35 protein-coding genes and 1 pseudogene (1 of these 36 only partly in view) are annotated in these 46,680 nt (G+C 44.3%); 13 read left to right on the forward strand and 23 right to left on the reverse strand.

Translation table 11 applies throughout. The annotated features are described in order from the left end of the window. Window positions 1-49 carry the 3' portion of an alanine dehydrogenase gene (gene ald / locus FC652_RS05165; RefSeq protein ID WP_176297735.1) on the forward strand. Its footprint begins 1,076 nt before the window's first position, so 49 of the gene's 1,125 nt are visible here — the last part of the coding sequence; its start codon lies off the left edge, out of view; its stop codon occupies window positions 47-49. 119 nt (window positions 50-168) lie between these two features. On the opposite strand, the gene FC652_RS05170 is transcribed toward ald, so the two are convergent. Both FC652_RS05170 and cysB read right to left on the reverse strand, forming a co-directional pair. Continuing rightward, entirely contained in the window at window positions 169-1,374 is a 1,206-nt protein-coding gene (locus tag FC652_RS05170) for a methyltransferase (protein ID WP_176297736.1), read from the reverse strand. 58 nt (window positions 1,375-1,432) lie between these two features. Beyond that, window positions 1,433-2,407, reverse strand: coding sequence for an HTH-type transcriptional regulator CysB (gene cysB / locus FC652_RS05175; protein WP_176297737.1), 975 nt, complete (start codon window positions 2,405-2,407; stop codon window positions 1,433-1,435). Between the two features lie 335 nt (window positions 2,408-2,742). Between cysB and FC652_RS05180 the strand changes: the two genes are divergently transcribed. Together FC652_RS05180 and FC652_RS05185 are read left to right on the forward strand one after the other, a co-directional pair. Then, window positions 2,743-3,507, forward strand: a complete 765-nt coding sequence (locus FC652_RS05180) for a DNA repair protein (RefSeq protein WP_176297738.1) — start codon at window positions 2,743-2,745, stop codon at window positions 3,505-3,507. Window positions 3,508-3,578: 71 nt separating this feature from the next. Beyond that, window positions 3,579-4,352: a tRNA isopentenyl-2-thiomethyl-A-37 hydroxylase MiaE gene (locus FC652_RS05185; protein WP_176297739.1), complete on the forward strand. Its 774-nt coding sequence runs from the start codon at window positions 3,579-3,581 to the stop codon at window positions 4,350-4,352. A 71-nt stretch (window positions 4,353-4,423) separates the two neighbouring features. Here the strand turns inward: FC652_RS05185 and FC652_RS05190 are convergent, their stop codons facing one another. From FC652_RS05190 to sohB, 15 genes are all read right to left on the reverse strand, one after another. Further along, window positions 4,424-6,970: a hypothetical protein gene (locus FC652_RS05190; RefSeq protein WP_176297740.1), complete on the reverse strand. Its 2,547-nt coding sequence runs from the start codon at window positions 6,968-6,970 to the stop codon at window positions 4,424-4,426. A 58-nt stretch (window positions 6,971-7,028) separates the two neighbouring features. Beyond that, on the reverse strand, window positions 7,029-11,135 hold the full coding sequence (locus FC652_RS05195) for a zinc-dependent metalloprotease (RefSeq protein ID WP_176297741.1): 4,107 nt from the start codon (window positions 11,133-11,135) through the stop codon (window positions 7,029-7,031). 29 nt (window positions 11,136-11,164) lie between these two features. Beyond that, on the reverse strand, window positions 11,165-12,034 hold the full coding sequence (locus tag FC652_RS05200; RefSeq protein ID WP_176297742.1) for a hypothetical protein: 870 nt from the start codon (window positions 12,032-12,034) through the stop codon (window positions 11,165-11,167). 225 nt (window positions 12,035-12,259) lie between these two features. Then, window positions 12,260-13,090: an ABC transporter ATP-binding protein gene (locus FC652_RS05205; protein WP_176297743.1), complete on the reverse strand. Its 831-nt coding sequence runs from the start codon at window positions 13,088-13,090 to the stop codon at window positions 12,260-12,262. Between the two features lie 2 nt (window positions 13,091-13,092). After that, complete coding sequence (locus tag FC652_RS05210; protein WP_176297744.1) at window positions 13,093-13,959, reverse strand: ABC transporter ATP-binding protein; 867 nt, start codon at window positions 13,957-13,959, stop codon at window positions 13,093-13,095. 18 nt (window positions 13,960-13,977) lie between these two features. Next, window positions 13,978-15,819 carry an extracellular solute-binding protein gene (locus FC652_RS05215; RefSeq protein ID WP_176297745.1) on the reverse strand — a complete coding sequence of 614 codons (1,842 nt, stop codon included), beginning with the start codon at window positions 15,817-15,819 and terminating at the stop codon, window positions 13,978-13,980. 26 nt (window positions 15,820-15,845) lie between these two features. Then, window positions 15,846-16,889: an ABC transporter permease gene (locus FC652_RS05220; protein ID WP_176297746.1), complete on the reverse strand. Its 1,044-nt coding sequence runs from the start codon at window positions 16,887-16,889 to the stop codon at window positions 15,846-15,848. Continuing rightward, a complete protein-coding gene (locus tag FC652_RS05225; RefSeq protein WP_176297747.1) occupies window positions 16,889-17,911 on the reverse strand; it encodes an ABC transporter permease subunit in 1,023 nt (340 codons plus the stop codon). Before FC652_RS05225 ends, FC652_RS05220 begins: the two co-directional genes overlap by 1 nt. Before the next feature lie 431 nt (window positions 17,912-18,342). Beyond that, window positions 18,343-19,044, reverse strand: a complete 702-nt coding sequence (pyrF, locus tag FC652_RS05230; protein WP_176297748.1) for an orotidine-5'-phosphate decarboxylase — start codon at window positions 19,042-19,044, stop codon at window positions 18,343-18,345. Window positions 19,045-19,129: 85 nt separating this feature from the next. Continuing rightward, a complete protein-coding gene (gene lapB, locus FC652_RS05235) occupies window positions 19,130-20,299 on the reverse strand; it encodes a lipopolysaccharide assembly protein LapB (protein ID WP_176297749.1) in 1,170 nt (389 codons plus the stop codon). A 15-nt stretch (window positions 20,300-20,314) separates the two neighbouring features. Then, window positions 20,315-20,581, reverse strand: a complete 267-nt coding sequence (locus FC652_RS05240) for a LapA family protein (protein ID WP_176297750.1) — start codon at window positions 20,579-20,581, stop codon at window positions 20,315-20,317. Window positions 20,582-20,719: 138 nt separating this feature from the next. Next, window positions 20,720-21,001 (reverse strand): integration host factor subunit beta, encoded by a 282-nt coding sequence (gene ihfB, locus FC652_RS05245; RefSeq protein ID WP_176297751.1) that lies wholly within the window; start codon window positions 20,999-21,001, stop codon window positions 20,720-20,722. A gap of 249 nt (window positions 21,002-21,250) precedes the next feature. Beyond that, entirely contained in the window at window positions 21,251-22,921 is a 1,671-nt protein-coding gene (rpsA, locus tag FC652_RS05250) for a 30S ribosomal protein S1 (protein ID WP_176297752.1), read from the reverse strand. A 109-nt stretch (window positions 22,922-23,030) separates the two neighbouring features. Next, window positions 23,031-23,711, reverse strand: coding sequence for a (d)CMP kinase (gene cmk / locus FC652_RS05255; protein WP_176297753.1), 681 nt, complete (start codon window positions 23,709-23,711; stop codon window positions 23,031-23,033). 195 nt (window positions 23,712-23,906) lie between these two features. Further along, entirely contained in the window at window positions 23,907-24,968 is a 1,062-nt protein-coding gene (gene sohB, locus FC652_RS05260; protein ID WP_176297754.1) for a protease SohB, read from the reverse strand. A 130-nt stretch (window positions 24,969-25,098) separates the two neighbouring features. Here sohB and FC652_RS05265 point away from each other — a divergent pair, with 130 nt between their 5' ends. The 4 genes from FC652_RS05265 (at window position 25,099) to FC652_RS05280 (ending at window position 31,125) form a co-directional block, all read left to right on the forward strand. Then, window positions 25,099-25,842, forward strand: coding sequence for a YciK family oxidoreductase (locus FC652_RS05265; RefSeq protein WP_176297755.1), 744 nt, complete (start codon window positions 25,099-25,101; stop codon window positions 25,840-25,842). Window positions 25,843-25,958: 116 nt separating this feature from the next. After that, window positions 25,959-26,642 (forward strand): translesion DNA synthesis-associated protein ImuA, encoded by a 684-nt coding sequence (imuA, locus tag FC652_RS05270; protein ID WP_176297756.1) that lies wholly within the window; start codon window positions 25,959-25,961, stop codon window positions 26,640-26,642. 4 nt (window positions 26,643-26,646) lie between these two features. After that, window positions 26,647-28,044, forward strand: a complete 1,398-nt coding sequence (locus FC652_RS05275; RefSeq protein WP_176297757.1) for a DNA polymerase Y family protein — start codon at window positions 26,647-26,649, stop codon at window positions 28,042-28,044. Window positions 28,045-28,050: 6 nt separating this feature from the next. After that, window positions 28,051-31,125 carry an error-prone DNA polymerase gene (locus FC652_RS05280; protein ID WP_176297758.1) on the forward strand — a complete coding sequence of 1,025 codons (3,075 nt, stop codon included), beginning with the start codon at window positions 28,051-28,053 and terminating at the stop codon, window positions 31,123-31,125. A 78-nt stretch (window positions 31,126-31,203) separates the two neighbouring features. On the opposite strand, the gene FC652_RS05285 is transcribed toward FC652_RS05280, so the two are convergent. Both FC652_RS05285 and FC652_RS05290 read right to left on the reverse strand, forming a co-directional pair. Then, complete coding sequence (locus tag FC652_RS05285; protein WP_176297759.1) at window positions 31,204-32,145, reverse strand: chemotaxis protein CheV; 942 nt, start codon at window positions 32,143-32,145, stop codon at window positions 31,204-31,206. Between the two features lie 182 nt (window positions 32,146-32,327). Beyond that, window positions 32,328-33,545, reverse strand: a complete 1,218-nt coding sequence (locus FC652_RS05290) for an ROK family protein (RefSeq protein WP_176297760.1) — start codon at window positions 33,543-33,545, stop codon at window positions 32,328-32,330. A 267-nt stretch (window positions 33,546-33,812) separates the two neighbouring features. Between FC652_RS05290 and pyk the strand changes: the two genes are divergently transcribed. Continuing rightward, window positions 33,813-35,261: a pyruvate kinase gene (pyk, locus tag FC652_RS05295; RefSeq protein WP_176297761.1), complete on the forward strand. Its 1,449-nt coding sequence runs from the start codon at window positions 33,813-33,815 to the stop codon at window positions 35,259-35,261. 336 nt (window positions 35,262-35,597) lie between these two features. After that, complete coding sequence (locus FC652_RS05300) at window positions 35,598-36,698, forward strand: ISAs1 family transposase (RefSeq protein WP_176297762.1); 1,101 nt, start codon at window positions 35,598-35,600, stop codon at window positions 36,696-36,698. On the opposite strand, the gene FC652_RS05305 is transcribed toward FC652_RS05300, so the two are convergent. After that, window positions 36,693-37,049, reverse strand: coding sequence for a hypothetical protein (locus FC652_RS05305; RefSeq protein ID WP_176297763.1), 357 nt, complete (start codon window positions 37,047-37,049; stop codon window positions 36,693-36,695). The two genes, FC652_RS05300 and FC652_RS05305, sit on opposite strands and share 6 nt — an antisense overlap. Further along, window positions 37,049-37,540: a DUF6795 domain-containing protein gene (locus FC652_RS05310; RefSeq protein WP_255199130.1), complete on the reverse strand. Its 492-nt coding sequence runs from the start codon at window positions 37,538-37,540 to the stop codon at window positions 37,049-37,051. The genes FC652_RS05305 and FC652_RS05310 overlap by 1 nt, the downstream gene beginning before the upstream one ends. Window positions 37,541-37,747: 207 nt before the next feature. On the opposite strand from FC652_RS05310, the pseudogene FC652_RS20545 reads away from it, so the two are divergent. Continuing rightward, a pseudogene (locus tag FC652_RS20545) lies at window positions 37,748-37,877 on the forward strand (IS3 family transposase); the annotation flags it as partial. 160 nt (window positions 37,878-38,037) lie between these two features. Here FC652_RS20545 and FC652_RS05315 read toward each other — a convergent pair. Continuing rightward, window positions 38,038-39,132 carry an HD-GYP domain-containing protein gene (locus FC652_RS05315; RefSeq protein WP_176297764.1) on the reverse strand — a complete coding sequence of 365 codons (1,095 nt, stop codon included), beginning with the start codon at window positions 39,130-39,132 and terminating at the stop codon, window positions 38,038-38,040. Window positions 39,133-39,242: 110 nt separating this feature from the next. Between FC652_RS05315 and FC652_RS05320 the strand changes: the two genes are divergently transcribed. Together FC652_RS05320 and FC652_RS05325 are read left to right on the forward strand one after the other, a co-directional pair. Further along, window positions 39,243-43,229: a response regulator gene (locus FC652_RS05320; protein ID WP_176297765.1), complete on the forward strand. Its 3,987-nt coding sequence runs from the start codon at window positions 39,243-39,245 to the stop codon at window positions 43,227-43,229. 116 nt (window positions 43,230-43,345) lie between these two features. Continuing rightward, a complete protein-coding gene (locus tag FC652_RS05325) occupies window positions 43,346-45,082 on the forward strand; it encodes a methyl-accepting chemotaxis protein (RefSeq protein WP_176297766.1) in 1,737 nt (578 codons plus the stop codon). 54 nt (window positions 45,083-45,136) lie between these two features. Here FC652_RS05325 and trmY read toward each other — a convergent pair whose 3' ends face one another. Further along, window positions 45,137-45,733, reverse strand: coding sequence for a tRNA (pseudouridine(54)-N(1))-methyltransferase TrmY (gene trmY, locus FC652_RS05330; RefSeq protein WP_176297767.1), 597 nt, complete (start codon window positions 45,731-45,733; stop codon window positions 45,137-45,139). A gap of 199 nt (window positions 45,734-45,932) precedes the next feature. On the opposite strand from trmY, the gene FC652_RS05335 reads away from it, so the two are divergent. Next, a complete protein-coding gene (locus FC652_RS05335) occupies window positions 45,933-46,451 on the forward strand; it encodes a DUF3087 family protein (protein ID WP_176297768.1) in 519 nt (172 codons plus the stop codon). Window positions 46,452-46,680 lie beyond the last annotated feature (229 nt).

Here is a 46,680-nt window from a genome sequence, read left to right on the forward strand (position 1 = left end):
TGGATTGGACTACGTTGACCCGGCGGAAGCCATTCGTACGTTCAACTAATTTATTACGTTTGCCAACGCTATCATTAAAAGGCTCGCTTAAACGCGAGCCTTTTTATTATTACAGCAAGTTCTAAATTATAACTACAAAGTCTAGATATATTACTGCCACACATACATTTATTGGGGCTTTTTACTTCGAGAGGCATGGATAATAATGTTTCTTGGAGTAATATCCCGCTCACAAAACTCACATAATGACACATCGTACCCCTGCTCTTGCAGATACATTGCCTTATCATAGATCAACCACATTTCGAGCGCGCGTTGAAAAACTTGCTGCACCAAGCTCAACGCTTCCATACGCCAAAAACGTTCTACACCGCTTTTCTCATATTGGGCAAAACTTACCTTAGGCAAATGAAAACCCTTAACTTCAGCCGCCCATTGACAAAAAGCTTCAAAACCGAGAGAAAGTTGCGACTTTTTGATGCTCGGCACAGGCATATATTCTTGCAAGCCACACTCATGACGAAGCAACAGATCCAAACCAAGACGATATGTCATTTCTAACTCACGATGGCGCTGAACCCGATGACCGCCAGTCACCGTCTGTTGAAGCGGGATTCTCAGTTCACTTCGACTCAACTTCAAAGTAGAGCCTTTTGCCATGGTCGACATAGCTTGGTATGACGAATTCTGAACCAAATGATAACAACATGGCGCCAGGGTAATTGCGGCCAATCGCTTTTCACAACCATACTGCATCAAGCGAACATGTAAGTCTCCACACGCATGCAGCGCTACCGCATGCTGCTCGGCTTTAAAATACTGTTTAGCTGTCGGTTGCAAAGCATCACCTTGGACAAAATGTATCGGCAAGTTCAGCGCATTTGCCTCGGATTGGCCACTTTCACATAGAGATGATTGAAACTCAAAACTCGTAACACGCTGACCCGTTTGGGATGCCAAAACACGTCCTAGATACCCCTTTCCAGAACACCATTCCAACCACTCTTTTCCATAATGAAATGCCAAGCTATACGAACCCATTGCTTCAATTTGCTTAAGCTTTCGACCAGGAATTCCAATATCTAAACGTTTATCTAAGCCAATGTTGGCAGTCGGGGATGGTGCAAGAGAAATCGCCGCAAGTACAGCTTCGCTGCCTGGAATAAATCGACTTAGCTGTTCAACCAAGCTAGAAGTATCGGATTTGTAATGTGACAGTTCTTGTTGAGTGAGTGATTCCAACCAAGCGCACATCTCAGGGTGCGTTTCGAACCAAGGAAGTTTACTGTGCAAACTCTGATGAAACGGCTCAAAACGCCAGAGTCTTTCTTGCCCGGTAAGCCATTCATCAAGCAACAGAAATTGGTTTTGCATGTTTCCCCCTAAAATCGCGTCGCTATTCTAGGGGGAACAAGAGTGTGTGAAAAGGGATTTAACGGACAGGCAGGACAATGTCTTTAAACATCTCTTCAATTTCTACATTCGATTTAAGAGAAATCGCTTGCTCAACTACCGGGCGAGTTAAATGAGGGGCAAATCGCTCCATGAAATCGAACATATAGGAGCGTAAAAATGTTCCTCGGCGGAAGCCGATACTGGTAGTACTCGCCCCAAATAGATGGCTTGCGTCTATCGATACCAGATCTTTATCCTGCTCTTTGTCCACCGCCATACTGGCAATCACACCGACGCCAATACCCATGCGTACATAGGTTTTGATGACATCCGCATCGGTTGCTGTAAACACCACTCTCGGCGTTAATCCAACGCGATTGAACGCGGTGTCTAACTCAGATCGCCCAGTAAATCCAAATACATAAGTCACTAATGGATAAGAAGCCAAATCTTGAATAGTCACTTTTTCTTTCTTTGCCAATGGGTGATCTTTAGGTACAACAATCGAACGATTCCAATGGTAACAAGGCAACATAATCGCATCTTGATATAAATGAAGAGCTTCAGTTGCTATCGCGAAATTTGCCGTTCCTTTCGCAATCGCTTCAGACATTTGGCTTGGTGTTCCTTGGTGCATGTGCAAGGATACCTTCGGGTAGCGCTTGACGAAGCCTTTGATCACATCAGGCAACGCATAACGAGCTTGGGTATGGGTGGTTGAAATGTTCAGCGTTCCCATTTCAGGATTGGTGTACTCACCAGCAACGGCTTTAATGCTCTCAACTCGAGAAAGAATTTCTTGCGAAATCCGCACGATATCCTCACCCGCTTTGGTCACTTGCGTCAGATGCTTACCACTACGCTCAAAAATTTGAATACCCAACTCATCTTCAAGTAATCGGACTTGCTTACTAATCCCTGGCTGGGAGGTATACAAACTTTCCGCGGTGGCAGACACGTTTAAATTATGATTTACAACCTCAACAATATACTTCAGTTGCTGCAGTTTCATATTGGCCTCGTACTCCGTTACTAATAACAAATCCTACACATAAAAGTAAAATTCGCGCAAACTCAGTTCTCAAATATAATTATTAGTTATAACGTGTAAAAACTGAAATGAACAGAGAAATCGCGTCTTTCATTTGGTTGAGGCTGCAAAGAGTTTTTGGACTCTTGGATTTTGTAATCCACCCCGCATTCTTTGAGAGGCGTAACAACTTTTGATGATGAAAGCTTTTCATAACAGTAATAATCACTAAGAATATGATTAATAGGTACATGCCATCATTAGAATCGTGTATCCTTTGTCGTTAGCCGTTACTCTTTGAAGCAGACAACACAGATATGAATATTGGTTTAATCATCGTTCTGGTCGCCGTTTTACTGGTCCTTGTTATTGGTTACAACGTTATGTTGCAATACAAGGTCAAGGCTGAAACTGCGAAAAGACAAGAATCAGCCCGCTATGTTGCCATTATTGATGCAACCGAAGAGTTGATCGGGCATGCTCATCACTTACCTTATAGCAAGGACCTTTTAGTCTGCTTAAATAACCGCATTTTAGATGCGCTAGAAAACATGGCTTCACTTGATCCCAAAAGTAAGCAACTTGCACAGCGTGTCGAAGCGATGAAACAGCAAATAGATCATCTCAAAAATAACTTTCAAGGTGGGGAAAGTGCTGCATTTAAGGTACCTAGCAGCGACAAACAAGCCATCGTCATGTTGAAACTTGTGAAACGATTGAGAGATACCATTCGCAACGAGCACAACAAAGGTCGTTTTGATACTCAAGCATATGTTGAGGAAAACGCTCGTCTTGAAACCATTCAAATTCGTATTAACATCGAAAACGTCATTAAACGCGCACACGACTCTATTGCGAGAGGTCAAGCCGGTACAGCGGTTCAACTATTACGCAAAGGCATTGATGTGTTAAGCACTAAAAACGATGCATACTCAATACAAGCCAAAGAAAAGTTGGAAACTATGCTCAATGAATTAGACCGTAAACGTTCTGATAAAAATGCGGTAGAGTTGCAGCAAATGGAAGAAAAAGAGCGTAACAACGATATGGATGCACTCTTCGGCGATAAGAAAAAGTGGTAAGATTCCCCACAACGATTCTCTTTACAAAGGTCGCCAACGCGGCCTTTTTTCATCACTAGTTAAACTGATTTATGATGTCTCTCGAAGCGTACCAAGGTCTCCTTGACCCTATTAACCATTTTCTACAATGTGAAACACCTAGTGAATGGGTCGAGGAGGCCAAAAAACCAGAAAATCTTCCCACCATCTTGATAGATCATTTGCTTTGTGAGCTGAAGGCTGGGCAATCGGCTATGTATTTGATCCGTAAATATGCGGTGGATAAAGAAAGCTCGCATACCCTACTCGATTGGTTTAAGCCATACGAAAATTTTGCCTATCGTGGAATTGGCTCCATTGAAACACTAAAAGGCAAAAGTAACATTTCTAAAGCCATTATGGCTAAGTCAGACTCACCTTATAGCCAAGAGCTCATTGATAAAATGGTCTTACTCATTAAAGAGGAACTACACCACTTTTACCAAGTTCTGGAAATCATGTGTGCCAGAGGGATTGAATACGAAAATGTGACCGCAAGCCGTTACGCAAAAGGTCTGCTTTCACACATGAAAACACATGAGCCTGAAACACTGATCGATAAACTTATTATTGGTGGGTATATTGAGGCGCGCTCTTGTGAACGCTTCGCTAAACTTGCCCCTCACATGGATGATGATATTGCCAAGTTCTACGTTTCTCTACTGCGCTCAGAGGCTCGTCATTACCAAGATTACCTCACTCTCGCAGAGCAGATCGCTGGCAAAGATATCAGCGAGCGAGTTGCCTTTTTCGGTCAAATTGAAGCTCAGCTGATTTGCTCAAAAGACAGTGACTTTAAGTTTCACAGTGGCGTGCCTACACGCTGAAAAATTACTTACTGATTAACAAGTAAAAAGCCCGCAGGTAAGCGGGCTTTGATTTGCATGTGAAATTACCATTAAGGAGCAGAAACCACAGGTTTAGTTGGGTAAACACGTAACTTAATGGTTTGAGTGTAGTTCATCGCGTTTGATCGATATACACTAGTTGACCCTTCCCTATTAGCTTGAGTCCACTCAAAGTAATTTGATTTTGGCTGTTTTTGGATGACCAAATCAAAATAACCATCAGGTGTTAAAAACGCTGGAGACACGCTATTCAAATCGTAGCTAAATGTACAGGAGTTTTCATTTTCACCATTAACTACACTAAACGCTGTTACTTTCTCCCCTGTGTTAGAGTACGCACCGCTTGACAAGATCGGCGATTGTATATATGTGCCATAGCTATCTAGACGTAAGCTCGGACAACTCTCAGATAACTGCACAGTCAGCTTAGGTTCAGGGCTCAAAGTATAAAACGCAGAAGCGCTCATATCTCTGTTTTCCCAAATATCTTCACTTCCTACAACGAAATAGTTACCGCTTGGAGATTTCGGCTTAGCCATTGCTGGGAATAGCGCTGAGCTAGCAAAGAATTTCGCAGTCGCTGCTGAATTAAAATCAGAGTATGGATCTTTAACCTCAATGCTATCGACATCAGTTAATACAACACGATGCCTGTCAAGCAAATTGTCTGCAGCGATACGTACCAAAGCAACATCACCCGTTGGCTGCGCCACGGTATCTGTCCCACCTACGCCGTTATCTACTTGAACAGAAGTTGTTAAAGAGACAGCTGAAAAGTGATAGGTTTTATCAGCAATGGTAGCAATCAAGCCATTGTAATCTTTTGTATAAGTGCCGACTTTTCGCAATGAAGCGCCGATATCACATTGTTCGTATGTTGACTGTTCTAGCTGAGACGCAAAAATAATTCCATCGTTAAAGGAAACTAATGAACATGACTTATAGTTTTCCGGTGTTGGAGAGAAAAGGCCCCCATCAACTAGGAACGTTTTACCGACTAACGCTTGCTCTGTTGAATCATTCTCAGAACCATAAACAAAAACTCTAGTGACCTGTTCTTCAAGCGCAGATGCGATCACTGGAGTTTCTTGTTCGTTCACTGAATAGCTAGCTACAACCTCTAAACCAATAACGCCACCAACATCACCCGTTTGAATATAGGCAACCCATTTGTCTGACTCCGCTGTTTTTTCTTGCTCGGTCAGATTTTGATCAACCGCAATCGCGTTCGCAAGATCGGGAATGTTCTTCTTCTGTGTCCAGATGAATGGTTGATCACCAGTCAAAGTTACTTGTAGGTCAGTCCCTTGGGGCACATTAAACAGGTTTTTTAGCTCCTCTGGAGTCACATCAACAATATGTGTTTCATTTGATTTCATTTGTGATGGGAACTTAGCCGCTAGAGCCGCAATACCAGAATCAAACGATGCTGAGCGTTCAATCTGTTCATATTTAGTTGCCACTTCTAACTGATATGGCACCACCACATATTCACCTGTGGTTTTGTTGGTCACTTTTACAAAAAACTGGTGCATACCCGGAATGGAAGGCATGCCAGTCATCGCAAGCTCCAACTTATCCTCTTGAAACTTAGAAGAGTCTACTGGATTTACTTCACCCGCAACTTCACGAGTCACTGCTATCGAAAGACCCGCGATGTTTTGAATGGCATTTCCTCTGCCATCAACCACTTCAACATGGGTATCGGCTAGACTTGCGATAAAGTTCAACAATGAACGAACTTCTGTCACCTCAATGCTAGTGCCTTGCTTCAAGTTAAAAGACGATAGATAGCTTTCAATTGCTGACTTAAACAAAGGTGCAACATGATATTCCGTTGCAAGTTCAACGGTTTCTACATAGCCCAAGCCTTCACCTAAGTTTTTCACCTTCGCCTTAATATAGCTGTGACTGTTGGCAAGCTGCTCTTCAGACAACGTATTGACTGCATCGACAAACTCACTAAGTAAATCGATTCCCCATCCACGATGACCTTCAAAAAATGCGTTGTTCAGTGACTTAGCAACAATAGCTAAGCGTTGCTCTCCCACAGTCTCTGCGTTGAAGTAGTTTACATCCAGTACATTCTTTGGAGCGTCGTTGATTCTGGATAGAACATCAATCACTTGTTGTTCAACAACTGGGAGTTGTTCAGCGATTGTAGTTCCATCGCGCGATGCTAACTTTCTAGCTTCATCCACTAGAATCGTGGTTAGAGATGATACAAATGCGTTACTTGACGATGCTTCAAACAAAGCGCTTTTTATAAGGACCTCGTCAGGTTTTGTAACGGACTTAGTTTGATAGGCGACAGCCTGAAGCAGCAGTGGGTATTGCTTCAGCTCATTATCGACAAGGAACTGCCCCTCTGCATTCGTTGTTCCAAGAAGTTCACTTTCAGACGGGAAACCATCTTGGTTTCTGTCAGCATAAACGTTAGCATTAATGAAACGTGTGATGATAGCATTTTCACCTGCTTGCGATGATGCTACTACACTGGTAGATGATCCGGTTGTTGTATTGGCAACATTTTCTTCTGTACTGCAGCCCGCAAGTAACATTGCAGGAATGATCGTGGATAAAATTTTCTTATTCATTGTTTGCTCCATGCAAATCACGTATGGGGATGAATCCCCATACGGTATTATTAGTCACTTAAAATACTAGAATGTTAACGGAAGTAGATGAATCAGGGTCTAAAACAACTAAGTTGGTCAAACCGGCTTCTTCAATTGCTTCCCTACGCAGTTTTTCGTTGCCAAAACTTCTGTCTAGATAATCGGTGATCGATTTTCCAGAAACGCGGAATATGGCGTCCAAAGAGGCGACGTCTGCATCGTAGTTCATTAAGTAGGCTGGAGTAACAAGCGCTAGTGCATTATTTGACTTCCAAAGTCCATCAAACGCTAGTGATGGTGGCACAGCAGTGTTGTACCAGTTACCAGATACATTCTGGTCATTAGTAAACATACAACCCAAATCATCCAGAGCATAACATTGTCCTGTCCAAACCATATCGCCAGAAGCGATCAGGCTGTCACGCGCTCCCCACAAATGACCAAGACTTAGGAAACCTGGATATGACGCTTCAAACTGCGACTTCAACGCAGAAACCCATTTCGCAGTTCCTGTTTTGCCAGTGCGCAGCGAAGTTACCGAAGGATCGGTAGCTAGAGCATTTTGCAAAGCAGCGTCGTTGGTTGTAGCCACTGCAGCCGAACCAATTAAGTTCCCTAGAATATTGTCGCGTTCAGCTAAATGGCTATTCAGTTCTGAACGGCTGTACTGAGAGATGACAAAAATATCCGACTTTTTGATCTCTTCAATCATTTGTACAGCTAGACCATTTGATTCATTGGCGTAGTAATTTCTGCCTAATATTTCAATCGAATGAGTTGCACGTGGAAGATCGTCTATTACCATAGAGATATAACGGCCCATTTCAAACGCTTCAGGCTTATAAGTATCTGTACGGAAACTGTCGAACTTGTAAATCGATTGTAAATAGGCTTTTGCTGTAGCAGTACCACCATTGCGGTTAGTACCATACCAACGATTCAGCAGCCAAGACAGTCGGTTTGGTGTTGCACGAATTTCCGTTGACTTCCATTCTGGATCGTAGCTGATTCCTGGTACTTCATTGCCATTTGCGTCAACAAATAGATATGGTTCATTAACGTTGCCAAACTCAATCGCTTGTGCAGAAGCGGCTGGTAGCGGTTTACCAAGCGCCCAGTGATCGATCAAATCTTTCACTTCTTCACGAACCCCTGGCAGATCAATCAAAGCAAAGTCAACCCCACGTAGACCAGAAGGCTGGAACAAGCTCTCGATTGCTAGAAGTTTATCCATCCAAATACCTAAGTGTTCCGCTTCGTAACCAATATAAGAAGCGTTTTCTTCACTTGCACGGTTACTAAACGTTACTTTGTTCAAGAAGTCACCGTGTTTCGATTCTGCGATAACACGATGGGTGAAACGGTAAGATTTACCCGTCGATGAACTTGTCCAATAACGGTAACCGCTTTCGATCGCCTCTTTCAAATCTTGATCAAAACAAGACGTAGGAAGGTGGAACTTAGAAGTGTAAGCTTCGCCTGCCACTTGGCCTGCTAACCAGTTGGTATTTGCTAACGACCAAGGAGAGTTACCCGCCCAGTCTTGCTTGTACGTACCATCTGGCTGTCTTAGCTCTTGCTTCATATCCAAAATACACTGCTTTTCAGGTGTCTTCAGAATATCTAGGTAGAAATAAGCTTGCTTGTAAGCAGCTCTGGTTACATCACAGGCTTCTTGCTTAGCGGCAGTACTGACATCCAAACACGCTTCAGCAGGTGTTTTGTAGTTTCCAGTGAAATAGGCTTGGTAGTAGTCATCCACGACCATGTTCATTCTGCCGAATGTGTTCCAAGTGCTAAAGAGCTTGTTTATATAACGTTTGTTTTCGTTGAACTCTACGCGATTGCGACGGGCATTGACGACCTCAGAGCGAGAGTCGTAACGTTCAATGTAAGCATCTGTAATCGCCTCAACACTTGTTCCTTCATCAAAAACTAAACAGCCTGTCTCAGTAGTATTGCGGCCGCGACCATCAGTACAGTAACCGTACTCTTTTAGCTGTAGACCTTGCGATTGCAGATCATAACCTAAATCAAGGCTAGCCAGAGCAGAGGGTTGTGACATATCAAGACGCTTCGCTGCATCCTTTTTAGCCAGATCAACAAACTGAACTTGTGATTCATCACGCTTCACCGCAAGAATCTCTTCTTTTGTTTGGGCATCCGCGTCTACTTTTGGATGCACCGCTACCTTACGCTGATAGGCAAAACGAAGCGCTGCGCGGTCATACAAACCAAAGGCTGGGTGTACGCCAATTTCTGATGGTGTGTAGTCCATGATTGATGAGGTCGCTGAAACGCCTTTTAAATCCAGCGATCGCGCCTGTGCTTCCGTGAAAAAGTTATCACCATCGAAAGAACCTTTAAAGTTATGGCGAAGACCAAGGTTATGGCCAACCTCATGCACTAGAGTGGTCAGGTACTGATGGGTAGAAAACGCTAGGCTAACTTTAGCACGCTGTGCCAAGTTCAATTCATCCCAAGTTTTCAGAGTAAGCGCATCTTCCGGTAGGGTGCTGTCGACAAACATGCCTTCTTCGAAGAAGTCCAGTTCGGTGATGTCGGTTTTGTTCGCAACCATGCTAGCTGAAACACCAGAAAACTCCGCAGGGAACATGTTGTTCGCCATCATCATTTCTAGTTCAGTTTGCTTACCGAGAATATCAGCTTCCTGTACGGAGTTTTCTTCTGAAACGACCTCGCTGAACTGCTCTTGCACTTTAGAAATGCTTTGTTGCAGTTCTTGAACGGTTTCTGGTTGACCAACTATGGTATTTTTCGACAGATCGACAAATCTTTCGTCTCGATTTAAGGCAGCCGATGAGCCCAAACCGTAAGGCTGTACATCATATGGAGTAGCTAACTCTTTTTTATTATAGAGTTCAACTAACTCATCCCAAGCCGTACCAACACCCATTTGTGCAACACCTGGATACATAATGGTATATGCACTTAAAATTTCGCCAGTCAGTGGGTTTGACGTGCTTGGGCCAAAGCCCAATAAGCCTGCTTCGCTTGCTTCAGGGATAATGTGAATAACGTTGGTACGAATATCACCTACTTTAACGTTGCTCGGCTCGGTTGCATCCTTATTTATCAAAACCAGTTCAGGGACTAATCTTCCGTTTGGCGAGAATTTGTCCGCTAAACTCTTGTTCATATACTCAAAGCCTTTGACTGTTGCATCTAGCCAAACTTTGTTAACTAAATTGCCATTCGCGTCTTTGCGGAAGAACTCATCACTCAGGTGATACTCAATTTTCTCTTTTCGAGGGTCAAATCGGTTAACTAAGTAACCTTCATAACCCTGTTGGTTTTCAATGTAGTTTGGATCCAGCTTCTCATACGCAGTCTTAAAGAAGCCAAATTTGTGATGTTCTGGAAGATCGTAGTGAATTGGTTGGTAGCCCTTTGACGCGACAACGTCTAGACGCACCAATGAGAAGAACTCAGTTACGGTTTCTGGCTGCCCATTTCGACCAATTAAGTTGTGCTCATACTCAATGTTAATAACACCGCCTTTCGGGTCGAACTCTACATGGGTAACGGTCGTTTCTTCTTTGTCCTTCAAATAGAACTTGAAAATACGTTGAGCGTCATCAATGGACACTTTTTCGAAATCTGGGGTGAAGTGAGTTTTCTGCCACCAACGAACATCGGGATCGGAAACTTTCGTTTCTTTGTTGGTGCAGTCGCCGTAGGAGTCTTCCGCACATTCGTAAGCTTCATATGCGCCACCAAGACTAAACAGTCTGCGACTAACGTTCTGGCGTTGTTCGAAACGAGTCACTTCACCTTCGAAAGCAATATCGCCTTCAACCAAGTCGCCCATCAAGCCATCTTTTGTAAGTTTTAGTTGGACTAAGCGCTCGTCATTGATGAAATCATATAAATAAGGTGTTGTACCTGACGTTCTCGATACATCCCCTAGCGTCTGCTGGAATATCCAGATGCCATCTAGCGGGATTTCATATGCATCTCTTTCATTCGCAGCTGGAATTTTAACCGGTGCGTTAGAAGTAATATTTGCTATCGTTGTCTGATTACTGTCTTTATCCAAGTAATCGTATGCTTGGTCATCTGCACCACAGCCCGCCAAAGCGAAAGCTATAGCCGATGCTAAAACCACTTTCCTAAATGCCATGTTTGTTTCCTTTTTTTATTTGTTGCTTCCTAGAAGGAAAATGTAACTGTTGCTGAATATGAGGCTTTATCTTGGTCAAATAGATCGATATTGCCTAACGTACCGCGCTCTGCATCCTGATAAACACCCGAGGACGAAGCACTCAGAGAGGCAGACCATTGGTCGTTGATCGTATAACTGCCATAAATGGAGCCACCATATGTCCAACTTGAACGTCGTGTCCCTTGATAGCTGATGGTGTTGCCACCCAGCATCGAAATACCTGTAGAAAAAGAACCCCAAGACATGCTTGCACTACTGGAGAGTGAGTAAGTCCACTCGGTTAGCGACCTGCCAGCAATCGTCTTATATTCGTGGAAATTCTTTCTTAAGCGAGGAGATACGTTGAAATTGACATCCCAAATTTTAAAACTGACGGGTACTGCCAAACGGAAAGCAGTATTCAGTTCGTCTTTTTGAGAAGTTTCAGAAGTAGGAATCGTAAATTGGCCACTTAAACTGACTCGTCCAGTATCACCAAAAGTGAATAGGTTGGAATAGTTTACGCCCACTACAGAATCGGTAATGTAATCACCGGTTTTGTCTTCTAGCGTCCTGTATCCACCACTTGAAAAAAAGGCTCTGGTTTTATCTGTCAGTTTGTAGTTTAAGCTGCCGCCCCAAGAAAAACTTCTGACTGAGCGATAGTCATCTTTATCGTATATATTTGTGTCGTAAGTCAGTGACAAAGACCCGCCGACATTGCAAAGAATACAAGATGCACTTTCGTCGTTTTGAGTAGACTCTGCTTGCGAGCTATCTTGTGTTTCACTATTTTCCTCTGCATATAATGATGAAGAAAATAATGCACCTAATAGAATAGCTAGCGGAGTAATCCTCCACTTTTTAGTGTGTTGCATATTGTTAACTTCCATGAGAATTAAGTTTATTTAAATAAACTTAAGTTAAACGGTTTACCAAGCTCAATTTGTGCGTGTCCTTCGCAGAAATTTTTGGTAAGCCTATTAACCGCAAGGCGTTTACCATACGGTTAAATTCCATATTATTGTTAATCTACTGTTATCTCACTTTATAGCAAAATAATATTAAATTCTAAAAGATTCACTTTCTCTATATGTAACAAACTATGATATTTTTCGAGCTAAATCTCTTTTTCTCGTTCGATATTTGGGATGAGTAATCGGTATTGCTGAGAGTAACTTTTTCGTATAATCATTTTGCGGGTCATTGTAGATATCGACGGATTTACCGTACTCCACAATTTCACCAAAATACATTACTGCCACATTATCTGAAACTTGTCTCACGACAGATAAGTCATGCGATATAAAGATAATTGCCAAATTCATTTCTTGTTGCAATTTTAAGAGTAAATTAATAATTTGTGCTTGGACTGAAACATCTAGAGCTGATACTGACTCATCACAAATAAGTAATTTGGGTTTTAATGCAATGGCTCGCGCGATGCCTATCCGTTGACGCTGTCCACCCGAAAACTCGTGTGGGTATCGATTAACCGCATTGCTCGGCAAACCCACTTTTTCTAACAGTTCCAACACCCAGGTTTTACGTTCTTGAGGAGAACCTACTTTATGAATAATAAAGGGCTCTTCTAATATCATACCGATGGTATGCCTTTGATTAAGCGATTCGAGTGGGTCTTGAAAAACGATTTGCATTTCTTTACGCAGTGGTCTCATGCCTTTCGGTGAGAGCTTTGTAATATCACGCCCCTCAAAAAAAATTTTCCCATCGGTTGGCTCAAACAATTTTAAGATAGTCCGACCTAACGTGCTTTTACCACAGCCTGACTCTCCAACAAGGCCTAGCGTTTCACCGCGCTTTACACTTAACGAAACGCCATCAACGGCTTTGACTGTATAACCTTTTGAAAATAATTTTTTTCCTGAAACAAAATGTTGCTTTAGACCTTCGATTCTGAGTATCTCTTCCATAATCAACCTCGAAACTCTGGAAATTTGGAAATATCAATCGGCTTGATTTCAATCAGCTGTTTTGGTTCGTGTTCAAGGCTTGGCATCAATCCCATGAGGCGTTCGGTATAAGGATGTTTCGGTGAGTCAAACAACTCAAATACATCTGCATATTCAACAATCTTACCGCCGTACATAACGGCAACGTCATCGCATATTTCTGCCACAACACCAAGGTCATGAGTGATAAAGATCACCGCCATACCCGTTTCTTCTTGAAGTTCATTGATCAACTCCAAGATAGAGGCCTGTACAGTAACATCAAGGGCGGTTGTGGGTTCGTCACAGATCAATATTTCCGGTTTACAAGCCAATGCCATCGCGATCATAACGCGCTGTCGCATACCACCAGAAAGATTATGTGGATACTCATCCAGTCGTTTTTCAGGCATCGGAATACGCACTTTTTTAAGCATGTCCAAAGCCTGTTCACGCCTTGCTCTGCCGTCCAAATCTGGTCGATGAAGCTTTAGAACTTCCATCAGTTGTTTTCCGACTGTGTGAACGGGATTAAGCGCCGTCATGGGATCTTGGAAGATGATGGAAATACGGTCACCACGCATGGAGTACATTTCTTCCGCTGCTAAAGTCACAAGATCTTTGCCACGGTATAGGATTTGCCCGCCAATAATTCGACCATAAGGTTTGGGAAGTAAACCCATGATCGACATTGACGTGACACTTTTTCCACATCCAGATTCACCCACTAAACCTAGTGTACGTCCTTTTTTTACGTCAAAACTCACACCGTGAAGCACTTGCACGGATCCATCGTCTGTCTGGAACTCAGTTTCTAAGTTTCTAACGCTGAGAACTACTTCGTTGTTCATCTTCCAAATCCCTACTAACTACATCTTGTATCTTTCATCGACAATCGTGACTTTCGGGAAGGTGCTACCAGATTTCATCGCTTTTTCTGTTTCCTTCTTCACCGCCTCGTCAATCCAGAAGTTACCGATATCCATAGGATGGAAGATGTTCTCTGTTGCCTTAGTCATTGGGGTTTCTGGCATTTTCAACCAACGCCAATGTACTGCACGGGTATAAGGAACCATGTATCCAGGCACAATGATATTGGCCGCCGACACGTAATCTTGGATTTGATGAGACAGTGCAAATCGTTTCTCTTGTGCAAATTCTGCGTCGTATTCTTCAATCAGTCTATCGAGCTCAGGGCTGCTATAGTTTGTGTGTGCATTGGTCTGAGGTTTGTTGGCATTATCTGAGTGCAAATACTCCCAATAAGATGGTATCTCTCCCGACCCCATATTCAAGAAGGCAAGTTGGTGTTTTTTCTCGAGGATGTACTTAAATGCAGAGGAACCATCAACAAGGTTTAGAGTGAACTCTAAACCGGCTAATTTGGCTTGTTCTTTCAGATAGGCGATTCGTGGTGTCCAAGATTGGTAGCCATAAGTGATCGAAAACGACAATCTTTGACCATTGCTATTCACGCGAATACCATCTGCACCTATTTTATCAAAACCAGCGTTTTCGAAGTGTTGAATAGCCGTTTCTGCATTGAATTCAGGTGCTTTATTATCAGCTTTATCATATTGGCCATGACCAAACCCTAAACCGTGAGGCTTGCGCGAATAATCTCCACGCATAATGTTGACAATCATGCCGTCATAATCTGTCGCAGACATAATGCCTTTACGAACGTTAATATCGCCGAGTAGCGGCATGGCAGTATTGATCCATAGACCTCCTGCGCCCTGAGGTGCTTGGTTGTAACCCCAAAACTTGTGGATATAACCTTTTTCAAACCCTTCAGAATCTGCTTTGCTATGCCAGAATTCAGGCAAAATCATATCGTAGAAGTCTAAGTTGCCTTTCTCAAAGTGCTTGAGGGCAATATCCTGATCTCTGATCACGTTGATCCGTACTCGTTCGACGTTGTAACGATGTTGGTAGTAACGATTACTATAGCCCCACCAATCTTCACCGACATGTTTAAAAGTGACTCGCTTGCCCTTTTCTACATCGGCCATGTAATAGGCTGCTGTCGTTGGCTCAGCTTTAAAATTGAACGCCCGAACGAAGTTGTCTGGCATCCCGTCGTTATTTTCGTCCTTAGTCCCTTTGAAAAAGTGTTCTGGGCGTGGTTGTACACCATTACTTGGCATATTGATCAACACCATCAATGCGTCGTTGCTTTGAGCAGTAGCAGTTTTGATAGCAATGGTGTAATCGTCATATTTCACAACTTCTTTGATACTCGTCGTGAAAAAGTCGTTATACCAAGGATCGATAATGTCCTTTGATTGGTAGTACTTCATCATAAACACATAATCGTCAGCGCTTACTTTTTCACCATCTGACCATTTTGCGTTTTTATCCAGCTTGAAATAAACGGTTTTGTTGTCCTCATCAAAAGCCCATGCTTCTGCCAACTGAGGAATCCACTTACCAGTGTTTGGATGACGTTGAGCCAGTTTAGGTGCACCGTCCATAAAATAATGACGCAGGCCTGAATTGGCATCGGGTCCTACGCTTCTTAACGTTTGTGGAAAACTAACCATATAAGTGGTCAGAGTCCCGCCTCGTTTCGCGTCATTCGACGCAAAAAGCGGTTCATTGGCATTCGTTGTCCATTGCAGCGCAGTTGGCAGCGATTGAGCCAATGCATTGAAACTTAACGCGGACAAAGCCGCAATGCTTGCTAGAGTCAATTTGGTATGTTGCATCTGTATTTCTTCCTTGAAACGGATACTTACACGTATCGCGTAAATTTCTTTGGATCAAAGGCAGCTCGAATGGCCTCACCGATGAAGGTTACCATAACCAAAACGGTAACAATCGATGCGACAACAGACGAAACAATCCACGGAGAATCCAAATTAGATTTACCTTGTTGTAATAGTTCTCCCCAACTTGGCGTTGGAGGCATTAGCCCGAGCCCTAGATAATCTAAAGCTGTCAAAGCGGTAATATTTCCTGCAATCGTAAACGGAGCAAGCGTCACAATCATCACCATGGTATTGGGCAAAATATGATGCATTAAAATACGCCAAGTTGACGCCCCCAACGCTTTTGCAGCCAAAACATACTCTCGTGCTGATTCTTTGTAGGTCATGGTTCGCATGTACCAAGTCATTCCCATCCAACCGAATAAAACGTTGATCGCGACAAACAGCGTAAAGGTGGGTTGAGTGATTGAAACCAATATCATGATCACATAGAGGAATGGCACCATAGACCATACTTCGATCAAACGCTGAACAAACAAGTCAAACTTTCCGCCAAAGAAACCCATAGCACATCCAACAACGGTGCCGATTGCATAGGAGACCGCCATCGTTGCCAAAGCAAAACCCATTGCTGTTCTAAACCCATAAACGAGACGTGCAAGGATATCGCGACCAATGACATCAGTGCCTAGATAGTGCTTAGATTCTAGGCTTGGTGCCGTAGGTGGAAAATCGCCACTAAAATCCTGCTCATAGGGGTTCCACGGTACGATCGGCATTAAGACGAAATCACCGTTTCCAGCTTCTTGGAAAGTCTTTTGCAAAACACGGTAGTCAGCTTCACTTGCGTAATCTAACCCGAATTCATTCCCAGCTCTTACATCACTAATCACTGGAAAGTACCAATTACCTTGGTATTTAACGATCAAGGCTTTACTGTTCACCAACAGTTCCGCAAACAAAGACAGTGTCAATAAAGTAACAAGAATAAGAAAAGACCAGTATCCGCGTTTAATATCCTTAAACGCTCTTATTTTCTTTTGAGTTAAAGGGCTAACAGTAAACATTAAGCACCGAACCTTACTCGTGGGTCAGTTAATGCCACACAAAGATCTGAAAGAATATTTCCTACCATTAACATGACGGCATTAATAGCGACAATACCCATTACAACTGGATAATCACGTTCAATAATTGATTCGTAGCCCAACAGGCCGATTCCATTAATATTAAAAATCACTTCAATTAAAAAAGAACCCGTCATAAAAAATAATAGTGAATTACCAAAATGGCTAGCTATTGGAATTAAACTGTTCTGCAATGCATGCTTTCTTACCGCTTTTTTAAAGGGTAATCCTTTAGAGATTGCAGTACGGATATAATCTGAAGACAGATTTTCCATTAAGCTATTCTTCATCGTCATTGTTAACGTCGCAAAATCACCAATCAAATAACAAATTAGCGGTAAGACGGCGTGCCACATAATATCTTTAAGCTGAAGCCAGAAGGTTTCATAGTCGTCAAAATCATCACCAACAAAACCACCCATTGGAAACCATTCAAGGTTATAGGCAAAAACGGTAATCAGAAATACACCAACCACATACCCTGGAAGTGCGTACCCCACAAAAATCATGATAGATGAGGCGGAATCGAAAACGCTTCCATGCCTGATGGCTTTGTAATAGCCCAGTGGGATGGAAATGAAATAGCTAATGAAAAACGTCATACCTCCATAAAACAGCGATACAGGTAAGCGTTCAGCGATCATCGTTCCGACGGGTTCGTAGTAACGAGTTGATTCCCCGAAATCGAGTACTAACAAACGAGTTAACCAACTCCAATAAGCTTCAAATATAGGTTTGTCTAGGCCGTAGAAGGCATTCAGCTCCGCCATCTGATCTTCGGAAAGTGCAGAGTTATTACCGGCAATGCTCACTGTTGCCGTGTCGCTACCTGAATGCATACTTGCCAACATGCGTTCTACTGGTCCACCCGGAACGAAACGTGTGATGGCAAAAATGAGGATAGTAATACCAAGAAACGTAGGGACAATTAAAGCCATACGCCGAAAGACATACGATAACACTTACTATGCGCTCCATGCTGTAACATATCAAATTCGAACTTTGCAACAATCCGGTTGCAATAAAGTGTGACCATGTGAAAGATTCTAGGTCATTTCAGCCAACTCATTCCGATGACTGATTGCGCATTAAAAACCAAACGCGGAACAGATATCAAATTCGAAAATTCTAATATGCCCATTACATTAACGTTACATAGTGAATAGATAGTCACCAACTGATCACGTTCACACCCTACATTACTAATGTACTAGTCAATAGGTTCAGTTTTGGCGGCATCTCATTTAACAAAACCTAGATCCTGATTCAAAAAAAAGCACAATTAATATGCATTAATTGTGCTTTTTTATTCAACGTGAGGAAATTGTAAGATTTAATTAAAACTTCGATAAATCTCACACTTTCAACCGCATTAGTATCACCTAACGAACCCTTATAACGACTTTAGACTTGTATTTATAGCCTCTAGGACTACCGCAGGTTCCATCGATTGTGTGATTGGTCTGCCAATTACTAGATAATCTGCTCCTGAAACTATCGCGTTAACGGGCGTCATGATACGACGCTGATCCCCTTGCTCAGCGCCAATGGGTCTAATGCCCGGTGTGACTAACTTGAAATCTTTTCCTAATTCACTTTTAAGTAAAGATGCTTCTTGTGCAGAACATACAACACCATCGAGCCCCGAGTTCTTCGTTAGGTGGGCAAGGCGCAACACTTGCTCTTGAGGAGCGATATTTAATCCGATTCCAGCCAAATCATTTTGCTCCATGCTCGTTAGCACAGTAACACCGATCAACAATGGGCGGTCTTTGCCGTAAGGTTCAAGAATTTCTCGAGATGCCGCCATCATACGCTCTCCCCCGCTTGCATGGACGTTAACCATCCATACGCCAAGCTCAGCAGCAGCGCGCACAGCTTTCGAACAAGTATTCGGGATATCGTGAAACTTTAAATCTAAGAATACAGAAAAACCACGCTTATGCAGTTCACGTACGAAATCTGGACCAAAGAGCGTAAACATTTCCTTGCCTACTTTAAGGCGACATGAAGCTGGATCTATTTTGTCAACAAAAGCCAACGCGTCTACTTGTTTGTCATAGTCCAACGCCACTATTACTTTTTGGTCAATCATTTCATCTCCTAACGATTTTCTTTTTCTTTACTTTATTTATCTAAAAAAAATGCAGCGGACAGAAAAACTGCCGGCTGCATAAAAATTATTCACCATCCAATCCTCTGATTGGTTTAATGGTTCCCCACCCCTTACATGATGGACAATGCCAATATAAAGAATGGGTGGAAAAGCCACATTTACGACATCGGTAATGTGGTTTCACTTTCAATTGTTCACCAACCATTGCCTGAAGAGTGGTTAAGCTTTCTTTGGCTCTTCCTTCTTCTGCTTCTGCCAAATGGTAATCCATGAGCCGGTAGAAGCCTTTCATCGTTGGATTCTTTATTAGCTGACGAGTGAGTAGTTCTTGGGCAGCACCAACACTTTCATGATGAGCAACTAACTGAGCTAGCATTAGCTCCGCAGACACACCCGCTTTTTTGTTGATACAAGCCCTTAGAAACTCAACCAATTGATCTTCTTGGCCAAGATGGTGATAGCACTCAGCCATGATTGGCAATGCTTCACTGATATAATCCGTGTCTTGTTCCAAGACGTTTTCTAGATACTCAATCGTCTTGTGATACTCTTCCATCTCAAGGTAGATCCGCCCTAATGAGATAGAGGCTCTCACACACTTAGGATCTTCTTGTAGTGCTTTCTTAAAATGACTAATTGCTTTTGTCTGATTACCGTCTGCTTGATCAAGCATGGCTAGCTCACACCAGTAATGAGCAATATTTTTCCTGATCGACTTTTTGCCCGTCTTCACCAACAAATGCGCATAATGAATGGCTTTATCCCACTCTCTTGTTTGTTGATATATCAGGACTAGTTGCTGTAAAGCGGCCTCTCGGTGTTCCGGCTCTTCAACCAATTGCTCTAAGATTTTTTCAGCCCGGTCCAGAAACCCAGAAACCATGTAGTCTTTGGCCAATTGTTGTAAAGCAATGTTCTTTTGCTCAATCGTCAAACGGGAGCGAGAAATGAGATTTTGATGGATGCGAATAGCGCGATCGACTTCTCCTCTTGAGCGAAAGAGATTACCTAACGCTAGATGAGTATCAATCGTATCGTTGTCGACCTGAAGCAGTTCGATGAAGTGATCAACGGCTTTATCTGACTGATCCGATAAAAGCAAGTTTAATCCCGTCACATACTGCTGAGAGATCTGATTGGAGTGCTTCTGCTTGTCATCCTGTGCGCTGCGGTGGCCCATGTACCAACCGTATGCAGCCGCAATTGGGAGTAACAAGAAGAGTAATTCAAGCATTAAACCGGTTCGTCCTTACGCTTGTTTCTTTACTTGTGTGTTTTGGCTTTTTAGTTGTTTGTTGAGTTTTCTAATTTTTAGTCGAGTCTTAAATTGAATACTTGCAAAAATTGCCCACGATACAGCGAAGCCAGCAACAAACACTCCCCCCAACAAAGTGGAAAGATGAAACTCACCTTTAGCCAGTAAGTAGTTGAACGTCACAATTTCTTGATTTTGCGAGCCTAATGCCAAAGCAATTAGGAAGAGAGCCATTACAGCAATGATTTTTATAATTTTCATCTGTCATCACCTTAGAGATATCAGCCGATACAATTATGCAGGAAAACTTTCCTGACGACCACGGATAATAACAGGTATCTAATCATAAAAAAGCGGCATACGCTATGTATGCCGCTTTTGTACCTATGTTCGTTCTATTTAAGCTAGATTAACACGCTCTCGTAGCTCTTTACCTGGCTTGAAGTGCGGTACGTGTTTACCCTCTAACTCCACTTTATCACCAGTCTTAGGGTTACGGCCTACACGTGGTTCACGGTAATGAAGCGAGAAACTACCGAAACCACGAATCTCGATACGATCACCGCTCTCCAACGTTGAAGCCATGTGCTCCAAAATATCTTTGACAGCATCTTCAATCTCTTTCGCTGAAAGATGTGTCTGTTCAGCGCAGAGCCTTTCAATCAGTTCAGACTTAGTCATAGTTTCCCTCTTCGAGTCATTTTTATCACTTATTATAGTAAGTAATATCAATTACACCAAATACTTGCTATCAATTGTAGTGAAAAATCCGACACTTGGATGTAATCCTTTGGAGGAAGTTTTCACTAGATACCTAGAAATAGATAACAGCATAATATCTTGTGTATTTAATACTACAACTAACAGTAAACATATAGCAGAAATTGAGACAAAAAAAAGGAGCCTTTCGGCTCCTTTTTAAGACGTCTATTATTCGCCTTTAGCTGCTTTGAAAGCGTCAGCCATTGCATTACCAAACGCAGCTTCGTCAGCTTTGTTGATAGTTGCCATTGCTTCTTGCTCTTCAGCTTCGTCTTTCGCTTTGATTGACAGGTTGATTACGCGGTTCTTACGGTCTACACCAGTAAATTTCGCTTCAACTTTGTCACCAACGCTTAGGATCAGTGTTGCGTCTTCAACGCGATCACGTGAAACTTCAGAAGCGCGGATGTAACCTTCTACACCATCTTCTAGTTCGATTGCTGCGCCTTTAGCGTCAACTGCAGTTACAGTACCGTTAACTAGAGTACCTTTCTTGTTGTCAGCAACGTAAGCATTGAATGGGTCGTTTTCCATTTGCTTGATGCCTAGAGAGATACGCTCACGCTCTGCGTCTACTGCTAGAACTACTGCAGAGATTTCGTCGCCTTTCTTGAATTCGCGAACCGCTTCTTCGCCAGCTACGTTCCAAGAAATGTCAGATAGGTGAACAAGACCGTCGATACCACCGTCTAGACCGATGAAGATACCGAAGTCAGTGATTGACTTGATCTTACCAGTTACTTTATCGCCTTTAGCTTGAGCTTCAGCGAATGACTGCCATGGGTTAGCTTTACACTGTTTCAGACCTAGAGAGATACGACGACGTTCTTCGTCGATTTCAAGAACCATAACCTCAACTTCGTCGCCAACATTAACAACTTTAGATGGGTGGATGTTCTTGTTAGTCCAATCCATTTCAGAAACGTGTACTAGACCTTCAACGCCTTCTTCGATTTCAACGAAACAGCCGTAGTCAGTTAGGTTAGTTACGCGACCAGATAGTTTGTGACCTTCTGGGTAACGCTTAGCGATTGCTACCCATGGATCTTCACCTAGCTGCTTAAGACCTAGTGAAACGCGAGTGCGGTCACGATCGAACTTAAGAACTTTAACTAGGATCTCGTCACCAACGTTAACGATTTCAGATGGGTGCTTAACGCGCTTCCACGCCATATCAGTGATGTGTAGAAGACCGTCAACGCCACCTAGATCTACGAACGCACCGTAGTCAGTTAGGTTCTTAACGATACCTTTAACTTCAGAACCTTCTTGTAGAGTTTCTAGAAGCTCGTCACGTTCTACTGTGCTTTCAGATTCGATAACTGCGCGGCGAGATACAACTACGTTGTTACGCTTCTGGTCAAGCTTGATTACTTTGAACTCTAGCTCTTTGTTTTCTAGGTGAGCAGTGTCACGGATAGGACGTACGTCTACTAGAGAACCTGGAAGGAAAGCACGGATACCGTTTAGTTCAACAGTGAAACCGCCTTTAACTTTACCGTTGATGATACCAACAACAGTTGCAGCTTCTTCGTAAGCTTTCTCAAGAACGATCCAAGCTTCGTGACGCTTCGCTTTCTCACGAGAAAGTTGAGTTTCACCGAAACCGTCTTCTACAGCGTCCAGAGCAACGTCTACTTCAGAACCAACTTCAACTTCAAGTTCGCCAGCAGCGTTCTTGAACTGTTCAGCAGGAATTGCAGACTCAGACTTAAGACCAGCGTCAACAAGAACGTAGCCGTTTTCGATAGCTACTACAGTACCTTTAACGATAGTACCTTGTTGGAATTCAGTCTCGTTTAGAAACTCTTCAAAGAGTTGAGCAAAAGATTCAGTCATTTATTTAATCTTCAAAAAATTAAACTTCCATGGGTATCCTACCGCATGGGGTTATTAAATTCGCCAATCATCATCCTTGCGACCGACGTTCTTACCTGCCTGAGTGAAATTACTCAGCCAGCTTAGATTCGATATATTGTAGTGCCTTTTCGACCACTTCGTCGATACTCATCGAGGTGGAGTCTAGCACAAGCGCATCCTCTGCAGGGCGTAATGGTGCCACTGGGCGGTTACGATCGCGATCGTCACGCTCTTGGATCTCGCTCAAAAGGTCGTCAAATCTAACATCTAAGCCTTTATCTTGCAACTGTTTAAGGCGACGATGTGCACGTTCTTCCGCGCTCGCATCAAGGAAAATTTTGGCTTTCGCAGTAGGAAAAACGACCGTGCCCATGTCTCTTCCGTCGGCAACCAAACCAGGAGCCGCTTCAAAGGCACGTTGACGACGTAGTAATGCTTCACGAACTCTTGGCAAAGCGGCTACTTTTGACGCTGCCATGCCCGTTTCTTCTTTGCGTAATTCTTTTGAAACATCTTCACCCTCAAGGATGACTTTGACTAAGTCACCTTCGGCAACGAACTGTACGTCAAGATGTGTCGCGAGTGGAACCAATGCATCTTCTGACTCAGTGTCCACACCGTGGTGAATGGCGGCAAGAGCTAATACACGGTAGATCGCACCGGAATCTAAAAGTTGAAAGCCGAGCTTCTTTGACAGCAGCATACAAAGAGTGCCTTTACCCGCGCCACTTGGTCCATCTACGGTTACTACCGGAGTCTGAGACGACATGTTGTTCTCCACTTATGTTTTCTTTTTTAGGCTAAGGCCCAGTTTCAGAGGCGCATATTATAATGCCATTCGGCGTTGGGGGCGAGGAGAAATCCCCCAGGTAATCGATTACACCAATAAAGTGTTGTCTCTCAATAAAAACGGCGAAAGAGCTCTCTTTCGCCGTTTACCATGAGTTGCTAACCAAATAAGAAATCAAACGATAGGTTTCTGCCCACGCTCGACAAGCTTTAGCAGCACGCGATCTGAAATTTTCGCTGCTGCACCCGCTAATTTATCTGTCAGTTTTTTCTTCTGAACGTAATGAATCGCCAACACGGTTTTCTCTTTACAAGCGGCTACGATCAGATCATCGGACGTGGACACATCATCAATTAAACCCAATGTTTTTGCTTGTGTACCAAACCAGTGTTCACCTGTTGCGACTTTTTCAAGCTCTAATGCCGGACGATGCTCACGAATAAAATCTTTAAACAGATCATGCGTTTCTTCTAACTCTTGCTTAAATTTGTCACGTGCTTTGTCGGTATTTTCGCCAAACATGGTTAGCGTGCGTTTGTACTCACCGGCTGTCATCTGTTCAAACTCAATATCGTGCTTCTTTAACAACTTATTGAAGTTTGGTATCTGCGCAATAACACCGATTGAGCCAACAATGGCAAATGGGGCAGAAACAATTTTATCCGCGACACAAGCCATCATGTAACCACCACTGGCCGCTACTTTATCTACTGCAATCGTTAGTGGTAATCCTGCTGCTTTAATGCGATCCAATTGTGATGAGGCAAGCCCATAACCGTGAACCATGCCACCACCCGACTCTAACCGTAGCAACACTTCATCACCTTCTCCTGCCACAGCAAGAATGGCGGTAATTTCTTCACGCAACGAGGTGACTTCTTTTGCATCAATGCTGCCATGGAAATCCAACACAAATAGGTGAGGCTCACGTTTATGCTCCAGCGTCCCTTCTTTCGCGGCTTTCTTCACCTCTTTTTCACGCTGTTTGTCTTTCTCTTTTTCTTCTTTTTTAACCGCTTTATCACGTGCTTTTAAGTAGGCGTCATCATGTAGGTAATGCTCTAAATGTTCGATAGTCTGTTTATGTTGCTCAGAAAGATTGGTTATCTCCAGCTCCCCTTTCGTGGCAGACGATTTGCTACTCAAAGATTTCGCAAGCACCAATAACACGACAATCGCCACAATAAAGGTCACCACCTTGGCTAAAAACAAGCCGTAATCCAATAAAAATTCCAATGTAATATCCCCTAAAGTGTGAATTGGTGTATTGTAGCCATCTTGTCACAATTACCAAGACTTTCCGTTGCATATCTGTTTGATTTTGCAACGCAGGATAGAACAAATAGAAATATAAGGATTGAGCACAGTGGACTATTCAATCTCTGCAGATGCCCTGAACGATAAAGTTATTCTTGTGACTGGTGCTGGTGCTGGCATCGGTCGTCAAGCTGCATTGAGCTACGCAAAACATGGCGCAACCGTTATTTTGCTTGGCCGTAACGTGAAGAACCTCGAATCGGTTTACGATGAAATTGAAGCGGCAGGTTACCCTCAAGCGGCGATCATCCCGCTCGACCTTAAGGGTGCCACAAAGCAAAACTATATTGACATGGCAGAAACGATTGAAGGTCAGTTTGGCCGTTTGGATGGTCTGCTTCATAACGCTGGCGTTTTGAGTACACTTTGCCCATTTGAGCAAATCAACGAAGAAGATTTTGACGACATCATGCAGATTAATGTCAAAGCGGAAGTGCTGATGACTCAAGCTCTGTTGCCCGTGTTACGTAAAGCTGAGGCTGGCCGAATCATTTTTACCTCTTCAACCGTTGGTCACTCTGGTCGAGCTTTCTGGGGTCCGTATGCGATTTCTAAGTTCGCTGTTGAAGGTATGATGCAAGTGCTTGCCGATGAACTGAGCGATACGCCGATGCGTGTCAACGCAATTAATCCCGGAGCCACACGCACACGTATGCGTGAAAAAGCCTATCCTGGTGAAGATGCCAACACGTTGAAAACGCCGCAAGATCTCATGCCGCTGTATCTACACTTAATGGATCCTGCGATGACAGAAATCAACGGACAATGTATCGACGCACAACCTAAGCGCTAGAGATATACCTAGTGGCATAGAAGGCAGCAGTTGCTGCCTTTTTTATTTTCTCTCGACAAAGATCTTGCACCTTTCCATTAGTGAAATATACTGTTCATATATACAGGTATTTTATTATGCAGAACATCATTCAAGATCTTAAACGTCAGCAACTCATCTGGCATGCAAGCTCGGCACACTACCGAGAAGAGCAGCATTGCTACAGTTCAGGGTTAACCGATTTAGACACGTTATTAGAAGGCGGATTCCCTCGTCATGGTGTGGTGGAAATAGAATCCCTTTTAGGCATTGGTGAATTACGCTTACTCAGCCCTTTTCTAGCATCACAACAACACACCGTAGCTCTTATCCAGCCACCTGCGATGATCAATGCGGCATTTTGGCGCAATGTAGGGCTTTCTCTCGCCGATAGCTTAATTTTGTCACCTTCAACAAAAAAAGAAGCCCTTTGGTCAGCAGAGCAATGCTTAAAAAGCGGTGTTTGCCAAACCGCTCTGCTTTGGCAAGATGTGATTGAAATTCATCAAGTTAAACGCCTGCAAGTCGCTTGTGAACGAGGAGGCAGTTTGCTGTTTATGTTTAGAGAAAGCTCGCATGCTCGACTTTCTCTACCCATTTCACTTTCATTGCAACTCACCCCCTCCGAGCAAGGCATTTGTGTCAAAGTTCGAAAGCGTAAAGGTGGATGGCAGCGAGGCACCGTAGAAATTAACTATCAGCGGCTTTTTCCGCAATTAACCTTAAGCAAAGCTACCGCAGAACCTCGAGTTATTCCCTTCCCAGTAGCATTACAAGGCTAAGATCATGACGTTATGGCTCTATTTGCATTTTCCTTCGATTCAACTTGATTCGTTCATGGATGACGAGCAACCCATTGTTGTGCTTGATCCTCTGTCACATCAAGTAACCCAAGCGAATAGTCTGGCTTATGCTGCTGGGATAAAATTGCATATGGGCCTCGCCAATGCAGCGGCACTTTGCGCCGATTTGCACGTCGTGGCCCATGATTCGACATTAGAACAAAACAAATTAAAAGAAATTGCTCAATGGCTCTACTTGATCACCGCCGATATTGTGTTAGATCCGCCAAGTGGACTACTGATAAGAGCCAGTCAAATGCTGCTGTTATACGATGGGCTTGACCATTATTGGCATGCTTTGGCCAAGCAACTCAATGTGAGACACCTGCGATACTATGCTGCGTGTGGTTATTCGCCGTTAGCGGCTAAAATGCTTGCTAAAGCAGGACTCACATTGATTACTGAAGACAAAAGCCGTATCTCAACCCTATTACAACAGCGTGCGTTAACTTGCAGTGAAATCAAACCGGCCACCATTGAAAAACTTCAGCGCTTGGGCATTCATACCCTAGGAGAGTTGCTCGTTCTACCTTTGCCAGAAGTGGCTCGCCGATTTGATATCGATCTGGTCAACTATATGGGAAAAATCACAGGGCAGTTTAAACATCCAGTGGATTTTTATCACCCTCCTTCGCTGTTCAAACAAGAGTTCGAACTGTTGTATGAATTGGAGAATGTTCAATGGCTCGAAAAACCCCTGAGTAAGCTCTTTCAGCACTTAGAACACTATCTCACTATGCGCGATCGTGTCGCGTTTGAACTTGCTCTTACGTTGTATCAACGTGATGATCGACAGGACACCATTGCCATCCATTCTGCACAAGGCGAGTATCGCTGGCAAAAGTGGCAAACCTTATCGGCTCTCACCTTGGAGTCCCTTGTGTTGCAATCGGCCGTGATTCGCCTTGGCCTTGCTGTTATTCGAGATGGTGAGCAGCAAAGTCAGCCCGATGATCTTTTTTCTCACCAAAGTGGCAAGCTAACTAGGCTTGAGCTTTGCTCCGTACTCCAAGCGAAACTCGGTAAGCAAGCCGTTTCAACGCTGGCTCTTAACCATGATCCCAGACCAGAAAAGGCCACAAGCTATCAACCTGCCTTAAATGGGCAAATGACCACAGAGATCGACTACGATCGCTTACGACCAAGCCTATTATTACCCTCACCTGAGCCTTTGCAGCAGGATGTTTCGCTGATTCATGGCCCAGAGCGTATTGTCAGTGGTTGGTGGGATGGAGAAAGTGTTATGCGCGATTACTTTATTGCCAGAACTCAACAAGGCCAATGGCTCTGGGTATTTCGAGATCAAAGCAAACATTGGTTTTTACACGGTCTATTTAGTTGAGTTGTGATGTATTACGCTGAATTATTTTGCCAAAGCAATTTTTCTTTTCTAACTGGAGCCTCACACCCAGAAGAGTTGGTGCTGCAAGCCCACTTTCTGGGCTACCATGCCATTGCCATTACCGACGAGTGCTCTTTAGCTGGGATCGTTCGGGCACACAGTGCCATCAAACAGCACAAACTCAATATTAAGCAAGTTGTCGGCAGCCTTTTCCATCTCAACGACGAATGTCGCTTTGTGTTACTCTGCCCCAATCGCCAAGCTTATGCCGAACTGTGCCGCGTCATCACCAACGCGCGTCGGCGTTGTGAAAAGGGCCAATACCAACTGTCCGAATGGGACATCCTTTCACTAAAGCATTGCTTTGTGCTGTGGCTACCTCTGGGCAAAGCGTGTGATTATCAGTGGGGGAAATGGCTCCAGCGCTACCACGCATCGCGGCTTTGGTTAGGGCTACAGCGTCACTTACGCCATGACGATGCCATTTATCAACATCATTGCCAGCAACTAGCCACACAGCTTGATCTCCCTATCACCGCTTGTGGCGGAGTTTTGATGCACCGACCTGAACGTTTACCTTTACAACACACTGTAACGGCGATTCGCCACGGTTGTACTGTTGAACAACTAGGGCCACATCGGCTGGTCAATGCTGAACAGTCACTGCGCTCCGAGAGTAAGCTACGCAAACTTTTCAAAGCCCAATGGCTTGCAGAGAGTCTCACCATTGCTCAGCAATGCACATTTGAGTTGGCCTCATTGCAATACGAATACCCCAGTGAACTGATCCCAAATGGCTTCACGCCAGATTCCTATTTGCAGCACCTCGTTGAACAAGGAAAAAAGAAGCGGTTTCCTGAAGGCGTTCCTGAAGCGATTGAGCAGACTATCCAAAAAGAGCTGCGCTTGATTAAGGAGCAAGGCTACCCTTTCTTCTTTCTTACCATTCACGACATTGTGATGTTTGCCAAAAGCCGAGGCATTCTTTATCAAGGTCGGGGATCGGCCGCCAACTCGGTCGTTTGCTACTGCTTGCAAATCACCTCTGTCGATCCACGGCAAATTGCGGTTCTCTTTGAGCGTTTTATAAGCAAAGAACGCGATGAGCCACCCGATATTGACGTGGATTTTGAGCACGAACGACGTGAAGAAGTCATTCAATATATTTATCAGAAATACGGTCGTCAACGAGCTGCTCTTGCTGCAACCGTGATCTCTTACCGTTTTAAAAGTGCGGTACGACAAGTCGGTAAAGCGTTAGGGCTGGAAGAAACACAACTCGATTTTTTCCTCAAAAACATTAACCGTCGAGATAGAGAGTTAGACTGGCAAGGACAAATCGTCGAACTGGGGCTGAAAGCCGATTCACTCAAAGGCCAACAGTTTATCGAATTGGTCAATGAAATTATCGGATTCCCACGTCACTTGTCACAACACGTTGGCGGCTTTGTCATCTCTTCTGGCCCGTTATACGAACTGGTGCCGGTAGAAAATGCGGCCATGGCGGAACGTACGATCATTCAGTGGGATAAGGATGATTTGGAAAGCTTAAAATTGCTGAAAGTCGATGTCCTTTCATTAGGAATGCTCACCGCCATTCGCAAATGTTTTACCTCCATTTGGAAACATCACAAGCGTTCTCTTACTATCGCAGACATCACGCGTCAACAAGATGACGAGCAGGTTTATCGCATGATCCAAAAAGCCGATACCATTGGCGTCTTCCAGATCGAATCTCGCGCACAAATGAGCATGCTGCCACGATTAAAACCCGCTTGTTATTACGATTTGGTGATACAAATCGCCATCGTTCGCCCAGGGCCGATTCAAGGTGACATGGTGCATCCATTCTTAAAGCGTCGAGATGGTGAAGAGGCGATCTCTTACCCCTCAGAAGAGGTGAGAGAAGTTCTAGCAAGAACGCTCGGAGTGCCGATTTTCCAAGAGCAAGTGATCAAACTGGCGATGGTTGCGGCAGGGTTTAGTGGCGGAGAAGCGGATCAACTGCGACGCGCAATGGCGGCATGGAAAAAAAACGGGCACGTCTTCAAGTTCAAAACAAAGTTAATCAATGGCATGTTGGAAAGAGGCTATGAGTTAGACTTTGCAGAGCGCATCTTTGAACAAGTTTGTGGCTTTGGCGAGTATGGTTTTCCAGAAAGCCACTCTGCTTCTTTCGCAGTTTTAGCCTATTGTTCTGCTTGGCTGAAACATTATTACCCCGCCGAGTTTTATACCGCACTACTCAATAGTCAACCGATGGGGTTCTACAGTCCCTCACAACTCGTGCAAGACGCCAAGCGACACGGTATCCACATTCTACCGATTTGCGTTAATCAATCGCAGGCAGAACACCAGTTGACTCCCCTTCCCTCAGGGCAACTCGCCATTCGCTTGGGGTTAAATCTCATCAAAGGTTTAAGCCAAGAAGGTATACAACGTTTGCTGCAGCACCGCCCCTCAAATGGTTTTCATAGCATCAGCGAAGTCAAACAGATCGTGAATCAAGCCAAAGATATTCAGCACCTTGCTTCTGCTAATGCATTCCACCAAATGGCCAACAACCGTTATCATGCTCGCTGGCAAGTCATGGACAATCTTGATGCGTTACCCCTGTTCCACCAGCAAACTTCTTCATCTTCTGCACCTTTAGCTGCGCCCAATCCTTATCAAGATCTCTTAGAGGACTTTTCTTCTACGGGCCTCTCTTTGGGGCTGCATCCTATTACGATGCTCGAACAAGCGGGTGTCTTAACGCGCTTTAGCCGAGCCAATCAACTGCCGACCTTGCCACATCGTTCTTTAGTCACTGTGGTGGGTTTAGTGACGGGAAAGCAGTCACCGGGTACCGCGGCTGGGGTTACATTTTTTACTCTTGAAGATGATACAGGCAACACCAATGTGGTCGTTTGGCAGGCAACCGCAAGAGCACAAAAACAAGCCTACCTCACCGCAAAATTGTTAATGGTCAAAGGCATTTTGGAGCGTGAAGGAGAAGTAACGCATGTCATTGCCGGTCGGCTTATTGACCTGACAGAACATTTAGCAGAGCTCAAAACAAAATCACGTGATTTTCATTAAATCAGACCGCTCGAAATAGAATCACACACAAAAAAAGGAGTGATAACTCACTCCTTTCATTCTAAAACTCTCTCAAGATTAAATAATCTCTCTTAGTCTGTCCTGCGTCACTTGAACCAGCAAATCGGGTTGGAATTTTGAAATGAAACGGTCACAGCCCACTTTTTGCACCATGGCTTCATTAAAACTGCCGCTGAGCGACGTATTGAGTGTGATAAAGAGTTTAGACATGCGTGGATCATTTCTTATTTCATGCGTCAACTTATAGCCATCCATTTCTGGCATTTCCGCATCTGTAATCATCAACAAGAGCTCTTTATTGAGATCCTTACCTTCATCACACCAAGATTTAAGAAGATTCAACGCTTCCAAACCATCGCGACATTCAATGATATGCAAGCCCAGTTGCGATAATGTATCGCGGATTTGGTTGCGAGCAGTTGAAGAATCATCCACCACCAACACTTTGCGCCCCACCATCTCATCCGAGAGTTTCGTGTCTAAAATACCGTCAGAAATCGTCACATCATAGTTGATGATTTCAGCCAGTACTTTTTCTACATCGATGATCTCAACGATCTTCGTTTCTTTGCCCTCTTTCACGTGGGTAATCGCGGTTAAATAATTACTGCGACCTGAGGTTTTCGGTGGCGGCTGAATTTCCGTCCAAGCGGTATTGATAATATTGCGCACTTGGCCAACCAAAAAGCCCTGAATCGTGCGGTTATACTCGGTGATAATCAGGTTCTCTTCTTGGTTTTCTAGACGAGAAGCTGGAAAGCCTATCGAACGACGTAAATCAATCACCGGCACTGGCTCACCACGTAAGGAAGCCACGCCTCGGATGTTTGCATGTGCGCCTGGTAACTTTGTCAGAGGCGGCACTTTGAGTACCTCTCTCACTTTGAACACATTGATCGCAAATAACTGACGGCTATTTAAACTAAACAGCAAAAGTTCCAGACGGTTTTCACCAACCAAATTGGTTCGCTGGTCTACAGTATTTAAAACTCCAGACATACAACATCCTAATGGGTTAAAGCTCTATTAAAAATAGCCTAAAAAACATAACTGGGGGCAAAACTACATGAATGAAAAACAGAGATCAATTGATGGACATGAATTGAGATAGACAGGTCACTGATTTCAATGCGCTAAAATCAAAAAACCTGGCACATCGCCAGGTTTTCATTCTGTTGTGATTAACCTTCCACCACTTTCATCAACAGTAAGCCGTCATAGAGGGCTTGCTTAATCAGCGCCGCACCTGGCATGGTGGCCTGTTTATAGAAGCGAGACTCCACGACTTCCAAATCTTGATGGTAAACCGGTAAGCTCTGCTCTTGGATGCACTGACGAATAGCTGGGTATAATACCTCTTTCGCTTGGTTAATCACGCCACCGATCAACACCTTCTCAGGGTTAAACAGGTTGATCACAATCGCAATGGCAGAACCGAGATAACGACCGAGTTTTTCAATCACATCCACCGCTAAAGGATCGCCATTCGCCGCGGCTTCACAAATGCTTTCGATGGTCACGTCTTCAAGTTCTGCGAGAATTGACGCTTCGCCAGCTTCGATGCGCTCCATCACCTCTTCACGGATCGCCTTTGAGCTCGCCACCGTTTCTAAACAACCGAGGTTTCCGCAATGGCATCGCTTACCTTGAGGATCGATTTGAATGTGCCCCAACTCGCCGATGTTGCCATGGCGACCTTGTAGCACTCGCCCATCAAGAATAATGCCAGCCCCCAAACCGTGGTGGATAGAAATCAGCACCGAGTTTTCATTTTCTTGAGAGTGACCAAACAACTTTTCCGCCAGCGCCCACGCGCGCGTGTCGTTGGCAACGAAAACAGGCAAACCAGTCGCTTTGTAAATCTCAGGGCCGAGCGCCAAATTCTCCACATTATAGTGCGGCATTTGCAATACAATCCCCTGCTCCGAATTCACCAACCCAGGTAAAGTGATGGCGATACTGGTAACACGGTCGAGCTGATCTGAATAAGTTTGAAAAAATTCTTCAATTTCGTGGAGCAGGCGAGCCAAAACATCGTCTTGATCTCGTTCATGGATATCGATCTTGGTGTCAATCAAAACCTCACCACCCAGTTCGTGGAGTGCGATGGTGAGATAACCGCGACCAAGACGCATCGAAAGAAATTGCCAACCGGCATTATTCACCTGCAAGCCAACCGCAGGTCTGCCCCGACTGATCGCTTCTTGGACCGTAGTCTCATGAATCAAATGTGCCTCAATGAGCTCACGAGTAATTTTGGTAATACTCGCCGGTGCCAATTCACTTTCTTTGGACAAATCGATTCGAGAGATAGGACCTTTAAGGTCAATAAGTTTATATACACGACCAGCATTGACCTGTTTGATATGATCAATATGGCCCGGTTGAGCCATGTACATCTTGCACTCCAACATTTTATAACCAGATAATTTTTTTACTTTGCGAAGTAATTGTGAAGTGAATTGATAAATCCCCGTGACCCGAATCACGTATAAACATGAATGTTTGTGTATCGAATCAAATATCCGTCATTTAATCCGTTATGAATCCCGCCCGCAGAAACTTAATTTTTTAGAAAAAATTTCTATTTTTTGTGGAAAGTCAACAGCAAAGCAACCACGCTTTTCTGTATAACAATTCATAACCCGTTTATTGCAGGAGAAGCGATGAGTCACTCACTCAGAAGAACAAAAATTGTCACTACTTTAGGCCCTTCGACTGACAAAGATAATGTGTTGGAAGAGATCATTCGTGTGGGCGCCAATGTAGTAAGAATGAATTTCTCTCATGGCACCCCGGAAGACCATAAGAAACGAGCAGAAAAAGTACGCGCGATTGCCGCCAAGCTGGGACGCCAAGTGGCACTTCTTGGTGATTTACAAGGCCCCAAAATTCGCGTATCGACTTTCAAAGAAGGTAAGATCTTTCTCTCTGTTGGGGACCTTTTTACCCTCGATAGCGACTTACCTAAAGGGGAAGGTAATCAACACGCTGTTGGGCTTGATTACAAAGCCTTACCGCAAGATGTTGGTCCAGAAGATATTTTGCTGCTGGACGACGGTCGTGTGCAACTGCAAGTCCTGACTGTTGATGGCAATAAAGTCAACACCCGCGTGATTGTGGGTGGCCCTTTGTCTAACAACAAAGGGATCAATAAAAAAGGCGGTGGCCTTTCTGCCGATGCACTGACTGAAAAAGACAAGAACGACATTTTGCTTGCGGCAGAAATCAAAGTTGACTACCTCGCCATCTCCTTCCCGCGCAATGGCGCGGACATGGATTATGCGCGCAGACTGGCACGAGACGCAGGACTGGAAGCCAAGCTGGTGGCTAAAGTCGAACGCGCCGAAACCGTGCGCAATGACGAGAACATCGACGACATCATTATGGCGTCCGATGTCATCATGGTGGCGCGTGGTGATCTCGGAGTAGAAATTGGCGATCCTGAGTTAATTGGTGTGCAGAAAAAACTCATCAAGCGGGCAAAAGAGCTCAATCGCGTGGTGATCACGGCCACACAAATGATGGAGTCGATGATTGAAAACCCAATGCCGACTCGAGCGGAAGTCATGGACGTAGCCAACGCAGTACTGGATGGCACTGATGCGGTGATGCTTTCTGGAGAAACGGCAGCTGGGAAATACCCGGTTGAGACGGTTCGTTCGATGGCGGAAGTGTGTATGGGGGCGGAAAAAATGTGGGAGCCTGGCAGCCAGAACTACCGCATTGACAAATCCTTTGTCACGGCAGAAGAAACCATTGCGATGTCGACCATTTACGCCGCCAACCATATGCAAGGCGTCAAGGCCATGGTCACGCTGACTGAATCGGGCCGAACAGCGTTAATGACGTCAAGACTCAACTCAACACTGCCGATTTTTGCGCTCTCGCCCAATGAACGCACTCTGAACCGTTGTGCTCTCTATCGAGGTGTCACCCCTGTTCATTTTGATACTAAAGTGGAAACCGGCTTTGATGTGGCAGTGGCAGCACTGAGCACATTAAGAAAGAAAAACCTGCTCGATTTTGGTGATCTCGTCATCATTACTCAAGGCGACATCATGGATGTGGAGGGCTCGACCAACTGCATGCGGATCCTACCCGTGTTCGAATAACGACTTTTTAGGTGGACCTTAGAAACGCATAAGGTGATCGGTCGTATCAGAGCGCGTTAGAAGCAGTCAATGGAGGCTGCTTTTAACGCTCTCTGCGTCAATACCCATGCAAAACCTCGACCTTGATCACTAGCGAGAACCCCGTCAGCTCTAAAAACCTCAACACACTATACCCAAACTACTTGGAGTTGCAGGTAGGCGGCAAGTGAGGTCATCCCCATGAACATAGACAGACTATGTGATTGGGGTGAACGAGCGTAGCCAACACCAGGGCGGGATCGCACTTTGTTAACAAATATGATCTAATTGTGCCAAACCCTCAGCAGCACAGTCATTTTGAACCTTATTGAACACTTATCTGTTGTAGAAGATACTCGCTCGGACATCAACCAAAAACACGACCTTATCGATGTTATGTTCCTTGTTATTAGCGCTATCGCATCGGGATGCGAAGGTTGGCAAGATATTGAATTTTTTGGAGAAGAAAAACTCGACTGGTTAAGAAAGTATAGACCATTCGAGCATGGTATCCCTCGCAGACACACGATAGCTCGCATCTTGCGTTCCGTTGTTGCGGAGTCTTTGCTTGAAGCTTTGGCTCTTTGGATAAATGAACAACGAACGACTCAGAACAAACCCATTATCGCATTTGACGGAAAGGTTCTGCGAGGCTCCTATCGTAACGACAGGAAAACAGCATTGCAGCTGGTCACGGCTTACGACACTGAGCGTGGTCTCGTACTAAGCCAAAAGCCAACAGAGACTAAAAATGGTGAGATAAGCATTGTTCGTCAAATGCTTGATGTTATTAATGTCAAGGATAGCGTTATCACGATTGACGCACTGCATTGCCAGCGTGAAACACTAGAAAAAATCAAAGAAAAACAAGCGCATGTTGTTGTCCAGGTTAAGTACAATCAGCCTAAGCTTAGAGCGGCTGTTGTTGAGCAGTTCCAAGCGGTTTTTGATGCAGGCAAAGAAAAAATCGTCACCGAAGTCAAAGAGAAAAAACATGGTCGCAGCGAAGAGCGATACGTGTTTCAGCTAAAAGCCAAATTGCCGGACGACTTAGTGGAGAAATGGCCGACGGTAAGAAGCATCATAGCCGTGGAACGCCATCGTGTGATCAACGGTAAAGGCAGTGTAGATACTTCTTACTATATAAGTTCTTTGTCGCCGAACCACAAACTTCTGGGCCATTATATTCGCCAGCATTGGCGGATTGAGAACAGCCAACATTATGTTTTAGATGTTGTTTTTAAAGAAGATAGCTCTCGTATCACTTTAGATGGTGCTGTTGAAAACATCGCGTTGTTTAGACGTTTTGTCATGAATATGCTCAAGCAATGCGACTGTGGTGCTCCGAGCCAAAAAGTGAAGATGAAGAAAGCGGGTTGGAACGATGATTATAGGGCAAGAGTCTTCTTGGGGTTATAAATCCACCAAAGTATGCTCCCGCCCTGCATAAGCACCATTGCTGCTGCCTTTTACTCCAATATTAATGTCCGTTAACTTATCTGCAGTAAAATCAAAATTCGTTCCACGAAATGCAAACACATACTGTCCATCCATAGAGCCATGACCTTGAGCACAAAGTACAAAATTGGAGATTCTATTTGACAATAATCCTAGTGGAGAGCCTGTTTTGGCCTTAACAGTTGTTTTCCCTGCATCAAAGTTAAATTTCTTTGCCAATCTGCGTTCAGGTCGAAATGTACTTGTTTCAAACTCAATATCATAAGCTTGCTCTGCAAAAGTAAGTGCATCTTTAGGGGATAGTGTTTTCATTAGTATAGTTCCTCGAAAGTCAACTTTTCTAAATCACAAATGCTATAAACTTCGTTCGTTACAGGTTCCTCTTCCGTTTCCGAATAAGTATATACTCTAAGGGGATTAGTAACATTGCAGTAAAGATTTCCTAGAGAGGCTACAATCACATTCGATGGTCTGAAAGTATGAAGTTTAGATTGCCATATCGTTATGTCATTGTTGGAGATATTAGTTCTAACAATGACTTGCACCCTAATGTCTTGTAAGTTACTTTGCTTATGGTTTTTTTCTGGTTCCACTGAATTGAAAAAGAAATAGCCATCTTCGTTAGTTGTCGCTTCGTCAGTTAAAACACCATTGTAAATAATGGTTCTTTCAATTTTTAATCCGCTAAATGACTCTCCATTTAGAACAATTTTTCCTCTTATTTCTGGACTTAAAATTGACTGCATTTGGTCTGTTTTCCCCTGAAAAGATAAAGTGAGTAATATGAAGAAAAGTCTATACATGATAATGTTCTTCGCCAAGAATCCTGCAGAAAAATGCTCTTATTAGTTAAATGTTTATACAAACTATAATGTCATTTTTTGGGCTTGAATCACTTAAGTATGCAAATGACATTTCTGTATTTATATAATATGAATAATTTTTGTCATAGTTTTGGCTGTTTAGCACAAGCTGGACTGAGAAGAGTATTGTTAATCCATCAACAAGTTCGACTGATGGCAGACAAAGCAGAAGAACTAGATATCTTAAAAATGCCGTCACCGACTTCGCGAAAAATCTAAAGTAGATAGCTATGAATTTATTCTCGAAAATCTGCCGTGTTTAAGGGTTGTCTACATGACAAATACTTTCATGTAACGGCTCTGAATCAAAAATGGGTGGGTGACATAACGTATCTATGCTCAGTTAACTTTGAACAGCAAAATATCACTTAATGAAGTGTTCAGTTTGGCTGGAGCAGACCATAGTAATTGTGGCGTTCTGTTTCTTTCTGGATGAATTATTCATCCGCGAATTCGCTGGCGATTTTGATGAACATGTCTTCTTGCTCCAAAAAAGCTTCAATCACTTCGGGATCAAAATGTGTCCCATTGCCTTCGAGAATGATTGAGCGTGTTTCCTCATGGCTCATCGGGCCTTTATACACACGTTTGCAGCGCAGCGCGTCATACACGTCGGCAATGGCCATGAGCCGAGCACTGAGCGGAATACGCTCACCCGCATAACCATTGGGATAACCAGAGCCATCCCACTTTTCATGGTGCCCATAAGCAATCTCTTTTGCCGCAGAGATGAGTTCATTTTGCGCGCCGGAGAGTTTCTCTGCTTTCTCTAGAGCCAATAATCCCAGTGTGGTGTGAGATTTCATCTCTTCAAATTCTTCTGCGGTGAGCTTGCCAGGTTTGAGCAAAATGGAGTCAACTATGCCCACTTTGCCGATGTCATGCAGCGGCGCGGCTTTAAAGTAGGTATCCACTATTTTGGGGGTGAGAACCGTTTGGTATTTGGGAAGCAACGCCAACTGCTCCGCCAGTAAACGCACATAATGCTGAGTTCGCAAAATATGGTTGCCCGTTTCCGGATCGCGCGTTTCTGCCAAACTGGCTAAGGCAAACACCACCGCATCTTGCATGCGGTCAAGCTCGTGTGAACGTTTGAGTACCTCTTTCTCTAGGTAGCCATTTTGATCGCGCAGAAAATCTTTCGAGCGTTTATTTTGCAGATGGGTTTGTACTCGCGAGCGCAGCAAAGGAATACTGACAGGTTTGTGAATGTAGTCGACAGCGCCAAGCTCAAACCCTAGTTTCTCATCTTCGGGTGAATCCTTACCCGTTAAAAAGACCACAGGAATATCTTGAGTTTTGTGATTGGCTCGAATTTTTCTGATCACATCATAACCCGATAGCTCGGGCATCACGATATCGAGCAGCACTAAATCAATCTCAAACTGCTCTAAGATATGCAACGCCATCTCCCCAGATTTGGCCGCTTTCACGTGGTAGCGACTGGAGAGCCCTTGAGCCATAAACGCCAGATTGTCTGCGGAATCGTCGACAATTAAAACGGTGCAATCATCCAGATTTTCAATGGGCATAAATCGTTCCTGAAAAATATCGGCGACTTGCTGAACAATAACTAAACTTATCAGTAACTATAGACAAGCATCGATTTATTGCACTCCTATCTTGCAAGAAGGCCCAGTGAATGCGCTCAATTAGAACATTATTTATGCTGCTGTTTTTGGCGATGGGGATCTGTTCTATTGCCATGTTGTCTGTCACGCAAAAGGTGGCGGAGCTTCGAACCCAAAGTCGAGATTATCAGCAAGACCTTCATCGGTTTTATCGTCTTTCTCAAGAGCTCAAACAAAGCTCAGATCATTTGACTAAGTTTGCCAGAGCTTACGTGGTGACTGGAGAGGATGGCTGGGAAGCGCTGTTCAACAAGGTGCTGGATATTCGTGACGGCAAATTGCCTTTGCCTGCGGGAAATGAATACGAGTATTGGGATCTCGCTGCCAGCTCAGCCGAATATGTTCCATTGTTTACCAGTGAGACAGGTATTCCGCTACTGCAAAGACTACGTGATTCGGGCATCAGCGCCACCGAGTTTCTTGAGCTGAAAAGTGCCTTAATGCTGTCGGATAACTTGGTGAATATTGAGCGTGAAGCGTTTTTAGCGGTAAAGGGATTTAAGTTGGAGCCTGATGGTAAGGAGTTTTACACGGGCAAACCGGATCTGCCTTATGCGCAATCATTACTGTACGGCAAAGTCTACTTTGAAGAAAAAGCCAAGATCATGAAAGGGATCGGCTCGGCGCATCAAGCGATCGTCCACCGTATTGAAGGCAACATAAAGCAAACCGACACTCAGGAGCTGCAATACCAGTATGTATACCGAGTGTTAGTGGCCATTTTACTCGCATCGATCGTTGTTTCGTTCACGCTGTTGTGGCGTTTGTACATCAGCCCATTGAGTAAGCTACTGCGTACGGTGGTGAATCAAGTAAAAGCACAAGATTACGCCTTTACGATTACGCAAACCGCGTATGCCGAGCTGCAAAAATTCATCGACAGTTTGAATGTGGTCTTCCACCATATTTCCGAGCAGCTGAGCCAAAACACCTTAGTGAAAGATTTCAACATTGTGCTGCGAACCAGCCAATCGACGCAGTCTTTGTGCCATGAAGTCACGCAGTTTCTACTTCATCAATTTCCTGTGCAGCAAGTCAGTATTGCGATCTACCGCGATGACAAACTTATTCGTATTGCAGGGGCGGGTTACGACGATACCATCAGCCGCGAAATCAGCGATCAGAGCTCAACTCAGCTCAGCGTGTTGCTGTCCGATAAACCCTACAGCATGAAATCGTTGCAGGGAAAATACACCACGCACGTCAATGGTGGTGTGCTGGAACTGAATGAAATTTACTATTTCCCATTGTGTGTGAACAAACAGCCGGTGGCGCTATTGGAACTCGGTACGGTCGATACGCTTACCCCGTTACAGTATCAATGGCTATCACAGATGCTGGATGATCTTTCTGTGAGTATTCAGCTAAGCCAGAATGTGGAGCTGCAAAGAAAAGCGGAGCAGAAAGTACTGGAACAGTCGCAGCTCAATCAAGAAATCCTCAACGCGACCCCCAATCCGATGTACTGCCTCTCAGCGCAAGGCAAGTATCTAACCGTCAATGCCAAATTCAGTGAGTTGACGGGCCTAGCGATGCACGAAATTGTCGGACGTACCCCGATAGAAGTGTTCAGCCAGCAAGAGGCCTCGCATCATTTTACCCAAGTGCATCAAGAGCTTAGCCAAGAGCAGTGCAGTAAGAACTATGAGCTGTCGCTGCTCGATAGCCAAGGTGGATGCCGCGATATGTTGGTCTGCGAAGCGTCGTTCAATAATAGCCAAGGTCGTGTTTCTGGGATCGTGGGGATCTTGTTGGATCTCACCGAGCGTAAGCAGATGGAGTCTGAACTGCGAGATGCGAAAGACACCGCAGATGCGATGAGTCGAGCGAAAGGGGATTTCCTCGCCAATATGAGTCATGAAATCCGCACCCCGATGAACGCCATCTTAGGCATGGCGCATCTTGCGCTCAATACCGAACTGGACCCTTCCCAACGCAAGTACCTCACACGCATTAATGAGTCCGCGAAGAACTTACTGGGCATCATCAATGACATTCTCGATTTCTCCAAAATTGAGGCGGGTAAACTGAGTGTCGAGTCGATTGATTTCAGCTTGGATGAAGTGTTTGAAAATTTGACCAACGTGATCTCGTTTAAAGCACAGGAAAAAGGCATTGAGTTCTTGTTGGATATCGACCCAAGAGTGCCAGTCGGCTTGGTGGGTGATCCACTTCGTCTTGGTCAAGTGTTGGTGAACTTGTGCGGAAATGCGGTGAAATTTACCGAAAAAGGCGAGATCTTGGTATCGGTCATGCCGGAGTCGCAATCCAGTGACGATGTGACGCTCCGCTTCTCGGTGAAAGACACCGGCATCGGTATCGATAAAGAGAAAATAGCCGATCTCTTTAACGCTTTCTCACAAGCAGACACCAGCATTACTCGCGAGTTTGGTGGCACAGGATTAGGGCTCAGCATCAGTAAGCAGTTGGTGGAACTGATGGGCGGGCAGTTGTCGGTCAGCAGCGCCGTCGGTATGGGTTCGACGTTTACCTTTACCATTCACTGCGGCTTGCAAGAGGCGAAAATGCGTGACATTGCTAAACCAATTAGTGGCTTGGCAGGCAAACGTGCCTTGATTGTTGATGATAACGATTCGGCACGAAACATTTTAATGACGCTACTGAGCGCGATGCAATTTGATGCCAAAGCAGTGAGCAATGGCTTTGAAGCTCTAGATGAGCTCCGCCAAAGCACCTTTGATATGGTGTTTGTTGACTGGAACATGCCGGGCATGAATGGGTTAGAGCTGCTGCAAACGGCCCATCAAGAACGATTGTTGGCAGAAACGAAAAACTTCTTGGTGACCGCCTATGGACGCGAAATTTCCATGGATGAAAACAGCAGTAAGCTGGTGGATTCTTTAATCGTCAAACCAGTGAATCCGTCCAATTTGCTAGATGCTATTATGGACAGCTATGGCATTGAACATGTGACGCGAAGCAGCACAACCATGACGTTTGAGAAACCGGTGTTTGATGGACAAACCTTGTTGCTGGTGGAAGACAACGAAGTGAACCAAGAAGTGGCGATTGGTCTTCTTAATGGTACAAATCTCAACATTATCACCGCAGATAACGGCAAGTTAGCCATAGAAGCACTCGAGCATCATCCGATCGATCTGGTTTTGATGGACATGCAAATGCCGGTGATGGATGGCATTACCGCCACCAAAGCGATCCGCGAGCGAGCTGAGTGGGCAACATTGCCGATCGTCGCCATGACGGCCAACGCGATGCAAAGCGATGTAGAACGATGCCATGAAGCGGGCATGAATGACCACGTCGCAAAACCCATCAATGTGCATAATCTTTACCAAGTGCTTTCTCAGTACTTGTCGGCAAGCAACGCAGCGAGTCACACCTCGTCATCACATTCGACCTCGAGTTCACAGAGTACCCCGGATCGGACAGCCTCTGCCGATGAAGACGATTTGCCCACTTTATCCGGTATTAATCTAAAAGAAGCGATTTTTAACACTGGCGGGAATAAGGAAAGTTATTTGTCGATTTTAAGTCGTTTTTTAGAGATGCAATTGGAAGAGTTGCCTATGTTTAAAGAGGTAGTGGAAAAAGAAGATTGGGATATGGCGGCGCGTATGGCTCATACCCTCAAAGGCGCTGCAGCCAATCTTGGCGTCACTCCTCTTGCTCAGCTGGCAATAAAAATGGAGAAGAGCATCGATCATCGCAGTAAAACCGTGATCGGTGAGTTGGAATTAGCGGGTGTCGCGCTCGATAAGCTGCACGCACAATTATCGGAATGGCAAAAACGGCATGTCAATGTGAGTGAGCAAGAATGCGAAGAAGCGGCAGAGCTCTACAAACGGCTGGTCGAGCTTGTCGAGCAATACGATGTGGCGGCGGTGGATGTGATTAAGCAAGCCAAAGATTGCGATGTGTGGACGGATGAGCAAAAGCAACAGCTTATCAATGCCATTGAAAGTTTTGAGTTTGAGCAGGCTAAACAGATGCTGGCGGCATTTCCAAAACCTGAGTAAACGGATCAAACGCGACGACGAAGAGCGAAGCGATAAAATAACTGGAGGGATGCTGTTCCCCGATTCCTATAGCAACAACGTGGTTGGCAACGTTAAATTAACAAGGAATGAACAGTATGAATATCAATAACACGATGAAACTGGTGTTTGGGGTGATTGGCCTTGGCATCGTAATCAGTGTAGTAACGGTGTTGCAGCTCAACGGACTATTGCAAACAGTAAATCAAATGTCGCAGATCCGTTATCAATCGTATCAAGCGGCAGATGAGCTACGCCAAAGCTCTGATGATTTAACGCGTTTAGGGCGTACGTATGTGCTGACCGGTGATGAAACCTACGAAAAAATGTACATGGACATCCTTGCCATCCGCAATGGTGACAAACCGAGACCGCAAAACTATCACACCATCTACTGGGATTTGGTGTTGAACTATGGGCAAAAACCCAAAGCCGATGGTGCAAGAATCTCACTACAAAAAATGATGGAAAATCTGGGCTTCACCCAATCTGAGTTTCAACTTCTTAAACAAGCCCAACAAAACTCCGATGCTTTGGTGAATATGGAAGTCAAAGCGATGAATGCGGTGAAGGGGCTCTATCCGGATAGTTCTGGCAACTACACTCGTCGAGCAGAGCCAGATATGGCAATGGCGGCGAAACTCTTACACAGTAAAGAATATCACCAAGAAAAAGCCAAAATCATGGCGCCGATTGATGAGTTTTTTAAAGAGCTAGAAGCGCGAACCAATCGTCAATTTGAAACGGCTGCGCATGATGTCAGAACCACGGTGATGATTGGCAATGTTTCTCTCATCGTGGTGTTTGTCATTGCGATAATTGGTTACGTTTTGGTTAACCGCAAAGTGGTGAAGCCCATTGATCAAATGGCCAATATTTTGAAAGAGGTGGACGTTAACTCTGATTTGACTTTGCGTGTGGACGACAAGAGTAATAACGAGCTTGGCGTCATCGGCACCACCATTAACAAAGTGCTGATCAGCTATGCGAAAACCATCAGCAAGATTAACCAAGTGAATACCACTATCTCCAATATTTCAGAAGCGATTCAAAGTATTACTCGCAAAAATATCTCGATGGCGGGTCAGCAGAACCAAGAGATGGAAATGGCGGCAACCGCAATGGAAGAGATGACAGCGGCACTTTCGAATGTGGCGGAAAGTACAACGATGGCGGAACAGTATGCAGGTAGCGCTGAAAAAGAAGCATCAACCAGCAAATCGGTGTTCGACAAGACCACACGAGAATTTAGCCAGTTGGAAGGGGAGTTCACCAATACATCGCAGATCATCCAACAGTTGGCAGAAGAGTCCAACAATGTGGGTAATGTGTTAGATGTGATCAAAGCGATTGCCGAGCAAACCAACTTGTTGGCACTGAATGCGGCGATAGAAGCTGCGCGGGCAGGGGAGCAAGGCCGTGGTTTTGCGGTGGTGGCGGATGAAGTGCGTTCGTTGGCACAACGTACTCAAGATTCCACCGGTGAGATTGAAAGCATCATCATGACACTGCAAGAGAAAGCAAAGCGGTCAACCTCGACCATTCAAAGCAGTGCCGATAAGATGCAGTCAACACGCTCGAATATGGGTGTGGCGAACGATGCACTAGGAACGATTCAAGGTTCTGCGGTTGAAATTCATAAACTCAACACCGCGATTGCGGCAGCGACGGAAGAACAGTTGGCCGTCAGTGACGAGATCTCCAGTAACTTGGCCAATATCAAAAACCTCTCTTCAGAAATGAATGAAGCGATCAATCAACTTGGTCCGATCGTGGTCGACTTGCAACGAAATGTTGATGACCTCAACGGTGTGGTATCTCATATCCGTACGTAATTGTGACTCCAAATAGGCGATTCTCTTGCGAGTTTTATGCTCGCAAGAGCGTTGCTACTGTTGCAGATCCAGTTCGTTTTGAATCAAAGTCACGCATTGGGAGGCAAACAACATTTTAGGGCCAAGGCTAATGTTTTGCGTTCCGAGACGCTTCAGACTGTTGAAGGTTTTCTTCGGCATCGGAATGTGGTCAGTAAGCAAAAAACAAGGATTGGCAGCAAACTTAATGTCGCGTACAAACTCGCCTTTCTTTTCCAACATATATAGCTGATGATCTTCAGCAAGCTGCTGGACTAATCGTTCAAAGCTAATTGTACGAACGGTCACGCCCGGTTCGACATTTCTTAATTCTTCTTTGCCCATACCTGTAGAAGCATCAAGCGCACGAACAACAATATTTAACAAGTTCGCTTCGTGAAACCCCCCGACATTTGAGATCTCATTTGAGTTAATCGTTATGGTACGAGAGAAATCTTTTGTGCTTTCAAGTACTAAATGGACAATGATGTCTTCACGATGCGACTGAGCAACAAACATGGTGTTCATCAGAGTATGTGCAAGAATCTCAGTATGAGCCTCGTTACCGACTCCTTCTAATAACGCTCGACTGTTTGTCGGCGCTGCGCGTGCGCGTAATACAAATGTACGCATGATAGACCTTTGCAGTGAATTCGAATGCACGGAGTATATACCTAACAAATAGTTTGTTGCGAGTCATGCTGTTATCAAAGTGAGTATTCGAAGTAGAGTGAAAGAGAGAGCAATTGAGAGAAAGCTTACAAAGGAAACGTTGCGAGTGCGTATTGCTTGGTTAAACTAGTCTGGCACTAAAAGAAGGAGGGCGGTATTCGTGCGTCAAATAAATAAAGAAGCATATAGAAAGAAAGGGAACATGGTGATAGTGGCGTTTCTACTGGCTTTTGCCTGTTCTGCCATTGCATTTAGTACATTGTTGATTGCCCTATTTGGTAATACAGACATTGTTGAAGGCGAATCAACGGGAAACTTTGTTTGGAACCTAGTCGGAGTAGTTATTGCTCTTGTCAGTACGCTTTCAATCTTGAATCAAATAAAGACGCATCGCTATTTTGATGAGCTTTTGTATGTATGGAAGCTTAAACAGACTCATTTAAAGATCTATCGTAAAGTGACTATCCTCAAACATGCTGCTCATAACGAACACAATGAGAGAGCAATGACCATTCTTAAGTTTTACTATCAAACTCAGCAGCAAGTGTACGAGTTAGACAACAATACACTGACAATAAAGAGTGTATTGAATGAGCTGGAAAGGATTCGTCAGTGGGAACAAAACCACAGAGTGCTCAATGCATCCGATTTCCAAGCTGTTTGGTTGAACGATTTCTGACGAAAACAGATGCTTTTTTTTAACATGGAACCAAGAAAAATAACCCCTTGATTGTTTCTTGCGCGAACGAACGGTTTTGTGACATTTTTTATCGAAAAGCACTTGCCAAAGAAACTTCGTTCCCTATAATGCGCATCCACCGACACGGCAGACAGCGTAAGGCTTCAGCAAGGTCGGGTGAGGTAAAAGCTTCTGAGAAAATAAATTTGAAAAAATGTTTGACTCTTCA

Source organism: Vibrio sp. 05-20-BW147 (assembly GCF_013369385.1).
GTDB lineage: Bacteria > Pseudomonadota > Gammaproteobacteria > Enterobacterales > Vibrionaceae > Vibrio > Vibrio floridensis.

Coding starts and splice junctions, on each gene's coding strand:
- FC652_RS05170 (WP_176297736.1), bottom strand. CDS start 1,374: ATGCAAAACCAATTTCTGTTGCTTGATGAATGGCTTACCGGGCAAGAA.
- cysB (WP_176297737.1), bottom strand. CDS start 2,407: ATGAAACTGCAGCAACTGAAGTATATTGTTGAGGTTGTAAATCATAAT.
- FC652_RS05180 (WP_176297738.1), top strand. CDS start 2,743: ATGAATATTGGTTTAATCATCGTTCTGGTCGCCGTTTTACTGGTCCTT.
- FC652_RS05185 (WP_176297739.1), top strand. CDS start 3,579: ATGATGTCTCTCGAAGCGTACCAAGGTCTCCTTGACCCTATTAACCAT.
- FC652_RS05190 (WP_176297740.1), bottom strand. CDS start 6,970: ATGAATAAGAAAATTTTATCCACGATCATTCCTGCAATGTTACTTGCG.
- FC652_RS05195 (WP_176297741.1), bottom strand. CDS start 11,135: ATGGCATTTAGGAAAGTGGTTTTAGCATCGGCTATAGCTTTCGCTTTG.
- FC652_RS05200 (WP_176297742.1), bottom strand. CDS start 12,034: ATGCAACACACTAAAAAGTGGAGGATTACTCCGCTAGCTATTCTATTA.
- FC652_RS05205 (WP_176297743.1), bottom strand. CDS start 13,090: ATGGAAGAGATACTCAGAATCGAAGGTCTAAAGCAACATTTTGTTTCA.
- FC652_RS05210 (WP_176297744.1), bottom strand. CDS start 13,959: ATGAACAACGAAGTAGTTCTCAGCGTTAGAAACTTAGAAACTGAGTTC.
- FC652_RS05215 (WP_176297745.1), bottom strand. CDS start 15,819: ATGCAACATACCAAATTGACTCTAGCAAGCATTGCGGCTTTGTCCGCG.
- FC652_RS05220 (WP_176297746.1), bottom strand. CDS start 16,889: ATGTTTACTGTTAGCCCTTTAACTCAAAAGAAAATAAGAGCGTTTAAG.
- pyrF (WP_176297748.1), bottom strand. CDS start 19,044: ATGATTGACCAAAAAGTAATAGTGGCGTTGGACTATGACAAACAAGTA.
- lapB (WP_176297749.1), bottom strand. CDS start 20,299: ATGCTTGAATTACTCTTCTTGTTACTCCCAATTGCGGCTGCATACGGT.
- FC652_RS05240 (WP_176297750.1), bottom strand. CDS start 20,581: ATGAAAATTATAAAAATCATTGCTGTAATGGCTCTCTTCCTAATTGCT.
- ihfB (WP_176297751.1), bottom strand. CDS start 21,001: ATGACTAAGTCTGAACTGATTGAAAGGCTCTGCGCTGAACAGACACAT.
- rpsA (WP_176297752.1), bottom strand. CDS start 22,921: ATGACTGAATCTTTTGCTCAACTCTTTGAAGAGTTTCTAAACGAGACT.
- cmk (WP_176297753.1), bottom strand. CDS start 23,711: ATGTCGTCTCAGACTCCGGTAGTAACCGTAGATGGACCAAGTGGCGCG.
- imuA (WP_176297756.1), top strand. CDS start 25,959: ATGCAGAACATCATTCAAGATCTTAAACGTCAGCAACTCATCTGGCAT.
- FC652_RS05275 (WP_176297757.1), top strand. CDS start 26,647: ATGACGTTATGGCTCTATTTGCATTTTCCTTCGATTCAACTTGATTCG.
- FC652_RS05280 (WP_176297758.1), top strand. CDS start 28,051: ATGTATTACGCTGAATTATTTTGCCAAAGCAATTTTTCTTTTCTAACT.
- FC652_RS05285 (WP_176297759.1), bottom strand. CDS start 32,145: ATGTCTGGAGTTTTAAATACTGTAGACCAGCGAACCAATTTGGTTGGT.
- FC652_RS05290 (WP_176297760.1), bottom strand. CDS start 33,545: ATGTACATGGCTCAACCGGGCCATATTGATCATATCAAACAGGTCAAT.
- pyk (WP_176297761.1), top strand. CDS start 33,813: ATGAGTCACTCACTCAGAAGAACAAAAATTGTCACTACTTTAGGCCCT.
- FC652_RS05305 (WP_176297763.1), bottom strand. CDS start 37,049: ATGAAAACACTATCCCCTAAAGATGCACTTACTTTTGCAGAGCAAGCT.
- FC652_RS05310 (WP_255199130.1), bottom strand. CDS start 37,540: ATGTATAGACTTTTCTTCATATTACTCACTTTATCTTTTCAGGGGAAA.
- FC652_RS05315 (WP_176297764.1), bottom strand. CDS start 39,132: ATGCCCATTGAAAATCTGGATGATTGCACCGTTTTAATTGTCGACGAT.
- FC652_RS05320 (WP_176297765.1), top strand. CDS start 39,243: ATGCGCTCAATTAGAACATTATTTATGCTGCTGTTTTTGGCGATGGGG.
- FC652_RS05325 (WP_176297766.1), top strand. CDS start 43,346: ATGAATATCAATAACACGATGAAACTGGTGTTTGGGGTGATTGGCCTT.
- trmY (WP_176297767.1), bottom strand. CDS start 45,733: ATGCGTACATTTGTATTACGCGCACGCGCAGCGCCGACAAACAGTCGA.